This is a genomic window from Actinomyces sp. zg296 (genome assembly GCF_009829695.1).
Classification (GTDB): domain Bacteria; phylum Actinomycetota; class Actinomycetes; order Actinomycetales; family Actinomycetaceae; genus Actinomyces; species Actinomyces marmotae.
This window is the reverse complement of the sequence record NZ_VWPG01000008.1, coordinates 1-56,437: the sequence shown is the minus strand read 5'-3', so window position 1 is coordinate 56,437 and position 56,437 is coordinate 1. Positions and strand designations below refer to the sequence as shown.

Genomic DNA, 56,437 nt, shown 5'->3' with positions numbered 1-56,437 from the left:
GATCATTTCACCTAAAGTAGTCAGCCGGTGCGCGTCGCACCGTTTGCCCAAGAGAGCGCCCTCCCGGTGCGGGCCGGTCAGGCCCACCGGAGGCGCTCCGCAGAATCGGAAGAGATGAGCATTCCCGTGGTCTACGCGATCGTCAAGGCTGGTGGCCGTCAGGAGAAGGTCTCCGTCGGCGACGTCGTGGTTGTCGACAAGCTTGCCGGTGAGATCGGCGACGAGGTCACCCTCGCCCCCGTCATGCTGGTGGATGGCGACAAGGTGACCGCCTCCGCCGCTGACCTTGCCACGTCCTCCGTCAAGGCCGAGATCGTCGGCGACGAGAAGGGCCCCAAGATCAACATCCTCAAGTTCAAGAACAAGACCGGCTTCCGCAAGCGCCAGGGCCACCGCGCCCAGCTCACGGCCGTCAAGGTCACCGCGATCAAGTGACGCCCGGCGCCACTGAAGAATCGCACCAGTCAAGAGAGAGAGAAGCCTGAGATGGCACACAAGAAGGGTCTTGGTTCCTCCCGCAACGGCCGTGACTCGAACGCCCAGCGCCTCGGCGTCAAGCGCTTCGGCGGCCAGTTCGTCAAGGCCGGCGAGATCATCGTCCGCCAGCGCGGCACCCACTTCCACCCCGGCAGCAACGTGGGTCGCGGCAACGACGACACGCTCTTCGCCACCGCGGCCGGCAACGTCGAGTTCGGCACCCGCCGCGGCCGCCGGGTCGTCAACGTCGTGCTCCCCGAGGCCTGAGCCTCGCGCACCCGGACTCTCGCGAGGGCGAACGGCTTCGGCCGTCCGCCCTCGCGCTGTTCCCAGGGCCGGGCGCGGCGCCCGCCCCAGCCCAACCACCCCCCGGCCCCATCCATGAGGAGAGACCATGCCCAGTTTCATCGACCGAGTGGTCCTCCACGTCGCCGGGGGCGACGGCGGTGATGGCTGCACCTCCATCCACCGGGAGAAGTTCAAGCCCCTGGCTGGCCCCGACGGCGGCGATGGCGGCCACGGGGGTGACGTCATCCTCGCCGTCGACCCCCGGACCACCACCCTGCTCAGCTATCACCGCTCCCCGCACCGCAGTGCCGGGAAGGGCACTCCGGGCATGGGCGACTGGCGCCGCGGCGTCGACGGCAAGGACGTCATCCTGCCCGTGCCCGAGGGCACGGTGGTCAAGGACGACGAGGGGCGCGTCCTGGCCGACCTCGTGGGCGCGGACGCCCGCGTTGTCGTCGCCCAGGGCGGCACCGGCGGGCGCGGCAACTTCTCCCTGGCCTCCTCCAAACGCCGCGCCCCCGGCTTCCACCTCCTGGGCGAGCCCGGCCAGGTCCGCGACATCACCCTGGAGCTCAAGACCATCGCTGACGTCGCGCTCGTCGGCTACCCCAGCGCCGGCAAGTCCTCGCTTATCGCCGCCATGAGCGCGGCCCGCCCCAAGATCGCCGACTACCCCTTCACCACCCTCGTCCCCAACCTCGGCGTCGTCGAGGCCGGCCAGACCCGCTACACGATCGCCGACGTCCCCGGCCTCATCCCCGGCGCCAGCGAGGGCAAGGGGCTGGGTCTGGAGTTCCTCCGCCATATCGAGCGCTGCGCCGTTATCGTGCACGTCCTGGACTGCGCCACCCTGGAGCCCGGGCGCGATCCTCTGAGCGACCTGGACACCATCGAGGCCGAGCTGGCCGCCTACTCCGAGCGCCTCGGCGATGACAACGACCCCCTCCTCACCGGCCGCGTGCCGCTGATGGAGCGGCCGCGCGTCGTCGTGCTCAACAAGGCCGACGTCCCCGACGCCGCCGAGCTCGCCGAGTTCGTCACCGACGACATCGCCGCCCGTGGGCTGCCGGTCTTCACGATCTCCGCCGTGGCCCGCACCGGCCTGCGCGAGCTGTCCTTCGCCCTGGCCGAGCGCGTGGGCGCCGCCAGAGCAGCCCAGTCCGCCTCCGCCGCCGAACTCGCCCAGCAGCGCGAGGCCGCCCGCCCCGTCATCCGGCCGGCCGCCGTCGGACGGCGCGGCAAAGAGGACATCGCCGTCGTGCGGCCCATCAACCACCCCACCGAGGGGCGCGTGTACCAGGTGCGGGGGGAGAGGCCCGAGCGCTGGATCCTCCAGACCGACTTCTCCAACAACGAGGCGATCGGCTACCTCGCCGACCGGCTCGCCACCGGGGGAGTCGAGGACCTGCTCGTCAGGGCCGGTGCACGCGCCGGGGACGCCGTGCTCATCGGCGCCATCGACGGCGGCGTCCTGTTCACCTGGGAGCCCACGATGACCACCGGCGCCGAGCTCCTCGGGGCGCGGGGGACGGATATGCGCGTCGAGGACTACCACCGGCGCACCAACGCCGAGCGCCGCACGCGTTACCACGAGCGCATGGACGCCAAGGAGGCCGCCCGCCAGGAGCTGCGCGACGAGGCCGCCGAAGGCATCTGGACCGACGCCTCTTCCTGGTCCCGCGGGGGCGGCGGCGATGATGAAGAGGCGGGGTCGTGAGCGCGCGCCCCGCCGCGCTGCCCGAGGGGTCCCGCGTCGTTATCAAAGTGGGCTCCTCCTCGCTGACCCGTGATGATGGCGGGCTCGATCTGAACCGCATCGATGTGCTCGCCAGGCTCGTGGCGGGCATGAGGCAGCGTGGCCACGACGTCGTGCTGGTGTCCTCCGGCGCCGTCGCGGCGGGCCTGCCCCCCTTGGGGATCGAGCGCCGCCCCGACGACCTCAGCATGCTCGCGGCGGCGGCCTCCGTGGGCCAGGGCCACCTCATGGCCCGCTGGCAGGCGGCGATGAGCAACCACGGGGTGGTCATCGCCCAAGTGCTCCTCACCGCGCAGGACGTGGCCGTGCGCAGCCATTACCGGACCGTTCGCGCCACCTTCGACACCCTGCTCGGCCTGGGCGCGGTGCCGATCATCAACGAGAACGACGCCGTGGCCACGACGGAGTTCAACCTGGGAGACAACGACCACCTGGCCGCGCTCGTCGCCCACCTGGTGACGGCGGACGTCCTCATTCTGCTCACGGATGTGGACGGCATGTGGACCGCCCGGCCCGGCACTCCCGGCGCGGCCCCCATCCGCTATGTGCCCCGAGGCAGGAGCCTGGAGGACGTCGATGTCACCGGCTCGGGATCGGCCCTGGGCACCGGTGGGATGCGCACGAAGGCCCAAGCCGCCACGATCGCCCGCGCCTCTGGGACCGCCACGATCATCGCCTCGGCGGATGACGCCGCCCGCCTGCTCGGGCCCGGGGGAGTGCCGGCTGACCTTGGCACCTGGTTCGAGCCGACCGGTCCCCACCGGCCCAGTCGGCGGTTGTGGATGGCCCACGCCTCCCGGGTCGAGGGGCGCGTGCTCATCGACGCCGGGGCGGCCGACGCCCTCACGGTGGGTAAGAAGTCCCTCCTCCTGCCCGGGGTGGTGGGGGTCAACGGTGAGTTCGAGTCCGGCTCCGTCATCGAGATCATCGGGCCCGGGGGCCCTGTGGCCCGCGGGATCTGCCGCTACGCCTCGAGCGAGATCGAGGAGGTCCTCGACGCCCGCGGCAGTGGGGCGCCGATGCCCGACCACCTCGCGCCCGTCGTGCACCGTGACGACCTCGCCGAGCTCCCGCGCCTGGCGGGCTGAATCACCGCCGAATCACCGCTGAGTCACTTCGGGGTCAGAGTGAGGGTCCCCTCGGGGCGCTCCAGCATGATGGAGCCATCGGCCAAGCGGGTGACGGAGCGCGCCACGAAGAGGCTCCCATCGCGGTTCGTGATCGTGTAGCCGTGTGAGTCCTGGCCGATCTCCCAGCCGTCGTACTCGGGCAGGCAGGGCGCCGGCGCGCTGGCGACGGCGGATCCGACATAGGTGTGGTCGGCGTTGAACGTGGCCTCCAGCCCGACGCACTCGGGCACGGAGGCCTGGGAGATCGTGAAGGTGGAGCCGCTGAGCGCGGCCGACAGGGCGCCCTTCTCCGAGCTGATCGAGGCCTCGGTCGACGCGCGGTTCTCCGTGGCCAGGGCGGAGGGGGCCGGTGACGCCTGCTCAGTGGAGGAGGGGCGGGCGGTGGGGTCCTCGGGGATCGCGCTGGCGCCCACCGCGGGAGGGGGTGTCTCCGGCTGAATCGACGTCGGCGCGTGGTCGGCGCCCGGGGCCCGGTCGGGCTCGCGGGTGGGACCACCGCCGCCGGCGGCGCCCGGGGGGACGACGATCGTCGGCTCCGGGGAGCCTGAGGCCCCGCTGGGGCGCCCGTCGTCGGCCGGCACGCTCTGGCAGGCGGCCAGCAGCGCGAGGATCGCGAGCGCCACGGCGCGCAGCGGCGCGCGACTTCGAGGTCTCATGCGCTGACTCCTCAGGGGACTGGTGCTTCCGCCTATCGCGTGAGCGGTGCCGACGGCACGGGCTGGACGCCGTAAGACGCCACAGTTGCCACTGCGCGACCAGGCGTCTTGGCAGTCTACCGCGATGAGGGCCCCCTGCCCAGGGTGAGTATCGTCCGGGGTCAGCGCCTCGACGCCCTCGACCACCCCGTCCCCTCGGGCGCCTCCCGGGGAAACGTAGACTGGCCCCATGACGACGACGCGGTCCACCCAGTCCAGCACCATCGCGGTCCACGCCCCCGCTCAGGCTCCCGCCGAGGTTCCTGCCGAAGCTCTCGTCCGCGAGGCGGCCCTCGCGGCGCGTCAGGCCCAGCGCGAGTTCGCCGGGGCGACACGGGCGATCAAGGACGCCGCCCTGCTCGCCATGGCCTCCGCCCTGCGCGCCCAGAGCGGCAGCATCCGCGAGGCCAATGAGGAGGACCTGGCGGCCGCCCGCGAGGCCGGCATGAAGGAGGGGCTCGTCGACCGCCTGGCCCTCGACGAGGCCCGGATCGAGCGGATCGCCGCCTCCGTGGAGGAGGTCGCCGCCCTGCCCGACCCCGTGGGCCAGGTCGTCGACGGCTCCACCATGCCCAATGGGCTGCGGGTGCGCAGGCTCCGCGTCCCCATGGGCGTGGTCGGCATGATCTACGAGGCCCGCCCCAATGTCACCGTCGATGTGGCCGCGCTCGCCGTGAAGGCGGGCAACGCCGTCGTCCTGCGCGGCGGCAGCGCCGCCGGGCGGAGCAACGCCGCGATCGTTACCGCGCTCCGGGCCTCCCTCGCCGAGCAGGGACTGCCCCAGGATCTCGTGACCACCATCGATCCCGCCGGGCGCGAGGGGGCCCAGGCGCTCATGCGCGCCCGCGGCCTCATCGACGTGCTCGTGCCCAGAGGCGGCGCCGGGCTCATCCGCGCCGTCGTCGAGAACTCCTCCGTCCCGGTCATCGAGACCGGCTCGGGCAACTGCCACGTGTACGTCGACGCCAGCGCCGACCTTGAGGCGGCCGTGGGCATCATCGTCAACGCCAAGACCCAGCGCGTCGGGGTGTGCAACGCCGCCGAGACCCTGCTCGTCCACCAGGACATCGCCCAGGAGTACCTCCCCGCCGCCGCCCGGGCCCTGTGGGAGCGCGGAACCACCCTTCACGCCGACGACGCCTCCCGCGCCATCCTCGCCGCTCCCGCCGCCGGGCAGGGCGCCGAGCGCCACCTCGTCGCGGCGGTCGAGGAGGACTGGGGCACCGAGTACGGCTCGCTGGACCTGGCCGTGCGGGTCGTCGACGGCCTCGAGACGGCGATCAGCCACATCCGCCGCTACACCACCGGCCACACCGAGGCGGTTCTCGCCCAGGACGTGGCGGTTATCAACCGCTTCATCGCCGCCATGGACTCAGCGGCCGTCATGGTCAACGCCTCCACCAGATTCACCGACGGCGGCCAACTGGGCCTGGGCGCCGAGCTCGGGATCTCAACCCAGAAACTCCACGCCCGCGGCCCCATGGGCCTGGCGGAACTGACGACGACCACCTGGGTGGTGGAGGGCGATGGGCATGTGAGGCCCTGAGCCGTCTCACACGGTGATGACCTCGATGCCCGCCCGCCGCAGTGGCCCGAGCTGCTCGGGGGGCGCGCCGGAGTCGGTGAGCAGCGCGTCGATGCGATCGGCCCGGCAGATCAGCGCGAAGGCGGCCACGCCCAGCTTCGTGTGATCGGTGACGATGACGACCCTGCGCGCGCAGCGCACGAACGCGGCGCCGACCGCCGCCTCGCCCTCGTGCTGCGCGTAGGCGCCCAGGGCGTCAATCCCCTCGACGCCGAGGAACAGCGTGCCGATGGTGATCTGGGGGAGGATCAGCTCGGCAAGCGGGCCGGTGAGTTCGTAGGAGCGCGCCCGTGCCACGCCGCCGGTGACCACCACGCGCACGCCCTGGCGCACGGTGAGTTCGGAGGCGATGTTCACCGCGTTGGTCACCACGGTGACCGGATGATCGGGGTCGGCCGCGCCCTCCAGGAGGGCGATCTCGCGGGCCACCTCCGTCGTCGTGGTCCCGCCATTGAGGCCGACGGTGTCGCCGGCGGAGACCATGGCCGCCGCCGCGCGGGCGATCCTGGTCTTCTCATCGGCCATCCGGGAGTTGCGGTAGCGAAGAGGGAGCTGTGCGGAGGTCGGGTTCGCCGAGGCTCCGCCGCGCGTTCGGGTGAGGAGTTGCTGATTCGCGAGCAGGTCGAGATCGCGCCGCGCGGTGGCCGCTGAGACGCCGAGGCGCGAGACGATGTCATCGATATGGACGCCGCCCTCCTCGACGATGATTTCCAGGATCGCTGAGAGTCGTTCATGCCTGGACATGAGGTTCCTCCTCGTCTCATCAGGGCCCTGCGGGCCGCGCGGCACGGCCGGGGCGCCTCCCGCGGCGGGTCGCGGCGGCGCTGTGCCGCGACCGCATGGAGTCGGCCCAGGAGCCGTCTCAGGTGCCGCCCCAGGTCAGGAATACAACAAATAATGGCACTTCGAGGCGCTCAGCACGCCCGAGCCACGCGGCTCAAGGCTTGAGGAAAATGCCACGAGGCGCACTGGCGCGTGTGGCAAGGCCCCCGATTTGTGCGCGTCATGGCAGGATGGTGGCACCCCGCGTGCGTGCGCGGGACTGACCGGAGGAGTGTTCGTGCCCAAGAGTGCTGGTGAGGCGGGCGTGGCGCAGGGAGCGCCGCGCCAGTTGCGCATCGGCATCATGGGCGGCACCTTCGATCCCATTCACCACGGGCACCTGGTGGCGGCGAGCGAGGTCCAGCACGCCTTCGACCTCGATGAGGTGATCTTCGTCCCGACGGCGACGCAGCCCTTCAAGAAGGACCGCCGAGTCTCTCCCGCGGAGCACCGCTACCTCATGACGGTCATCGCCACCGCCTCGAACCCGCGGTTCACCGTGTCCCGGGTCGACATCGACCGCGGTGGCACCACGTACACGATCGACACCCTGCATGACATCGCCGCGAAATACCCTGGCGCCGCGCTCTACTTCATCACCGGAGCCGACGCACTCGCGCAGATCCTCACATGGAAGGACAACGAAGAGATCTTTGAGCTCGCCCAACTCGTGGGCGTGACCCGGCCGGGCCACGTTCTGACGGATATGGGCCTGCCTGAGGACAGGGTTTCCCTCATGGAGGTCCCCGCGATGAGCATCTCATCAACGGACTGCCGTGAGCGGGTGAGTGACGGGGGGCCCGTGTGGTACCTCGTGCCCGACGGTGTGGTTCAGTACATTCGCAAGTACGGCCTTTACCGTAGGGCCGGGCGGGCGTCATCGACGACGTCGATGACCGCGCGCGTCGCGCGAGAGCAGTCGCTCAGGAAGGAGAACGAAGGTGAGCCCGGAGCCCACTGACGCCAGGACATCCGATTCTAAAGGCGACCCGGACCACTCCAGCCGCCGGTCCATCCGGCGGGCGGAGCGCGAGGCGGAGCGCGAGGCGATCCTCACCGGTCAGCAGCCCCTTCTGACCCGCCGGGAGATGAAGCGCCTGCGCGAGGAGGCCGAGGCGCTGCGCGCCGCTGTCGCGGCGGGCGAGATCACCATCGAGCAGGCCCGGGCGCTCCAGGACCCACTGGCCGACGACCACAACGTCGTGATCCCCTCCGTAACGGCGGCATCCTCGGCTCCGGCGGCGTCTGAGGCGGCCTCGGCTGAGGCGGCCTCCTCATCCACGGCGGCGTCGTCGGCTGAGGCGGCATCCTCGGCCACGGCGTCCTCGGCTGAGGCCGCAGCCGGTTCCCACGACTACTCCGCCTCCGAGGGCGCGCTCGGCGTCGGTCACGGTTCGGGTCCCGAGGGCCCCGACGAGCCCGTCGCGACACCCGGCGGCGTCGTCGCCGAGCCCGCCCAGACCGAGGAGAAGGAAGCCTCCTCAGCGCCGGTCGACTCCTTGCGGCACGACTCCGCGCCGCCCGCGGGACGCGCCGGGGACTCAGCCGATCACTCGGCGCCGGCCGATGAGCATCGCGGCCCAACGAGCCATGCGGCGGCCTCCCGGGCACAGGAGCCAGCGGCAGGCCATGATGACGGTCGCTCCGCGGGCGTGGAGCTCCCGTGGGTGCGGGCCTGGTACGCCAGTCACCAGGCCGTCCCTCCCAGCACCTCCTCGGCCGCCGCGAGCGAGCCCGTTGAACCGTCCCCGATGCCTCAAGATGACGCCGAGGAGGCTTCCCCGTCCTCTGAGTCCCACGAGCCCGGGCGATCCCAGGACGGGCAGGCGCAGCGCGAGCAGCAGATCGGCTCCGCGTCCTCGCTGAGCGCCGACCAGGTCGTCGAGATCTCCGGGTTCGAGACCGGGGTCCTCCCCGCGGCCGAGCTCCCGCTCGCCCAGGACGGCCCGCGATCCACTGATGGGGCGAGTCAGGCGGCGCCGACGGCGGGCCTGGGCCCCGGCAGCAACGGCGAGCAGAACCCGCCAGTTTCCCCCCTGCGGCGCTCGCTTATGGAGCGGGGCGCGCAGGCCGACTCGCCGGGCGCCGCCCAGCAGCCCGCGTCGCCCCAGCGTGGCTGGCAGCCGCCTCAGGCCGACCGGGGGTATGAGCCCACCTGGCGGAGGGACGCGCGAGACGGCTCCGCGCTCAGCGCCCCGCAGGCCGAGGCCTCACCCGTTTCGGATGAGGTGAACAACCCCGCCTCCCAGTCCGGCAGTACGACGGCGGAGCCCTCAGCCCCCAGCGCGATCCGCCGGCCGATCGTGCGCATCCCAGCAGCCGCGCAGGGCGTTCGCACGATGAACGCCAGCACCGGCGAGCTCGGTTCCGTCCAGCCCGTCGATGAGGACTTCGATGGGATCGACTCCCCGCAATGGCGCGCCCTGCGCTCCGGGGACGAGGCCCCGCTCGAGGCCGAGGCCCCCTCTCCCGGCAGCCCCGCCGACACCGTGGTGACCACGGTGCCCGCGGACCTCAGGGACGATCAGGCGGACGATCCCGGTCACGTGGTCCCGTCACCCTATGGCTCCTACGCCGGTTACAACGAGCCGGCCGAGCCGTCGGAGCCCGCCGTGGCTGAGCCGCAGGCCGGCCATGCCTCCTTTGGAGCCCGGTCTTCCACTGAGTCGTGGGAGGATGTCACGCGTCCGGGCAAGGACTCCTCCGGATCGCCGGCCAGCCGCCGGACGCTCGCCGTCCTCCTCGCCTTCGTCCTCGCGGCTGTCGTCCTGATCATCATCTGGGTCGTCATCTCGCAGGTCGGGGGTTCCTCCGTCAATGCCGAGGCGCTGCCCGGCTGGAGCCCCCTCCTGACCTGACCGGGCGATGGCCGCAGGGCCATCGCGTGGTCGATCAGGCCAACGCCAATCCGTCCCTCTCTAGAAGGAGCCCCATGGCCGCGACCGAACGCGCCGTCGAGTTGACCATCGCCGCCGCGCGCGCGGCCGCCGAGAAGAAGGCGGAGGAGATCATCGCGATCGACGTCTCCGAGCGCCTGGCGCTGACCGACGTCTTCCTCGTGCTCTCCGGCGGTAATGACCGGCAGGTGCGGGCGATCGTCGACGCCGTCGAGGAGGCCATGACGCGCGCGGGCGCCAAGCGCCGGATGCGCGAGGGCATGGAGGAGGCCCATTGGGTGCTCCTGGACTACGACGAAATCATGATCCACGTCCAGCAGGCCGAGGACCGGGAGTACTACGCGCTGGAGCGCCTCTGGAAGGACTGCCCCGTCATCGGGCTTCCCTTGGCGCTCCCCGAGGCCGTCCAGGCGGTCGGGGCCCCCGAGGTCGGCGACTGATCCCGGATCCATCATGATCGACGTCATCCTCTGGCGCCACGGGCAGACCGACTACAACGTTGCGGGCCGTGTCCAAGGCCGGGTCGACATCCCCCTCAACGCCACGGGCAGGGCCCAGGCCGAGGCTGGCGCCGAGCGACTCGAGGACGTCCTGCGCTCCCTCATCGGCGCGCGCGAGCCGGGGGCCGGGCAGGCGGCCGCGTGCCGGATCGTCTCCTCGCCACTGGCCCGAGCCCGTGCCACGGCGCAGGCCCTGGCTGCGCGCCTCGCGGTCGAGGTGACCGCGCATCCCGGCCTCACCGAGCGCGACTTCGGGCGTTGGGAGGGGCTCACAGCCGAGGAGATCAGGGCGGGTTGGCCCGATGCCCATGCCGTGTGGCGCACCGGCCAGGACCCCCAGGGGGTCGATGTGGAGCCCCGCCGCGCCGTCGGCCAGCGCTTCAGCGAGGCCGTCAGGAGCCTCGCGGACGCCGCGGGGGAGGGGCCGCTCGTGATCGTCGCGCACGGGTCGGCCATTACCCAGGGCACGACCGCGCTGCTCGGCATGGACGCCTCCAGTTGGTTCGGGCTGCGGGGCCTGGACAACGCCCACTGGGCGAGGCTGCGTTCCTCCTCTCGCGTTCCCGGGTGGGAGCTCCATGACTGGAATGACGGCGCCGAGCCGACGGCGCTGCTGCCCTGACACTCCGGTCTCCGCGCGGTTCGGTGAGCCAGCACACGCGCGGCGGATTTGCCCAGGAGGCCGCGAGTCCATAGAGTTATCCGCGTCGCCCAGAGGGTGGCGCCCGTGAGGGGCTATGGCGCAGTTGGTAGCGCGCTTCCATGGCATGGAAGAGGTCGGGGGTTCGAATCCCCCTAGCTCCACGATCCGATCGGCTATGCCGGGCGGATGTCCCTTCGGGGCTATGGCGCAGTTGGTAGCGCGCTTCCATGGCATGGAAGAGGTCGGGGGTTCGAATCCCCCTAGCTCCACTCCTTTACGCAAGGTCCGAACCCCCGCCATCATCGATGGCCTTGGTTCGGGCCTTGTGCGCGTGTTGGGCCCAGATGAGGGCCGCGGCGTCGGGCTCATAGGGCGCCTCGCCTTGGCTGGGGCCGGGATCCTATTGGTCTTGCGGGAGTTGGCCGCGTTGGGGCCGATTTGTCCTGAGCCCGCTCCCGAGTGTCTCGCGGGGGTTTGACCGGGGTTCGGTTGTGTTGGAGCCGGGGTTCGGTGCCCGCCGCCGTTCGGTGTGGCCGTTGAGAGCAGCGCTCGGCTGACTGCGGCATCGGTGGACTGGTGAAAGCAGCGTGGGGAGCGCGGCTTTCGATGGCCCAGCGCTGCTTTGGGCGGCCCAGCGCTGCTACGGACGGCGCGGCGCGGTGCTGCTTCGGGTGTTCCAGCGCGGCTTTCGATGGTCCAGCGTTGCTTTGGGCGGCCCAGCGCTGCTCTCGATGACCCCGGCGATGGAAGGCAGTCGAATCCTCTGCGCATGTCAACCCCTCGCTGAGACCGGTCGACAAGCGCCTCGAAGCCGGTTCCGAGTTCTCGGGTTGAGCCTCGCTCCCCGGGCCGATCGCGCGCCATCGAAACCCCCATGCCAGGTGCCGCCCGTTCCAGCGCTTCCACGGCCCCTTCATGCTCGCGTGAGCTCGACATCGCCCTCGACGCCAACGCCCCCCGGCGGCCACGAAACCTTTGTCCCGCGCGGGCTCGACACACCCCCACCCCATGAGGGTAGCCTTACCTGTGGCGTGAGGGCGCCCCGCCCGATTGCCGGATGAAGGAGACCGCATGAGTCCTGCCCACGAGCGCCCGGGTACCGGCGCGCCCGGCATCGATGAGCGCGCGCGCCGCACGGCCCGCAGGCTTCTCGCGGGCGCCGGGAGCGCCACCGTGAGCGCCTACAGGCTCGACCCTTCCGGGGCTGGCGCCTACGTCGCGCACGCGCTCGACGTCGATGGCTTCATCCTCATCGCCATCCGCCCGCAGCCCGGCACGCCCCTCGCCGATGCCCCGGACGACCGCCTCATCGACGTCCGCCTCGACATCGTCTTGGACTCCTCTGAGCCCGGCATCCGCGTCACCGCCGCCAGCGCCCATGTCCTGGGCTCCCTCCGTTGGGTGCCCTCTCACTGGGTCGAGACCGTCCTCGCCGAGAGCGCCACCCCTGCCTGCCACTGCGCCATCACCGGGGAGGACCCCCTCGGACGTGTCAGCGAACTGGCCCGGACCCCCGGCGCGCGCCTCGCTCTCGTCCAGGGCAGTCGCGTCATCCTCCACGGCCCCGACGGCGTCTCTCGCCACATGGTGGAGGACCTCGCCGGCCAGGGCGACGAGGAAGCCACGACACCCGGGACCGCCTGGTCCCCGCTGGAGGTCCTCGACGCGCATGAGGCCGTGCGGTCCCTTGGAGACCTGTCCCTGCGCGCCCTGTGCGAGGCGGTCATCGCCGACGAGGCGCCGGGCTCGCTGTGCTCGAGGCGGCCCAGCGCCGGGGTGACCCGCAGCCTCATCGAGCGGGTCCTCGTCGTCGACGCCGACCCCTGGGGCGTCACGCTTATGCACGTCGGCGCCGACGAGACCCGCACCGTTCTGGTGGCCCTCCCCGGCGCGCCCCTGGCCCCGGCTGAGATCACCCCGGTCCTGGGCGCCCTCGCCGACGAACTCCTGCCCGCGCGCTTCGAGTTGGGCTGAGCCACGCCCGCGCGCGCCCGGGCTCGCGCGTCAGGAGGCCTCGTAGGACAGGCAGGCGGCGGTGTCACCGCCGATGCTCACGCCGTCGGCGGTGCACATGAGGTCGGAGTTGTGCACGCACTCGAGGCGCTGGCAGGCGCCCACGTGCCCCTCGGCAACGGGCAGGCCCGCCCGGGCGTCCAGGGTGATGAAGGTCGAGCAGGCGGCCTCGCCGTCAACGGTGATCGCGAAGGCGGTGCAGCCCCCGTTGTTGAAGGCGCAGGAGGTGGTGGTGCAGGTGGAGATGGGGGCGACGGCGGCCATGATGGGCTCCTCTCGGATGGCGCCTCGCGGCGCCGGTGAATTGGATATGAATAAGGTGACTCAGTTCCACCGGCGACGCCAAGGAAGGTGGCCCTCAGGGCTCCTCCGGGGAACAGGAAAGTGGCGGAATTCCAGGCATATCCCGAGCTGATCCGCGTGGGCGCGTCGGTCGTGCCGGCCGTGTCCAGCCGCGCGAGTTGGAGCCTCCGGGCGTTGCCAAACAAAGCCAGGTGAGCCTGGGCTGCGGTATTTTCGCAAGCGCGATACCCCTGCGCTGACCTCTCGGCGCGGAACGGACTTGGTCAGCGGCGAGGTGATGGCGGCGATACCCCTGCACTGACCGGTCGGCGCTGATGGGGGCGTGTGTCCCGGATGATGGACCGCTCACTGGCGGCGATGCGCGCGGGGCTACGGTGCCGAGGATCGTCCCGGGGCGCGCTTCGCGCGCGATCCCACGGCACCCTCGATTCCCCGCGCCGGGCACCGCCCCGGCGCCTCACCCCAGGAAGGCACAGCATGTCGTCCAGCACCGACGGCGCCTCAGCGGCGCGGGCACCCGAGCGAGAGCAGTGGAGCGGCCAGCTCGGCTTCCTCTTCGCCGCGATCGGCTCGGCCATCGGGCTGGGCAACATCTGGCGCTTCCCCGGCGTCGCCTACACCAACGGCGGCGGCGCCTTCATGATCCCCTACATCATCGCGCTGCTCTTCGTCGGGATCCCCTTCCTCTTCCTCGACTACGCCCTGGGCCACCGCCTGCGCGGCAGCGCCCCAGCGGTCTTCCGCCGCCTGAGCAGGCGCTTCGAGTGGATCGGCTGGTGGCAGGTCTTCATCTGCTTCGTCATCATGACCTACTACGCCGTGGTGGTGGCCTGGGCGCTCAGCTACGCGGTCTTCTCCGTCACCCTGGCCTGGGGGGATGACGCCGGTGGCTTCTTCTCCAAGTACGTCGGCCTGGACCAGTTCGGCGACGCCGCGCCGTCGTTCTCGGCCACCCCCATGGCCGGGGTCATCATCCCGCTGGTCATCGTGTGGGCCTTCGGCATCGTCACCATCTCGCGGGGCGTGAGCAACGGCGTGGAGAAGGCCAACAGGATCTTCCTGCCCCTGCTGGTCGTCATGTTCCTCGGGCTCGTGGCGCGCTCCATCCTCCTGCCCGGCGCCACCGGCGGGCTCAACGCTCTGTTCACCCCGGACTGGTCCTCCTTGGGCGATTTCAAGGTGTGGATGGCTGCCTTCGCGCAGATCTTCTTCTCCCTTTCCATCGGCTTCGGCATCATGCTCACCTACGCCTCCTACCTGCGGCCGCGCTCCAACCTCGTGGGAACGGGGCTCGTGGCGGCGTTCGCGAACTCCTCCTTCGAGATCCTGGCGGGGATCGGGGTCTTCTCGACACTCGGGTTCATGGCCCACGCCCAGGGCATCACCGTGGGAGAGATCGACAAGATCTCCGGGCCCTCGCTGGCCTTCATCACCTTCCCGACGGTTATCTCCCAGATGCCCGGCGGCCCGATCTTCGGCGTGCTCTTCTTCGCCTCCTTCGCGATGGCGGGGCTGACCTCCTTCATCTCCATCATCCAGGTGGTGGTCCCCGGGTTCTCTGAGAAGACCGGCATGTCCATCCCGCGCACCACCCTCCTCGTCTGCCTGCCCTCGGCAGCCCTCTCGCTCCTGCTGTTCGGCACCGCCTCGGGGCTGTTCGACCTCGACATCGTCGACGCCTTCATCAACAACATCGGCGTGGTCGGCTCGGCCATCATCATGTGCATCGGCGTCACCTGGGTGCTGCGCCGCGCCAAGCCGCTCCAGCGCCACCTCAACCTCGTCTCCGAGACCCGCGTGGTGGGCGGCTGGTGGCGATTCCTCATCGCCGTCGTCACCCCGCTCGCCCTGGCCTACATGCTCTTCCAGACGGTGCGCTCCTACGTCCAGGACGGCTACGAGGGCTACTCCGATGCCATGATCGGCGCCTTCGGCTGGGGAATGCTCGCCCTGGGCGTCGTCATCGTCGCCGCGCTCACGCTCGCCAGGTGGCGAACCCCGGTGGATGACTTCACCCCCATCGACCTGGATGCCCCTCTCGCCACCATCGAGAAGGAGAACTGACATGACCGGCGCCGCCATCATCCTCATGCTCGTCGCGATCATCATCATCTGGGGCGGTCTGGCCGTCTCCGTCACCGCCCTGTACGTGCGCGGGCGCCGGGAGGACCGGGAGGCCCGTGAGAAGGCCCTTGCCGCGGCCCACGAGCACCTGCGCGGCGGGCAGGACTCCTGATCCCGCGGCGCCACTGTCCGGGCGCGCCGCGCCGGGCCCCGATCCGTTTCCGCGGACCGGGGCCCGTGGGCCACAATCGCCTCATGACCACCTCATCCGACGCGCCGGCGCTCCCCGCGCTGGTGGCCTTTGACCTCGACGACACCCTCGCCCCCTCCAAGTCCGCGATGCCCGAGCCCATGGCCGCCGCCCTGCGCTCACTGCTGGACGTTGTCCCCGTCTGCGTCATCTCCGGGGGCCAGATCGGCCAATTCCGAGACCAGGTCCTGGCCCACCTCGGCGCCGACGACGCCGAGCTCTCCCGGCTCCACCTCATGCCCACCTGCGGCACCCGCTACTACGCCTATGGCGCCTCCTCCGGCACCGCCCGCGCCGATGACCAGGACGCGCGCGCCATCGAGGGCATGCCTGGCTGGCGGCTCGTCTACGCCAACGACCTGAGCCCACAGCAGATCGAGGAGGGCTTCGCCGTCGTCGAGGCTGAGGCCCGACGACTGGGCCTGTGGGAGGAGCGGACCTGGGGCGACATCCTCGAGGATCGCGGCAGCCAGATCACGTTCTCCGCCCTCGGTCAGGAGGCGCCGCTCGACGCCAAGCGCGCTTGGGACCCGACGGGGGAGAAGAAGGGCGCCCTGCGCGACGCCGTGGCCGCCCGCCTGCCCGGGCTCGAGGTCCGCTCCGGCGGCTCGACCAGCGTGGACATCACCCTCAAGGGAGTCGACAAGGCCTACGGGATGACCCGCCTCGCGGAGGTCACCGGCATCCCCGGTGAGCGGATGCTCTTCGTCGGGGACCGCCTCGACCCCGAGGGCAACGACTACCCGGTGCTCGCGCTCGGCATTCCCTGCCACGCCGTCTCCGGCTGGGAGGAGACCGCCGTGTTCGTGGCCGATCTCGCCCAGCGCATCGCCGCCGGGGGCGCCTGAGGGCCCTGGCTGATGACCCACCAGGACGAGGCCCCCCACGAGGCCGGAATCAGCGGCAGGCCGGCCCGCGCCGGTTCGCCGCTGGCCGCGCTGATCAGAACGGTCACGAGGCCCCGGCGGGTCATCTGGCGGGCGTGGTGGTCCCGCGGCGCCGGTTTCCGCCGCGTCGTGCGCGCCCTGGGGCTGCTGCTCGTCTCCGGGACGATCAGCCTCGGCCTGGGCGCCGCCACCGCGCAGGCCTCCTCGCCCGTGGGCCCGCACGAGGCCCACTGGTCCACCAACCTCGACTCCGTCGTCGTCCTCGACCTCGGCCCGCTGGGCAGCGCCTCCATGGACTCCCCGGTCCCGCCGCTCGGGGCGCGCGTCGTGCTGGGGGAGATCCCCTCCTCCATGGGCGTGGCCCCCGTGGACACGGCGAGCCTGGGCGAGTCCCTGTCCCAGGATGCCAACGCCTACCTCACCCTCGCCTCCCGCCCCGGGCTGACCATCGACCGCGGGGTCCACGCGCTTATCGACGACGCCCTGCGCAGGGCCGGACTGATCGAGTCCCTGCTCCTGACCGCCGTTGCCGCGGGCCGCCTGAGCGCCAAGGGCCGCCTGCGCGCGCTCGTCGGCATGGGGCTGCGCCGCCGACCCGCGGCGGCCCTGGCCGGAGTGGGCGCCCTGGCCACGATGACCGTCATGCTCGCCCCCGTGCTGCGCCCCACCACCGTGCCCGGCGAGACGATCCCCGCCCTGGAGGGCACGTCTTTCGCCTCGGCGCGGCTGTCGGGCCGCATCGCCGACATCGCCGCCGCCTACGGCGGCACCGTCACCGGCTTCATCAGGGACAACCAGGCCTTTTATGCCCGGGCCCAGAGCAATCTGCGCGCCGCCTGGACCGCCTCGCAGCGCGTCGGGGGCAGGATCGACGTCACCGCCTCCTCGGGGGGCTCCGACGAGGCCTCGATCCAGTCGGCCCTCTCCCAGTCCCAGGCGGCCCACGAGGCCGCGGCCGCGCGGCCCGCCGCCGGCCCCTCACCCAGCGCCGCCCCCACCGCCACGGATGCCGCCGCCCCGCCGTGGGCAGGCCCCTCGCCGTCGCCCTCGGCCGGCTCCGCCCCCACCATTCCCGCCACGCCGAGTCAGGCCCTGGCCACCCGGGCCAACGAGGCGCCGGTGACCGCGGTAATGTCCACGGACCTGCACTGCAACCTCGACGTCATCTCCTTCACCGGTCTGCTCGACCAGCTCGCCCGCCCCGACGTCCACATGGACGACGGCGACCTCGCCATGACCGGCTCCAACCCCGAGCAGGTCTGCGTCGACGCCCTCAGCCGGGCGGTTCCCTCCGGCGTCGCGCGCGTGGCCACCATCGGCAACCACGACTCCGAGGCCACCGCCGAGCGCCTGCGGGGCCAGGGCTGGACCGTCACCGGCGGCAAGCCGGTCAAGGCGGGCCCGCTGACGGTCCTCGGGGACGACGACGTCGAGCGCACCACCGCCGCGGGCACCACCCAGCGCGGGGCGGAGGACGCCGCCCAACTCGGCCAGCGCCTGTCCGACCAGGCCTGCCGGGCCGCCAATGCGGGGAGCGCCGTCGACGTCGTCCTCGTCCACCGGCCCCAGACCTTCGCGCCCCTCCAGGCCTCCGGCTGCGCCCCCCTGCTCCTGGCCGGCCACGTCCACGAGGAGCGGGGGATGACCGCCGTCAACGGCGAGAGGGGACGGGTCAACGCCCTCACCTCCGGCGCCGGCAAGGGCGGCACCTCCATCGGCCCCGTCACCCAGGAGGCCTGGCTCCACGAGCTCGCCTTCACCTCCGATGGCGCGCTCATCGCCTGGCGGGCGATCATCCTGCGCCCCGACGCCTCCGTCACCGTGGGCGCCTGGCAGGGACCTCCCCAGCCCACCGGCGCGCCTGTCGCGACCGGTGGCGCCACGGCGGCCCCGGGCCCGACCGGCCCGACCGGTCCCGCCCCGACGCCCGGCACCGCGCCCGGCACCGCGCCCAGCCGGGGCACCGCGCCTGGCACCGCGCCCGGCCGGGGCGCCGTCCCCGCGGCTCCGGCGAGTGCCGGGGACGCGGGGCCCGAATCCCACCGATGAGGCAAACACGCGGGGCGCGACGAGGGCCGAGGGCTGAATGGTCGCGTCATCGAGCGCCCTCAGGGTGCACAATGAGCCGGTCGCGTCACCAGGCGCGCGGCCGTCGATGACCCGAGCAGCGAGAGGAGCGCCGTCATGGCCCACGTGCCGACTCAGGCGGAGATCGACGCGATGAGCGAGGAGGAGCTGGAGGCCTACCTCGCCAGCGCTGAGGGCCCCGACTCCACCATCCTCGAGGTCGAGGGCACCGGGGCCACCGCCTCCTCCGGAGCCCCCCGCGGCTACGCCTGGCTCCTCGTCATCGGCTCGATCATCGCGCTCGGGGCCTGCTGGGAGCTCACCGCCGCCCATATCAAGCAGATCAAGGAGCCCCTTGAGAGCCTGTCCTGCGACATCAACCCCCTGGTCTCCTGCGGGGCATCCCTGGACATATGGCAGGGCAACCTGCTGGGCGTGCCCAACGCCCACATCGGGGCGATGGCCTTCGCCGCGCTCCTAACGCTGGGAGCGCTCCTCCTGGGCGGGATGCGCCTGCCGCGCTGGGTGTGGCGGGGCATGGTGGCCGGGACCATCGGCGGGATCCTCTTCGTCGCCTGGTTCCTGTTCGTCTCCGTCATGGACCTGGGCAAGCTCTGCCCCTTCTGCATGCTCATCTGGGCGGTCACCATCCCCGTGGCCACCTCCACCTGGGCGTGGGCCGCCGCCGGTGGGCACCTGGGCGTCAGCCCCGCGACCGCTCGCCGCCTCGTGGCCTGGCGCTGGTGGGGCGCGGCCGTGCTCTACGCGCTCGTCGGCCTCGTGGTCGTCGCCGGCCTGTGGTCCGAGTGGATGACGCTGCTGCGATGAGTGCCCCCGCCCGCCCCGGCATCGAGGAGAGCCCCGCGCGCGCGGCGGTGCCCGCGCGCCCCATCGACGCGGCCGTCCTCGCTGATTCGACCGTCGCCCAGGATTACCTCAAGGCGGTGTGGGCCGCCACGGAGCGGGGCGGCGCCGGCGCCTCCATCACGGGCCTGGCCCAGCGCATGGGGGTGGCGGCTTCCACGGCATCGGAGAACGTCTCCCGGCTGGTCGACGCCGGCCTCCTGGAGCATGAGCCCTATCGCGCCGTCACGCTCAGCGCCGCGGGCATGCGGCGCGCCATGGGCATGGTGCGCCGCCACCGCCTCCTGGAGACCTACCTCGTGGAGGCCCTCGGCTTCGACTGGGACGAGGTCCATGAGGAGGCCGAGGTCCTCGAGCACGCCATCTCCGAGCGCCTCCTCGATCGCATCGACGCCGCCCTGGGGCGCCCCTCGCGTGACCCCCACGGTGACCCGATCCCCGCTGCCGATGGCGCCATGGCGGTGCCCGCCCTGCGTAGCCTCGACGCGCTGCGCGTGGGGGAGACCGGCTCCGTGGCCCGCATCCAGGACGACCCCAACACCCTCCAGGCCCTTGACCGCGCTGGGATCGGCCTGGACTCGCGGATCGTCGTGACGGGCCGGGGCCGGGCCGACGGCGGCTCGGGCCCGCGCCCCAGCCGCGTCCGCCTCGTCAGCGCCACCGGGGAGGGGCGGGGGGGAGCCCCCGAGGCGGTGGAGGCATCCGGTGGAGCACTAGGACCGGGGGAGGCCGTGATCCCGGCGGGCTCCCTGTGGGTCCTCGCCGAAGACTGAAGGATCAACGGGGCCGGGCACGGCCCGCGGCCGGAGCGCCGCCGCGGGCGCCATCCGCCCGAACCGCCGCCTGGAGTGAAGGCCCCTGACCGTCGGGCGCGCGGCGCCTTCGTCTGGGAGGATTGGGTGCATGAGTACCCTCTTCACCAAGATCATCAACGGCGAGATCCCCGGCTCCTTCGTGTGGGCGGATGAGCGCTGCGCCGCCTTCGCCACGATCGAGCCCCACACCGACGGGCACGTCCTCATCGTCCCCTTCCAGGAGATCGACTCCTACGTGGACGCCCCCGACGAGCTCGTCGCCCACCTGGCGGTGGTGGCCAGGCGCATCGGGGCCGCCCAGACCCGCGTCTTCGGTGCCGCGAGGGCCGGGGTCATGGTGGCCGGCTACGGCGTCGACCACCTCCACGTGCATGTCCTGCCGATCCGCGACGAGGCGGACTTGCAGTTCTCCTCCGCCCGCCAGGACGCCGCCCCTGAGGAGATCGAGGCCGCCATGGCGCGCCTGCGCGCCGGACTGGATGAGGACGGCTGGGGGGAGTTCGTCATCACCAGCGCCCCGGGCGCCCCGGGCGCCCGCTGAGCGGGACCGCGCGCCCGGACGTGACCGGCCCCTCAGAGGGAGGGGGCGCCCACCGCTCGGGCATGGCGCGGGCAGGGCCCGGCCGGGCGATAGGCTGGCCCCAGCCACGATCCCTGGGGGATGAAGCCCCTCAGGGCATGATGATCAGGGAAAGAGCGCAGAGCACCATGACCCAGAACCCCGTAGCCGCCCCGGAGCCCACTGACGCGCCTCCCTTCCGGTACACGGCCGCGCTCGCGGGCAGCATTGAGACCTCCTGGCAGGACCGCTGGGAGAGCGAGGGCACCTTCTGGGCGGACAACCCCACGGGCGATCTCGCCGGCCCCGGAGCGAAGCGCGAGAAGTTCTTCATGCTCGACATGTTCCCCTACCCCTCGGGCAAGGGCCTGCACGTGGGCCACCCCCTGGGGTACATCGCCACGGACGTCATCGCCCGCTTCACCCGTATGACCGGCAAGAACGTCCTGTACACGATGGGCTACGACGCCTTCGGCCTGCCCGCCGAGCAGTACGCCGTGTCCACCGGCCAGCACCCGCGCGTGTCGACCGAGGCCAATATCGCCAACATGCGCCGCCAGCTGCGCCGCCTGGGCCTGTCCCACGACTTGCGCCGCTCCATCCAGACCATCGACGTCGACTACGTGCGCTGGACCCAGTGGATCTTCCTGCAGATCTTCAACTCCTGGTTCGACCCCACCGCCGAGCGCCGCGACGGCCGGGGCACGGGCGCTGCCCGCCCCATCGCCGAGCTCGAGGCCAAGTTCGCCTCCGGCGAGGTGCCCACCCCGGACGGCCGGCCATGGGCGGAACTGGGCGAGGCCGAGCGCGCCGAGATCATCGACTCCCACCGGCTGGCCTACGTCTCCCACGCGCCGGTGAACTGGTGCCCTGGCCTGGGCACGGTGCTGGCCAACGAGGAGGTCACCTCCGAGGGCCGGTCCGAGCGCGGCAACTACCCCGTCTTCAAGCGCAACCTGCGCCAGTGGATGATGCGGATCACCGCCTACGGGGACCGCCTCGCCGAGGACCTGGACACCGTTGACTGGCCCGAGAAGGTCAAGCTCATGCAGCGCAACTGGATCGGCCGGTCCGAGGGCGCCGAGGTGACCTACGCGGTGCCCGGAGCCGCGCTCGCGGGAGCCTGCCAGGACTCGCTCACGGTCTACACCACGCGCCCGGACACCCTTTTCGGCGCCACCTTCATGGTGGTGGCCCCCGAGCACCCGATCCTGGGCGGTGCTCCCTTGGCCGCCTCGGCCCGCACCCAGGCCCAGATCGACGACGACGCCGCGGCCCTCACGCTGCCCGCGGCCTGGCCCGAGGGAACGAAGGAGGCCTGGACCGGCGGGCACGCCACCCCGGCCGAGGCCGTGGCCGCCTACCGCGCCTACGCCGCCGCCGCGACGGACGCCGAGCGAACCGATGAGGGTCGGGCCAAGACCGGTGTCTTCACGGGCCTGTTCGGCATCAACCCGGTGGATGGGCGCCAGGTGCCGGTCTTCGTGGCCGACTACGTCCTCATGGGCTACGGCACCGGCGCGATCATGGCGGTTCCCTCCGGCGACCAGCGCGACTGGGACTTCGCCCGCGAGTACGGGATCGACGTCGTCGCCACGATCCAGCCGCCGGAGGGCTTCAGCCTGGAGGAGGCCGCCTGGACGGGGGACGGCCCGCTCATCAACTCCGCCAATGGTGAGATCGACCTCAACGGCATGGGCAAGGATGAGGCCAAGGCCGCCATGACCCAGTACCTGGAAGCCAAGGGAGTGGGCCGCGGCGCGGTCACCTACCGCCTGCGCGACTGGCTCTTCTCCCGTCAGCGCTATTGGGGCGAGCCCTTCCCGATCGTCTGGGACGAGGACGGCCTCGTCCACGCCGTCCCGGAGTCCATGCTGCCGATCGAGCTGCCGGAGGTCACCGACTACTCCCCGCGCTCCTTCGACCCCGACGACGCCGACTCCTGCCCCGAGGCGCCGCTGTCCAAGGCCACCGAGTGGGTGGAGGTCGAGTTGGACCTGGGCGATGGGCCCAGGAAGTACTACCGCGAGACCAACACGATGCCGCAGTGGGCGGGCTCGTGCTGGTACGAGATGCGCTACGCGGACCCCACGAATGAGACGGCGCTCATCGACCCGGCCAACGAGGCGTACTGGATGGGCCCCCGGCCCGAGGGGGGCAACGCCTCCGGCGGCACGGACCTGTACGTGGGCGGGGTGGAGCACGCGGTGCTGCACCTGCTGTACTCGCGCTTCTGGCACAAGGTGCTCTTCGACCTCGGCCACGTCTCGTCCTCGGAGCCCTACCACCGCCTGTTCAACCAGGGATACGTGCAGGCCTACGCCTTCAAGGACGCCCGGGGGCAGTACGTGCCCGCGGAGGAAGTGGAGGAGAGCGCCGGCGCCGACGGCGAGCCGTCCTTCACCTGGCAGGGCGAGCCTGTGACCCGCGAGTACGGGAAGATGGGCAAGTCCCTGAAGAACATCGTCACCCCGGATGAGATGTACGACGCCTACGGGGCGGACACCTTCCGCGTCTACGAGATGTCGATGGGCCCCCTGGATGTGGACCGCCCCTGGGAGACGCGCGCCGTGGTGGGCGCGCAGCGCTTCTTGCAGCGCCTCTGGCGCAACGTCATCGACGAGTCCACGGGTGAGGTGACGGTGGTCGATGAGGCCGCCGACGACGCCACGCGCCGACTCGTGGCCCGCACGATCGTGGGGGTGCGTGAGGACTACGAGGGGATGCGCCTGAACACGGCGATCGCCAAGCTCATCGTGCTCAACAACCATCTCACGTCTCTGGGCGCGGTGCCGCGCGAGGCGGCGGAGGCCCTGGTGCTCATGGTCTCCCCAGTGGCCCCGCATATCGCGGAGGAGCTGTGGGGCAGGCTCGGGCACGAGGCCTCACTGGCCCGCGAGCCCTTCCCGGCGGTGGCGGACGAGGCGCTGCTGGCGGCGGAGAAGGTGACCTGCGTGGTGCAGGTCAAGGGCAAGGTCCGTGACCGCCTGGAGGTGGACCCGGGGATCGACGCCGCCGAGCTGGAGCGCCTGGCCCTGGCGGCACCCGGCGCGGTGCGCGCCCTGGACGGCAGGTCAGTGCGCAAGGTCATCGTCAAGGCCCCGAGGCTCGTGAGCATCGTGCCGGAGTGAGCCGGGCTCCGCTGCTCGGCGCGGATGCCCCTGACAAGCGGGTCATGCGAGCGGCGGTGAGCTGATGCGCTGGGATGCGCTCAACTCACCGCCGCTCGCACCGCTGAAGGCGGTGCGCCGCATGCCCCGCCTTGGAGCCCCTGCCCACCGCGCCGGAGGGCAGGGGCGAAGGCGGCGGAGGCCGTCAGCGCCGCCGTCGCCCGGGAAGGTCCCGTTGACGGCGGCGCTCAGCCTCAGCGCTTCCGCAGGACGTTGCCGAGGACGGAGCGCACGATCTGGCGGCCGACGGAGCCGATCGTCTTCTCGATCTCCCGTTGCCGGCGCTCCGCGGCCCGCTCGGCGGCCAGGCGCTGGCGCTCGGCCTCCTTGGCCGCCTGACGCTGGAGCCTCTCCAGCTCCTTGGCCTGGCGCTCGGCCTCCTTCTGGGCGGCCTTCTGCGCCGCGGCCTCAGCTCGCTCCGCCGCCTTCGCGGCCGCGGCCTCGGCCTTCGCCCGCTCCTTCTCCTCAGCGGCGGCGGCCTTCTCCGCCGCCACGCGGGCCTCCTCGGCTGCCAGGGCGGCGGCGGCCTCCTCGGTCTCAGCCGCGATGCGCTTCTCCAGCAACTCGTAGGCCGACTCGTTGTCCACCACGGTGGCGTACTTGCCGGCCAGCGGCGAGCCGGAGAGCAGTGACTGCACCGTCGAGTCCTGCCCGGCGCCCATCACCGAGGCCGGGGCGTCCACCACCACGGCCGTCACCGGGGCCGGGCGGCCCTTCTCATCGAGCACCGAGACCACGGCTTGGCCCGTGCCCAGCGAGGTGAGCACCTTGGTCAGGTCCAGGGGCGAGGTCGGGAAGGTCGAGACCGCCTTCTTCAGGTTCGCGGCGTCGTCGGGGGTATGCGCGCGCAGCGCGTGCTGCACCCGCGATCCCAGCTGCGCCAGCACCTCATTGGGCACATCCGTGGGCGACTGGGTGATGAACACGATGCCCACGCCCTTGGAGCGGATGAGCCGGACCGTGCGTGTGACGGCCTCCATGAAGGCCTTCGTCGCGTCCGCGAACAGCAGGTGCGCCTCGTCGAAGAAGAACACCATCTTCGGCTTGTCCAAATCCCCGACCTCCGGCAGCACCTCGAACAGCTCGCCGAGCAGCCACATCAGGAACGTGGAGAACAGCGTGCCCTGGGACTGGATGTCCTCCAGCTCCAAGGAGGAGACGATGCCGCGCCCATCGGGGGACACGCGCATGAGGTCCTGCACGGACAGGCCCGGCTCGCCGAAGAACGCGTCCCCGCCGCTGGCCTCCAGGGCAGCCAACTCTCGCAGGATGACCCCCGCCGTCGCCTCGGAGACGCCACCGATGGTCTTGAGCTCGGCCTTGCCGGCGTCGGTGTTCACCAGGTAGTTGATGACCGCCCGCAGGTCCTTGAGGTCCAGCAGCGCCATCCCCTGCGAATCGGCCCAGTGGAAGACGAGCTGCAGGGCGGAGGTCTGCGTCTCGTTGAGGCGCAGGACGCGCGCCAGCAGCACCGGACCGAACTCCGTGATCGTCGTGCGGATTGGCGTCCCCTTGCCCTGGCCCCCCAGGGTGAACAACTCCATCGGGAACGACGCCGGCTTCCAATCCTGGCCCGTCGACGCCGTGCGCGACTCCAACTTCGGACTCGTGGCCCCCGGCTCGGCCATGCCCGTCAGATCCCCCTTGATGTCGGAGAGGAACACGGGCACCCCCGCCGAGCTCAGCCCCTCGGCCAGCAACTGCAGGGTGCGGGTCTTGCCGGTGCCCGTCGCGCCGGCCACCAGGGCGTGGCGGTTGAGCAGCGCCATGGGGATGCCCACGCGCACGCCCTTGACCGGGACGGGATCGCCCGACGCGGGGGCGGTCTCCAGGTAGGTGCCCACGGGGAGCATGCGCCCGTCGAAGGCGTAACCGTCGCGCACCTGCGCCGCGTAGCCCTCCGGCTCGCTCGACGACGGCGCCGCGGGAGCCTGCGCAGGGGCATCGGGGGCGGCCGGCTCGGCGGGCGCCTCGGCGGCCGACTCGGCAGGCGCCTCGGGGGCCGACTCGGCGGGCGGCTCGGGCTCGGCGGGCTTGCCCTCCGCCTTCCGCCCGGTTCGAGCAGCTGGCGCGTCCTGGGGAGTCCCCGTGGCGGCGCCGCTGGCCAAGGCGGCCTCGAGGGCGGCCTGGGCGGCGGCGGCTTTCGCGGCGGCGGCATCGGCGGCGGCCTGGGCGGCCTCGGCCTTGAGACGAGCGATGTCAGGCGTGTCAGTCATGGCGCCATGGTAGAGGAGGGAGTCCGGGAAACGTCGGCGCACGCGGTCCCGAGTCTCTGACGGCGCGGCTGAGCAGGGCTATCGTCGGAGCATGAGCCTCGCCGTCGTCACGGACTCATCGTCGTGCCTGCCGGCCGATCTCGCGCGCGCCCGCGGCATCGGCGTCGTCCCCCTGCACGCCACCACGGGGGACGGGGACCGGCCGGGCAGCACATCCCGGCCAAGTCCCGACGAGCTCGCCCACGCCTACGCCCACGCCGCGCGGGGCGCCGATGAGGTCCTCGCCCTTCACCTGGCGGCCTCGCTGTCGGGCACCGCCGACGCCGCCACGCGCGCGGCCGAGAAGATCAATCAGGCCCTCGGCCGACGGGTCGTCACTGTGCTCGACTCCGGCACCACCGGCGGCGCGCTCGGGCAGGCCGCCATCGCCGCCAGTGGTGCGGACACCGCGGCCGACGGCGTCGAGCGCGCCCGCGACCTCGTCTCCCGCAGCGCCGTCCTCTTCCTCGTGGACGACCTCGCCCACCTGCGCCGCGGCGGGCGCCTCGACCGCCGCACCGCCCTGCTCGGCGGGGCCCTCGGCGTGCGCCCCATCCTGCGCGTCACCGCCGACGGGATCCGCCCCGTCGAAGCCGTGCGCGGCGCCAAGCGGGCGCGCGCCCGACTGGCCGAGCTCGCCGCCGGCCTCGCCTCCCAGGGCGCCGGTGCCATCGGCCAGACCGGCCTCATCATCCACGCCGACGACGGCACGGCCGCCCGGGCCCTGATCGACGCCATCGCCGCGGGCGCGCCCGGGGAGGAGCCCCATGGGCCCACTGGGGCGGATGCCACCGCCGCCGAGGCTGAACTCCAGGCGGCGCCACCGGCCGGTGGGCGGACCGATGAACCGGCGCGCTTCTGGCCCTTCGACCCCGCCCTCTCGGTGCACGTCGGCCCCGGGGCCCTCGGCTGCGTCATCATCTCGCCCGGCAGCCGGGGAACCACAGGCCCCGCCATGCGCACCTGAGACCGCCCTCTTCACAGGCGCCCTGCGAGAGAACTCCCGCGCTCCTTAACCTCGAAGGCATGAGCGGCAGCCGGATCGCGGGCGGGCGGGCCTCGCGTAAACGACCCATCGAGGACTACGTGCGCATCGCCTGCGCCACCGATCCCCAGGACCCGCCCATCAAGCCCCGACGAGTCGCCATCACGCCGCGCGCCGCCATCGCCGGAGGCCTCATCATCATCGCCCTCGCCCTCCTCCTCGCCATCCGCTCCGTCCTCGTCTCCGCCGATGCGCGCGCCCCCGTGCTCGCGGCGGGCACGACCGGCACCCCGGGCGCCACCGGTGCGGCGAGCCCCACCAGCGCCCCTCCTGGCCCGGTGACCCCTGGGGGAGGCGCCGCCGGGCCGGCGGGCGGCGGCGCGGCGGGCAGCGCCGTCGTCCACGTCACCGGCGCGGTGGCCACTCCCGGCGTCGTCACGCTCCCGGCGGGCGCGCGCATCGGCGACGCCCTCGACGCCGCTGGCGGGGCCGCCCCCGACGCCGATGTGGAGCAACTCAACCTCGCGCGCGTCGTCGTCGATGGCGAGCAGATCCGGGTTCCCCGCCAGGGTGAGACGCCGCCACCCGCCGCGCCCGGCCCCACCGGGCCATCCGCCGGGGCGGGCGCCGTCCGAAGCAGCGGTGGTAGCGGGCGAGTCAACATCAACACCGCCGACGCCACCGCGCTCGAGGCCCTGCCCGGCGTCGGCCCGGCCCTGGCCAAGCGGATCGTCGACTACCGCGCCGAGCACGGACCCTTCGCCACCGTCGACTCCCTCATCGACGTCCCCGGCATCGGCCAGGCCAAGCTCGAGGCCCTCCGAGGATCGGCCACCGTATGAGCGCCCATCCGGCTGCTGAGCCCGCGGCCCCCGCCCTCGACCTGCGCCTTCTCGCGCCCTCCCTGGCGGCCTGGGCCTGCGCGTGGGGCGCCACGGGACTGACCGGGGCCCGCGCTTGGCGGGCCTGCGCCGTCGGGGCCGTCGTCGTCCTCGCGCTCGCGGCCGCGCTCATCGGGCCGGTCGGCCATTACCGCCCGCCCCGCCACCGCCACGACCCGCGCCCCGGCAACGCGGGCACCGCCTCCGCTGGCCCCATCGCCGCCGGAGCGCTACTGACCTGCCTGACGGTGGCGGCCGTCCTCGGCGTGTCCTCAGCGGGCCAATGGGCCCGCGCCCGGGACCCGATGACGCTCGCCGTCGAATCCGGGCGCGTCGTCACCGTCGAGGGGACCATCAGCGAGCAGCCGCGCGCCACCGCCTCGCCGCGCGCCACGACCATCCTGACCGCCCTGGACGGGGTGCGCATCGACGGCAGCCCCTCGGGGCTGAGCATCCGAGTCCTCGCGGACGCGTCCTGGCTGGAGGCGCCGCTCGGCTCACGCGTCACCACGCGCGCCAGGCTGCGTGCCCCGGGCCCGGGCTCCTCCGACGGAGCGATCCTCGGGAGGGGGAGCGCTCCCAAGAGGCTCGGCGACCCCGAGGGGGTGCTGGGCGTCGTCGGCGAGATCAGGGAGGGACTGGCGAGGGCGACCGGTCGCGCCGGTGGCGGGGCCCCCGGGCGTTGGGTCGGGGGAGAGGACGCCGGCGCCCTGGCGCTCGTGCCCGGGCTGGCCCTTGGTGACGACCATGCTCTGCCCGCCGACCTGCGAGAGGACATGCGGACCGTCTCGATGACCCACCTGACCGCGGTCTCCGGGCAGCACGTCGTCATCGTGCTCGGACTCGTGCTCACCGGCCTGGGCGTCTTGCCCAGGCGCTGGCGGGCGCTCGCTGGCGGGATCGTCCTGGGATGCCTCGTCCTCCTCATGCGGCCCAGCGGCTCCGTCCTGCGCGCGGCGGCGATGGGCGCGGTCCTCCTCGCCGGCGTGGCCGCGGGGCGCAGATCAGCCTCCCTGCCCGCCCTGTGCGCGGGGATGATCGTGCTGCTGCTCGTCGACCCGTGGCAGTCGCGCGACTACGGCTTCGCCCTGTCCGTGGCGGCCACCGGTGGGATCCTGCTCGGCTCAGGGCCGATCATGACCACCCTGTCCCGGCGTCTGCCCCGTTGGGCGGCGGCGCTCATCGCCGTGCCGGGGGCGGCGCAACTCGCCTGCGCGCCGCTGCTCATCCTCCTCCAGCCAAGAGTCGGGCTGTGGGCTGTTCCCGCGAACATGATGGCGGCCCCGCCGGTGCCCCTGGCGACGGTGGCGGGGCTGCTAGCGGCGCTCATGGCGCCGGTATGGGGGACAGCAGCGGCTTGGATCGCCCTGCCGGCACTCGCCTCCTGCGCCTGGATCGCCGGTGTGGCGCGGTTCTTCGCCGCGCTTCCCGGCGCGACGATCCCCTGGCCCGGGGGCGTCGGGGGAGCCCTCCTCCTCGCGGCGGTCGAAGCGCTTCTCATCGTCCTCATCCGTCGTCGTCCCCGTCCCCATCCCCACCCCTTATGAGCGAGACCGGTCGAAAACAGCGCCGAGACCGGTCGAAAACAGCGGCGAGACCGGTCGAAAACAGCGGCGAGACCGGTCGAAAACAGCGGCGAGACCGGTCCTGACCAGTGAATGGGGTGCGGGGCGTGCCGCGCCATCGGCGTGGTGGACGTGTTGAAGGCGTCGGACTGCGGCCGTGGGCCGTGCCTCATGGCGCCCGCCGACGACGTCGGCCAGGGAGTGCTGCTCCTCGTCGATGAGATCCGTCGCTTCAACCGGGCGCAGGAGGACTCGTTCCTGCCCTATGTCGAGGATGGGGCAATGGTGCTCGTCGGGGCGACCACCAAGATTCCGAGCTTCGAGTTCAACGGGGCGCTGCCTCCAGTTGCGCAAGTCGATGCGCGGCAGCTAGCCCGACGCCGCTCTCCACTAGCTGAGTAAGGATGCCGCTGAGAAGTGAGGACCCGCTATTTTCAGCCCCTGGGGGGATCGTCCGCTTCGCCAGCGAGCATGGGGGAGGACCGACCCCGGTTCCCTGCGGATCGCCCTCGCGATGCGGTTACTCCCATCGAGACCGGTCGATATCAGGAGCGAGACCGGTTCGGGAGTGGGTAACTGGTTGTGGTGTTGCTCGGCGTCGTCGGAGTGGTCGGCGCCGGGGTGGGGTCCTTGGTGCAGGCCGTTAGGATCAGTAGTCCTGGGGCCAGGGCGCAGCAGGCCAGAAGGACCAGGGCGGTGGAATGGCGGATGCCGGCGCCGCGTTGTTGAGGCGCAGCGGGGTCGCCGGCGTGGGTTGGTGAGGGGCGGGGCGCGGGGGTCATGGGTTCTGGGGCCTTCCAAGTGAGGAGTCGATGCGGTCATGGACCAGGGAAGCGCGAGGCCCCAGGTCGGCCCCAGACGACGGCGGCATCGCCGTCGGGCCCCAACCCTAGGACCCCGCCCACCCTGCCCCACCAGCACCGTCCTGCGGACAGCGAACCGGTCTCGCTCCTAACAACGACCGGTCTCGCTCCTAACAACGACCGGTCTCGCTCCTCATTTCGACCGGTCTCGCCCCTCATTTCGACCGGTCTCGCGATTAGGATGGGGCGTGAAGGATCTCAATGGCGTGGGAGGAATGACCGGCATGAATGCTGACGGCGCCGCCGCAGTCGATCCGCAGCTCGACGCGGCGCTCGCTGCGCGCGCGAAGATGGAGCGGCTCCTGGCCGCCCCCACGCCCTTCGCGAATGACGACGGCTCGCCGATCCCCGAGGTGACCGCCGCCATCACGGCCACCGGTCTGCCGCGCCACGAGTACATGCGCGGCGTCGTCGCCGCCCTGACCGCCACGCGCGTCATCGTCCCCGTCGCCGCTCACGCGCTCACCGCCCCCACCGGCGCCACCGCCCCCCATGCCGTTCACACCAACGACGCCAGCCGCGACGCCGCCACCCTGGCCGTCACCCTGCCCGACGGCCACATCGCCCTGCCTGTCTTCACCTCCGCGGCCGCCATGAGCGCCTGGCGCGATGACGTGCGCCCCGTCCCCGTCGATCCTCATCGTGCCGCGGCGGTCGCCTGCGAGCACACTGACCAGCTCTGGGTCCTCGACCCTGGGACCCTCGACCTGCGCCTGCCCCGGCCCGCCGTCGTCGCGCTCGCCGGGGGAGAGGATTGGATCCCCTCCTGGGCTTCCGACCCCATCCAGTCCGAGGTCCGCGCTCAGCTGGAGGCGGTCGACGGCGTCACCGGCGTCGCGTTCGCTCCCGGAGAGGCCTCCGAGCTGCGGGTCTTCATCCGCGTGGACGCCGGCCAGGGCATGCCCGCCGTCGCCGCCGCGCTCGACGGCTGTCAGCGCGTCATGGTCAATCCCGCCTGGGGCGAGCTCATCGACACCATCGAACTCTGCCCCATCCCCGCCTGACGCCCCATCGGCGGCCGGCCGATGCCCCTGGTCCGTCATCAGGGCGCCCGCCGTCCCCATCGTCTCAGCGCCGCGGGCATTCTCGGCCGCCGTCGTGGTGGCCTGGGACATGAGAGCGGAGGAATGGGCCGCGTGAGCAGCACCACGTGGGTCTCCTGGAATCGCGCCGCTCCCGGCTTGGGATGGACGCGCGCGTTCTGGTAGCCTCAGTGGTTGACCGGCCGGGGTCCATCCCCGGCGCGCAAGCGGAGCAATCCCACCTGGGTCCCGTCAAGGGGCCGGGTTTCCTGCCGAGGGCATGCCCCCGGCGCTGGCGCAATGGGCTCGTGCCCGCGCGTCGGCGTGCTCGTACGAGCATATGAGGCCTCCGCTAGCGATGCGCAGCGGGGGCTTTTCCCGTTGCCACGGAATCCGAACAAGGAGTGAGGAACAGCCATCAGCGAGCCCCGTATAAACGAACGGATCCGCGTCCCCGAGGTGCGCTTGGTCGGCCCCAGTGGCGAGCAGGTCGGCGTCGTCCGCGTGGAGGACGCCCTCCGACTGGCCGAGGAGGCCGGTCTCGACCTTGTCGAGGTCGCCCCTGACGCACGCCCCCCGGTGTGCAAGCTCATGGACTACGGCAAGTTCAAGTACGAGTCGGCCATGAAGGCGCGCGACGCCCGGCGCAACCAGGCGAACACGCAGCTCAAGGAGATCCAGTTCCGGCCCAAGATCGACGATCACGACTACGCCACCAAGATGGGGCACGTGCGCCGATTCCTCGAGGGCGGGGACAAGGTCAAGTGCATCGTCCGCTTCCGCGGCCGCGAGCAGTCCCGTCCCGAGCTCGGTGTGCGCCTGCTGGCGAAGGTCGCCGAGGAGGTCGGCGAGCTCGCCACCATTGAGTCCCATCCGCGCCAGGATGGCCGCCAGATGGTCATGGTGCTGGCCCCCACCCGCAAGAAGGCGGAGGTCAAGTCCGACCAGCGGCGCCGTCGTGAGGAGGCCCGCGCCTCCCGCCGCGCCGAGAAGCACGCCGCCAAGGCCGCGCAGGCCGCAGCTCAGGCGGCCTCGGCCGCCCAGGCGGCTGAGGCCCCCGCCGCGAAGTCGCCCGCCGCCAAGGCGGCCGAGCCCAAGCCCGCCGCCAAGGCGCCCGAGCCCAAGCCGGCTGCTGCCAAGCCCGCGCCCAAGCCCGCCGCTGCCAAGCCCGCGGCTCCCGCCAAGGCGCCCGCGCCCAAGCCGGCTACTCAGGCGAAGCCCAAGGCGCCCGCCAAGCCGGCTGCCCCGGCGAAGGCCACCGAGGCCTGAGGCCTCACCCAGACCCACCCCCCGGCCACAGCCGGTGGGGTCCGCAGCCCGGGGCCAGCCGGTCACCGAGCCGACAAGAGGAAACCGACAATGCCGAAGAACAAGACGCACTCCGGTGCCAAGAAGCGCTTCCGGGTCACCGGCAGCGGCAAGCTCATGCGCGAGCAGGCCAACAAGCGCCACCTGCTCGAGGTCAAGTCCTCGCGCCGCAAGCGCAAGCTGTCCGCGGACCAGCCGGTCGCCCCCGCCGACCTTCGCCAGGTCAAGAAGATGCTCGGTCGCTGACCGGCCCAACGTCTGAAGGAGACATCGCATGGCACGTGTGAAGAGGGCTGTTAACGCCCGCAAGAAGCGTCGTTCTGTTCTCGAGAAGGCCTCGGGCTACCGCGGCCAGCGCTCCCGCCTCTACCGCAAGGCCAAGGAGCAGGTCACCCACTCCGGCGTCTACGCCTTCCGTGACCGCCGCGCGCGCAAGGGCGACTTCCGCCGCCTGTGGATCCAGCGCATCAACGCTGGCGCCCGCGCCGAGGGCATGACCTACAACCGCTTCATCCAGGGCCTCGGCCTGGCCGGCGTGGAGATCGACCGCCGCATGCTCGCCGAGCTGGCCGTCAACGAGCCCGCCGCCTTCAAGGCGCTCGTCGAGACCGCCCGCAAGGCCCTCCCCAAGGACGTCAACGCCCCCAAGGCCTGACGCCCACGCCTCAGACGGCGCCGCCGCCCTCCCCACGAGGGCGGCGGCGCCGTTTTAGCTCACGCGCTGATCGCTCCCCGGGGCTCCCGTAGGCTTGCCGTCATGACGCCCGCGACGCCCATCGACCATGACGACGCCCCGCAGATCCTCGACAACCCGGCCTCCCAGCGCATCGCCCGCGTGGCTGGGCTCGCCCGCAGGCAGGCCCGCTCCAAGCATGGGCGATTCCTCGTCGAGGGGCCTCAGGGGGCGCGCGAGGCGGTCCGCTGGGCGCCCGAGCGGGTCCTCGACCTCTACATGACCGAGGCCGCCGCCGATCGTCACCCAGAGATCTGGGCCGAGGCGAGGGGCGCGGGGCTCTACTGCCATCTGACAACCGCGGAGGTCATGACCGCGATGTCCGCCGATGCCCAGGGAGTGCTCGCCGTCGTCTCGATGGGGGAGAGCAGCGGCGCCAGCGCCCTGGAGGGAGCCCTTGAAGGCGCGGGCCTCGTCGCCGTCCTCGCCGAGGCCCAGGATCCCGGTAACGCGGGCACGATCATCCGCGCCGCTGACGCCGCGGGCGCCGACGCCGTCATCCTCCTGCGCGGCAGCGTGGAGGCCACCTCCCCGAAGGTGGTGCGCTCGACGGCGGGAAGCCTCTTCCACCTGCCCGTCATCACCGGTGTGAGCCTGGAGGAGGCCGTGGTGGCCCTGCGCGCGGCGGGCCTGACGATCCTGGCCGCGGACAGCCGTGGGGACACGGACCTCTTCGAGGCCGAGGGCACGGCGGCCTCCGGCGGGCTGCTGACGGCCCCGAGCGCCTGGCTGCTCGGCAACGAGGCCCACGGGCTCACCCCCGAGGCCCTGAGCCGCGCGGACGCCGTCGTCTCCATCCCGATCCTCGGGAGGGCCGAGTCCCTCAACGTCGCCGCCGCGGCGGCCCTGTGCCTCTACGCCTCCGCCCGCGCGCGCCGTGCCGCGGCCAGCCGCGTCTGACGGCCCCCGCCGCTCCTCGGGCGCAGTCCGCTCCGTGGACGACGGGAGACGGCGGGAATGATCCGGGGCAAGGTTGCGTTGCTCCTGCTCGCGGGCGTTCCGCCCGCAGCCTCAGCACCGCCCCGAGAACGAGGTCAGCGTGACAGCACCCATGGATACCGGCGCCGGGCCCGTCGGCGGATCCGGAACCACCGGCCCCGCCGCCCCTCTCATCCGCATCAGCGGCATCACCAAGCGCTTCGGCGACTTCACCGCCCTTGACGACGTCTCCCTGGACATCCACCGGGGCGAGGTCGTCGCCGTCATCGGAGCCTCCGGCTCGGGCAAGTCCACCCTGTGCCGCACCGTCAACCGCCTTGAGACCATCGACGCCGGCACCATCGAGATCGACGGCGAGCTCCTCCCCGAGGAGGGCAGGGACCTGGCCAGGCTTCGCGCCGAGGTCGGCATGGTCTTCCAGTCCTTCAACCTCTTCGGCCACCGCACCGTCCTGGACAACATCACGCTCGCCCCGATCAAGGTGCGCCGCATGGACCGCGCCGACGCCGAGGCCCGCGCCCACGAGCTCCTCGCCCGCGTGGGCCTGGCCGATCAGGCGGGCAAGCGCCCCTCCCAGCTCTCCGGCGGCCAGGCGCAGCGCGTCGCCATCGCCCGCGCCCTGGCCATGGACCCCATCGCGATGCTCTTCGACGAGCCCACATCCGCCCTCGACCCCGAGATGATCAACGAGGTCCTCGATGTCATCCGCGACCTGGCCACATCCGGGATGACGATGCTCGTCGTCACCCACGAGATGGGCTTCGCCCGCTCCGTGGCCGACAGCGTCGTCTTCATGGACGCCGGGCGCATCGTCGAGCAGGCCCCTCCCGAGGAGTTCTTCACCGCGCCGCGCACCGACCGCGCCCGTGACTTCCTCGCCAAGGTCCTCTCGCACTGATCATCGATCCTCCTCTCCGCACCATTGATGAAAGGACCCGCCATGACTCTCCCCACGACGCTCCGATCGATCACCCGCCCCGCCGTCTCCCGGCGCGGCCTACTCACCTGCGCGGGAGGCCTCGGCGTCGCCCTGACCCTCGCGGCCTGCTCCGACACCGGCGCCGACGGCAAGGCGGTGGCCTCCTCGACCGCGGGGGCCGACTACGACACCGCGGTCAACTCCGGCCCCGTCGCGGCCGACGACGTCGTGGCGGCCTCCACCTGGGCCAGCGCCATCAAGAAGGCCGGCAAGCTCCGGATCGGCGGGTCCAAGACGGCCCGGGTCTTCTCCATCGAGGACCCCACCACTCACAAGGTCACCGGTTTCGACGCGGCCATCGGCCAGGCGCTCGCCCGCTACATCATCGGGGGCGACCGTGCCGCCGACCTCGTCGAGATCACCCAGGCCACCTCCGACACCCGCGAGACCCTGCTGACCAACGGCACCGTCGACACCGTCATCGCCACCTACACGATCACCGAGGAGCGGGCCCAGAAGATCTCCTTCGCCGGCCCCTACTACTCCTCCGGCCAGGCCGTCGCCGTCCACAAGGACACCACCGGCATCGCCTCCGTGACCGACCTGGCGGGCAAGACCGTCGCCGTCCAGTCCGGATCGTCCTCCCAGGCCGCCCTCGCCAAGGCGTGCCCCGACGCCAAGCCGACCCCCTTCGACGACAATTCCGCCTGCCTGTCGGCCCTGCAGACCAAGCAGGTCGATGCCTATGTCGTCGACGAGTCCCTCCTGCTGGCCGCCGCCGAGAACAGCGCCGACATCAAGATCGTCGGCCAGCCCTTCACCGAGGACCCCTACGGCCTCGGGCTGCCCAAGGACTCCGACGCCCAGGCCTTCGTCAACGGCTTCCTGACCGCCATCGAGGCCGACGGCACCTGGACCAGAATCTGGCAGTCCACCATCGGCGCGATCATCGGTGGCGATGTGCCTCAGCCCCCCGTCATCGGCTCCGTCGCCGGCGCGCGCACAGCCGCCCCGGCCGCCTGATGCGACCGCCCGTTGGGTCGGCGCGCCGGCCCAACGGGCCGCTCAGCGGCAAGGACGCGCGGCAGGGAAAGGAGAACCGCCCGTGCATGTCATCCTCGACAATCTCGGCCTGATCGGTGAGGGACTGAGGACCACCCTCATCATCTCGCTTCTCGCCTACGCGGGGGCGCTCGCCGTGGGCACGATGATCGCCATCTTCCGGGTCGGCCCGATCCCTCCCCTGCGAGCGCTCGGCGCGGCCTGGGTGGCCGTGGCCTGCAACATCCCCACGTTGTGCCTCATGATCCTCGCCGCCTTCGCGGCCCCGCGCGCGGGGGTGCCCATCAGCCTCTTCTGGGCGGCCGTGCTCGCCATCGTCTTTTCCGCCTCGGGGTTCGTCTGCGAGGCCGTGCGCAGCGGGATCAACTCCGTCCCGCGCGGGCAGATTGAGGCGGCCCGCGCCCTGGGGATGCGCTTCGGGGCGATCATCGGCCAGGTGGTCCTTCCCCAGGCCCTCGCCCGAGTCATCCAACCTCTGGTCAACATCTTCATCTCCTGCCTCATCGGCTCCTCCCTTACCGCGGCCATCGGGGTCAGAGAGCTCACCAGCGTCACCCAGCAGCTCAACCTGTTGTACGCCGAGGCCGTCGTCTGCTTCCTGGTCTCCGGGCTCATCTACCTGGCCCTGGCCTTCGCGGCCACGCGCCTCGGCCACGCCCTGGAGCGCCGCCTGGAGAACTCGCGGGGGGCGTCCGCATGAGCGCTCTCACCGCCATCACCGGCAGCCTCACGGACAGGGCGCCCGACTCCCGGCGGGGGCGCGCGGCCGGGGACGCCGCCCTCCTCTTCGACACCCCCGGCCCACGAGGCCGGGCCAGGATCCTGCTCGCCTCACTGGCGGTGACCGCCCTCGTGATCGCGCTCGTCGCCGTCGGCATCCACCACCTCTCGGGCGCCGGGCAACTCGACTACGCGAAATGGCGCTACTTCCTGGGCGAGTCGATCGTCAGCTATCTGGGCCTGGCGGTCCTCGACACCCTGCGGGCCGCCGCCGTCTCAGCGCTCCTGTCCTTCCCGATCGGCATCGCGCTGGGCTGGGCGCGGATGGCCCGCTCCACGGCGCTGCGCGGCGCCGTCGGCCTGTGGATCGACGCGATGCGCGCCATCCCCATGCTGCTCCTCGTCTACTTCTTCCTCCTAGCCGTGCCCCACTGGGGCCCCACCCTGCCAGCGATGTGGATGCTCGTGGTCCCCATCGTCATGTGCACATCCGCGACGACGGCGGAGGTCTTCCGCTCCGGCGTGCGCTCCCTGGACGCCGGCCAGTCCGAGGCGGCGGCCGCCCTGGGGCTCAGTTCGGGGCAGACGATGCGGCTCGTCCTCGCCCCCCAGGCCCTGCGGCTCATGCTGCCCACCCTGATCACCCAGATGGTGACGATCCTCAAGGACACGTCGCTGGGGTACGTGGTGGCCTACGGCGAACTCATGTACGCCACCAAGGTGCTCACCAACGCCGCGGGCTTCGACATCTACCTGCCCGCCTACGTCGTCGTCGCCCTCATCTACGTGGTCATCAACTGGGCGCTGTCCGCCGCCGCGCGCCGCATCGAGGCCCGCAGCCGCTGACCGCCCGCAGCCCTCGAGCGCGCTGGGGAGGGGCCGGCGCTCACGCCCCCTGGGCGGGCCCCGGCTCGGGGGCCGCCTCATCGTTGGCGGACCAGAAGGCCGTGAGCGCCTCCAGCAGCGCGGAGGGATTCTCCAGCTGGGCGGAATGGGCGGCGTCGGGGATGAGCGTGAAGGACGCGCCGAGCCTCTTAGCCCAGGGCTCGTACCACTGCACTGGCCACATCGTGTCATTCGCGCCGACGACGACGTTCAGCGGCAGCCCGGTGGCGCGCAGTGGCTCGGTCATGTCGGGGAAGCGCGCCACGATCTTCGCGATCCCCCTCAGGCCGGCCATGGGGGTGGCCAGGGCCCGCAGGCGCAGCACCTCCAGATGCGAGTTCCCCTGGGGCTCCTTGGGCATCCTGGGGTGGATGAGGCGGTGCGCGATCCTCGCGCCGAGAGGGCCGTACAGCAGGCGCATCCCGTGCATCATCCACATGCGGGGCCCGGGCTTGGGGCCCGAGGAGAAGATCGTGAGGGTGCGGAAGAGCGTCGGGTCGGCGATGGCCGTCGCCCGGGCGATGATCCCGCCGAAGCTGTGCCCCACGAGGTGCACCGGGACGTCCTGGGCCCCGAAGGACCTGGCGACGGCGAGGGCGTCCTCCACGTAGTTCTCGATCCGGTACTCGCGGGTGCGCTTGGGGGCCGCCGAGTCCGCCTGGCCGCGCTGGGAGTACGCCAGGGCGGTGTAGCCGGCGTCCTGGACCATGGGCAGGAAGGAGGAGAAGTCCTCCTTCGAGCCTGTGAAGCCGGGGATGAACAGCGCGCGCACGGGCTCGGCACCGCCCTCCCCGGCGGGGGCCGCCTGGGCGAGAGTCGCGGTGAGCCCGCCCGCCGGCGCGGGGATGGCCAGTATCCGCAGGTCCTCGTCGAGGGGCTCCGGTCCGAAGGGGGCGTGCGGGACCGCACCAACGATAGGCGTCAGCATGCGCAAGAGCCTACCGGCCGTGGCATTCGGAGTCGCGCAAGACGGGTCCCAGGGTCCGGCGGGGCTCGGGGGCGGGACGGATTCGTCCCCGTCGGGCCGGGGCACTACCCTGGGCCCAGCACCAGCGGCCACGCCGTCGGGCGCGCTCGCGCGCGATCCCGGCACTCCAGGCGGCGCCGCACCGCACTGGACCTTTCGAGGAAGGCGCCCGCATATGAATGACGCAGCCGCCGCGACCGGCGCACTGTCCCCACTCGACGCTGACGGCATCAGCGCCGTCGTCGAGCAGGGCCTCGCGGCCATCGCCGCCGCCGACTCCCTGCCGGCGCTCAAGGAGGCGCGACTGGCCTACACCGGCGACGCCTCCGCGCTCGTGGCCGCCAACCGCTCCATCGGCGCCCTGCCCAAGGAGGACAAGCCCACCGCCGGCAAGCTGCTCGGCGCCGCCCGGGGCCGGCTGAGCGCCGCCCTCGCCGCGCGGACCGCGGAGCTCGAAGCCGCTGCAGAGGCGGACATGCTCGCCACCGAGGCCGTTGACGTCACCATCCCCACCGACCGCGTCCCCGCAGGCGCCCGCCACCCGCTGGACGTCCTCATGGATGAGGTCTCCGACTTCTTCGCTGCCATGGGCTGGGCCATCGCCGAGGGGCCGGAGGTTGAGCACGAGTGGTTCGACTTCGACGCCCTCAACTTCGACGCCGACCACCCGGCCCGCCAGATGCAGGACACCTTCTACATCGACGGCGCCTCCGTGGGCGCCGCCCCCGGCGAGCCCTCGAACCTCGTCATGCGCACCCACACCTCCCCGGTGCAGGCCCATGTCATGCTCGCCTCCGAGCCCCCCATCTATGTCGCGTGCCCCGGCAAGGTCTTCCGCTCCGACGAGCTCGACGCCACCCACACCCCTGTCTTCCACCAGGTCGAGGGCCTGGCCGTGGACAAGGGCCTGACCATGGCCCACCTCAAGGGAACCCTCGACCACTTCGCCCGCGCCATGTTCGGCCCCGAGGCCCGCACGCGCCTGCGCCCCTCCTTCTTCCCCTTCACCGAGCCCAGCGCCGAGATGGACCTGTGGTTCCCGCAGAAGAAGGGCGGGCCCGGCTGGATCGAGTGGGGCGGCTGCGGCATGGTCAATCCCAATGTGCTCATTGCCTGCGGCATCGACCCCGAGGTCTACACCGGCTTCGCCTTCGGCATGGGCCTGGAGCGCACCCTCATGCTGCGCCACGGCATCGCCGACATGCATGACATCGTCGAGGGGGACATCCGCTTCTCCCAGCAGTTCGGAACCACTGGAAAGGGCCACTGACATGCCGTACGTCCCCCTGGAGTGGCTGCGCGAGCACGTCGACGCCCCCACCTCCACCACCGCCGAGGAACTCGCCTCAGCCCTCGTGCGCGTCGGCCTGGAGGAGGAGCGGATCGTTCCTCCCGCCATCACCGGCCCTCTCGTCGTCGGCAAGGTCCTCACCCGCGAGGCCAAGGAGCAGTCCAACGGCAAGGTCATCAACTACTGCCGCGTGGACGTCGGCCCCGAGCACAATGACGCCCCCGGCACCGGCAAGGAGCCAAGCGACCTGCCCAGCCGCGGCATTGTCTGCGGCGCCCACAACTTCGAGGCCGGGGACACGGTGGTGGTCTCCCTGCCCGGGGCCGTCCTGCCCGGGGGCTTCGCCATCGCTGCCCGCAAGACCTACGGCCACGTCTCCGACGGCATGATCTGCTCCGCCCGGGAGTTGGGCATCGGGGAGGACCACTCCGGCATCATCGTCCTGGACCAGTGGCTCGCCGCCCACGGGCACGACGGCGAGGAGCTGCCCGCGCCGGGCACCAACGCCCTGCCCCTGCTCGGCCTGGGGGAGGAGGTCCTGGAGATCAACATCACCCCGGACCGCGGCTACTGCTTCTCCATGCGAGGCGTGGCGCGCGAGTACTCCCACTCCACCGGCGCCCGCTTCACCGATCCCGCCGACGGCGCCAACACCGGCCTGTTCCCCGCGGGCGTGGCCGATGCCTCCACCAGCGCCGGCGAGGGCTTCCCCGTCATCATCGCCGAGGACCCCGCCCCCATTCACGGCCGCCCCGGCTGCGACCGCTACGTGGCCCGCCTCGTGCGCGGCATCGACCCCATGGCCCAGTCCCCGAAGTGGATGGCTGACCGCCTCACCGCCGCCGGCATGCGCCCCATCAGCCTGGCCGTTGACGTGACCAACTACGTCATGCTCGACCTGGGACAGCCCCTCCACGCCTTCGACGCCGACAAGCTCGTCGCCCCGATTGTCGTGCGCCGTGCCCGGCCGGGGGAGTCCCTCACCTTCCTCGATGAGGTCACCCGCGCCCTTGACCCCGAGGACCTGGTCATCTCCGACTCCGACGGCGGGCAGGGCGCGCGCCCCCTCGTCCTGGCCGGGGTCTTCGGCGGCGCCGACACCGAGGTCAGCGACTCCACGCGCAACGTGCTCATCGAGGCCGCCCACTTTGACGCCGTCTCCATCGCCCGTTCCTCGCGGCGCCACAAGCTGCCCACCGAGTCCTCCAAGCGCAACGAGCGCGGCGTGGACACAGCCCTGGCCGCCGTCGCCGCCCAGAGGGCCGTGGACCTGCTCGTCGAGTACGGCGGCGGCAGCGCCGAGCCCGTGGCCACCGACATCGACCGCACCAGCGCGCCCGAGCCGATCGTCATCCGCGCCGACGCCGCCGAGCGGCTCACGGGCGTGGCCTACGGCACCGCGCGGGTCACCGAGTTGCTTGAGATGATCGGCTGTGCCGTCGCCCCCGCGGGCACCGACGGCGCCGGCCGCGAGCTCCTCGCCGTCACGCGGCCCACCTGGCGCCCCGACCTCGTGGGCGCCGCCCACTTCGCCGAGGAGGTCGCCCGTCTCGACGGCTACGACGCGATCCCCACGATCGTGCCCACCGCGCCCGCCGGGCTGGGCCTGACCCCCCGGCAGAAGGCGCGGCGCGACGCCGTCGCCGCTCTCGCGCGCGCCGGCCTGACCCAGGTCCTGTCCTACCCCTTCATCGGCGATGCCCACGACCGCCTCGGAATCCCCGCGGATGACCCGCGCCGCCGGGCGGCCCGGCTGGTCAACCCGCTGGCCGAGGACGCCCCCGCGCTGCGCACCTCCATCCTCGACACCCTCGTGGACACCGCCCGCCGCAACATCTCCCGCGGCCTGCCCGACGTCGCCGTCTTCGAGATCGGGGCCGTCACCCGTCCGGCGGGGACCGCGCCCGCGCCGATCATCGGCGTGGACCGGCGCCCCACCGACGATGAGCTCGCCGCCCTCGAGGCCGGCATCCCCGCCCAGCCGCTCCACATCGGCGTCGTCCTGGCGGGGGATCGTGAGCGCGCCGGCGTGCTCGGCCCCGCCCGCCCCTGGGACTGGGCCGACGCCGTGGAGACCGCGCGCGCCGTCGCCCACGCCGTGGGCCTGGGCGTGGAGGCCGCCGCGCCCGCCGCTCCCGTCGCCCCCTGGCACCCCGGGCGCGTCGCCGAGCTCCGCCTGCCGGCGACCAGGGCCGGCCGGGAGGTCATCCCCGGCCAGGTCGTCGCGCACGCTGGCGAACTGCACCCCCGGGTGGCGCGCGCCCTCGGCCTGCCCGAGCGCTCCTGCGCCGTGGAGATCGACCTCGACGCCCTCCTCGACGCCGCCGAGGGCCGGGGCGTCCCCCAGATGGGCTCGATCTCGACCTTCCCGGCCGCCAAGGAGGACATCGCGCTGGTCGTCGACGAATCCGTCACCGCCTCCCAGGTGGAGGCGCTCATCCGCGCCACCGCCAAGGACCTGGCTGAGGACGTGCGCCTCTTCGACGTCTTCCGCGGCGAGCAGCTGGGCCAGGGGCGCAAGTCGCTCGCCTTCTCCCTGCGCCTGCGCGCCGCCGACCGCACTCTGACGGCCGAGGACACCGCCGGCCTCCGCAAGCGGATCGTCAAGCGCGCCGCCAAGACCCTGGGGGCCGAGTTGCGCGCCTGAGGCCCTGCGAATTCAGGGCCTGGAGTCCCAGCGTGATCCTGGTCTTCGTGCTTGACTTTCCGTCATGACGATCCTCCTGACTTCCTCGTCCCGCCACGGCACCACTGACTCGATCGCCGGCGTCATCGCCCAGCGCCTGCGCGAGGCGGGCTTTGACGTCGATGAGGCTCGCCCTGAGGAGGTGACCAGCGTCGAGGGGTATGACGCCTTCGTGCTGGGCAGTGCGATCTACATGACGCGCTGGACCGAGCAGGCCACCGACTTCACGCGCCGCTTCCGCGAGGAGCTCTCCGCCCATCCCGTGTGGGCCTTCTCCGTGGGCCTGTCGGGGGTGGACAAGGGCGGGGTGAGCGATCCGCTGCGCATCGGGCCTGTGCTCCTGTCCCTCAACGCGCGCGAGCACGTGACCTTCTCCGGGCGCTTGGACCCGGCTCAACTCAACCTCCGCGAGCGCACCATCGCCAGGATGGGCGGCGCCTCCGAGGGCGACTTCCGCGACTGGGCAGCCGTGCGCGCCTTCGCCGACTCCATCGCCTCCTGCCTGCGCGGCCGGCCCTGAGGGAGCCCGGCTCCGTGAGGCCACGGCCTCGCCGTGTGCATGTCTATGCAATGGCGTGTATGGTTCACGTATGACGTGGACAGCAGCGGTCGCGGGCGCGACCGGATATGCCGGAGGCGAGGTCCTCAGGCTTCTCGCCGCGCACCCCGAGATCGAGATCGGCGCTGTGACGGCCAACTCCTCGGCCGGGGCGCGTCTCGGGCAGATCCACCCCCACCTGCCCGAGTTGGCGATGCGGGAGGTCGAGCCCACCGAGGCCGGGCGCCTGGCCGAGCATGACGTCGTCATCCTCGCTCTCCCGCATGGGGCCTCCGGGCGGGTCACCGCCGCCATTGAGGATGCCGCTCGGTCCTCGGGGCGCTCCCCGATCCTCCTCGACTGCGGTGCCGACCACCGCCTCACCTCGGCCGCGGCCTGGGAGCACTACTACGGCGGTCCCTTCGCTGAGCCCTGGGCTTACGGCATGCCCGAGCTCCTCCACGCCGGCGAGACCAGCCCAACCGCCCAGCGTGCCGCGCTGAGCGCCGCCACGCGCATCGCCGTCCCCGGATGCAACGTCACCGCCGTCACCCTCGCCGCCCAGCCCGGCGCCGCGGCCGGCCTCATCGACACCTCCTCGCTCACCGCGGTCCTCGCGGTCGGCTACTCCGGGGCGGGAAAGTCCCTCAAGCCCCATCTCACCGCCGCTGAGGCCCTCGGCTCCGCCCAGGCTTACGCCGTGGGCGGCACCCATCGCCACATCCCGGAGATCGTCCAGAACCTCCAGGTCGCGGGCCTTCCCGCGGGAACCACGCGCCTGTCCTTCACCCCGGTGCTCGTGCCTATGAGCCGGGGGATCCTCGCCACGGTCATCGCCCCCCTGACCGCGCTCGCGCTCGGCGCCGACGACCCCCAGGCCCGCCTGCGCGAGACCTGGATCGACGCCTACGGCTCAGGCGGCGACGGCGAGGCCCTCATCGACGTCCTGCCCGAGGGCGCGTGGCCCACCACCGGCTCCGTCCTCGGCTCCGGCCTCGCCCATGTGCAGGTCGCCGTCGACGCCGCGGCCGGGGTGGCGACGATGATGTGCGCCATCGACAACCTCGGCAAGGGGACCGCCTCTGCCGCCATCCAGTCCCTCAACCTCGCCCTGGGCCTGCCTGAGACCACGGGCGTCATCATGTCAGGAGTAGCGCCGTGAGCATCACAGCCGCCAAAGGATTCCGCGCCGCGGGAGTCACGGCCGGGCTCAAGGCCTCGGGGAATCCCGACCTCGCCCTCGTCGTCAATGACGGCCCGCTGGCGGTCGCCGCCGGGGTGTTCACCACTAATCGGGTGGTCGCCGCGCCCGTGACCTGGTCCCGCCAGGCCCTGGCCGCCGGCCCCGCGGCGCGCGCCGTCGTCCTCAACTCCGGCTCCGCCAACGCCTGCACCGGCGAGCGCGGGGCGGCCGATGCCGCCGCCACCGCCGCCCATGTGGCAGAGTTCCTCGGCTGCGAGCCCACTGACGTCCTCGTGTGCTCCACCGGCGTCATCGGCGAGCCCATCGACATGGGCTCCCTGCTCCCCGGCGTGGACGCCGCGCTCGCCGCGCTGGCCGCCACGCCCGAGGCCGGCCACGAGGCCGCCGTCGCCATCATGACCACCGACACCGTCCCCAAGGAGGCCGCGGCCGTCCGCGACGGATGGGCTATCGGCGGCATGATCAAGGGCGTGGGCATGCTCGCGCCCGGGCTGGCGACCATGCTCTGCGTGCTCACCACCGACGCCGTCGTCGAGCCCGGCGCCGCCCAGGCCGCCCTGGCCTGCGCCGCCGCGCGCACCGTCAACCGCATCAACTCCGATGGCTGCATGTCCACCAACGACACCGTCCTCCTCCTTGCCTCTGGGGCCTCCGGGATCACCCCGACGGACGCCGAGTTGGCCGATGCCGTCCACGAGGTCCTGGGTGCGCTGGGCCGCAGGCTCGTCGCCGACGCCGAGGGCGCCACTCACGACATCGCCATCACCGTGCTGGGCGCGGCCAGCGAGGAGGCGGCCGAGGCCGCGGCCCGCGCAGTCTCGGCCTCTAACCTGCTCAAATGCGCCATCGCCGGTGAGGACCCCAACTGGGGGCGCGTCCTGTCACAGCTCGGGACCGTTCCCGAGGAGGCCTGCCCCTTCAACCCTGATGAGGTGGACGTGACCATCAACGGCGTCACCGTCTTTCGCCATGGCGGCCCGGGCGAGCCCCGGGACTCCGTGGACATGCGCCCCCGGGAGACCCGGATCGACATCGACCTGGGGGCGGGATCGGCCCGGGCGACCGTCTGGACCAATGACCTCACTCACGGCTATGTCACCATCAACGCCGACTACACCACCTGAGCATTCGCGATGAGTATCGAGACATCCCAGATCAGCCCCCAAATAAAGGCCGAGGTCCTCCTTGAGGCCGTGCCATGGCTGCGCAGCTACAAGGGCGCCACCATGGTCATCAAGTATGGCGGCAACGCCATGATCGACGAGGGCCTCAAACGGGCCTTCGCCCAGGACATCCTCTTCCTCCACCAGGTCGGCGTGCGGCCCGTCGTCGTCCACGGCGGCGGCCCCCAGATCAACGAGATGCTGGGCCGCCTCGGCATCGAGTCGGAGTTCCGCGGCGGGCTGCGCGTGACCACCCCGGAGGTCATGGACGTGGTCCGCATGGTGCTCACCGGCTCGGTCCAGCGCGAGCTCGTCTCCCTGCTCAACGTCGACGGGTCCGCCGCCGTGGGCATCTCCGGGGAGGACGGCGGCCTGCTGCGCGCCAGCCAGCGCTCCGCCACCGTCGACGGGGCCAGCGTGGACGTCGGCCTCGTCGGCGACGTCGTCGAGGTCAGCCCCCAGCCGATCATCGACCTGCTCGATCAGGGCCGCATCCCCGTCATCTCCTCCGTGGCTCCGCTGGTCAGCGACTCGGCGACCGTCCTCAATGTCAACGCGGACACCGCCGCCGCCGCCATCGCCATCGCGCTGAGGGCCCGCTCACTGGTGATGCTCACCGACGTCGAGGGCCTTTACGCCGCTTGGCCGGACCGCTCGTCGCTCGTCCCCTTCATCTCCGCCCGCGCCCTGGAGGAGATGCTCCCCAGCCTCGCCAGCGGCATGATCCCCAAGATGGAGGCCTGCCTGCGGGCCGTGCGCGGGGGAGTGGGGCAGGCCCATGTCATCGACGGGCGCCAGGCGCACTCCATGCTCCTGGAGATCGTCACCGATGAGGGAGTGGGCACCGTCATCCACCCGGGGGACAGCCCCGCGCCACCACTGGACGGAGGGAAACGGCTATGACCGAGACGACCACCACCGCGCCGCGGAGCGCGGGCGGCAACGCCGAATGGCGCGACCGCTATGCCAGCGCCGTCATGAACACCTTCGGCACGCCCTCGCGCGTCCTCGTGCGGGGCAGCGGGACGAGGGTCTGGGATGCCGACGGCGCTGAGTACCTCGACCTGCTCGCGGGCATCGCCGTCAACTGCCTCGGCCACGCCCACCCGGCGGTCATCGAGGCCGTGAGCGCCCAACTGGCCTCACTGGGGCACGTCTCCAATTTCTTCACCACCCCCGCCCAGGTCCGCCTGGCCGAGGAGCTCATCGCCCTGACCCTCCCGGACGCTGAGCCCGGCGCCTCCCGGGTCTTCCTGGCCAACTCCGGCACCGAGGCCAACGAGGGGGCGCTCAAGATCGCCCGCCGCCACGGAGGCCCCTCCCGGCCCCGCGTCCTCGCCCTCGAGCAGGCCTTCCACGGGCGGACCATGGGCGCGCTCGCCATGACCCACAAGGCCGCCTACCGCGAGCCCTTCGAGCCCCTTCCCGGGGGAATCGAGTTTGTGCCCGCCGGGGACGTGAGCGCCCTGAGGGACGCCATGGGGGCCGATGTCGCGGCCCTCATCGTCGAGCCCATCCAGGGCGAGGCCGGCGTGCGCCCCATGCCCGACGGCTACCTTGAGGCCGCCCGTGACCTGACCCGCGACGCCGGCGCCCTGCTCATCATCGACGAGGTCCAGACCGGCATGGGCCGCGCGGGCGCCTGGATGGCCCACCACCTCCTGGCCCCCGGCGTCGTCCCCGACGTCGTCACCCTGGCCAAGGGCCTGGGCGGTGGGATCCCGATCGGCGCGGTGGTGGCCACCGGCCAGGCGGCCGAACTCCTCGGCCCGGGGCAGCACGGCACCACCTTCGGCGGCAACCCGGTGTCGGCCAGCGCCGCCCTGGCCGTCATCAACACCCTGCGCTCCGAGGGCCTCCTGGCGCGCGCGGCGGACCTGGGCCGCAGGTGGGCGTCGGAGATCGCCCGAGTCCCCGGCGTCGCCTCCACGCGCGGACTGGGACTGCTCATCGGCGTCGCGCTCAACCCCGCGGTCGGGCCCGCCCCGGCCATCGCCGAGGACCTCGCCCGGGCCGGGTTCATCGTCAACGCCCCCGGGCTCGACACCCTGCGCCTGGCGCCGCCCCTCATCCTGTCCGATGAGGACGCCGACGCCTTCACCTCCGAGCTCTCGACCCTCCTCGCCAAGCGCCTGGCGAGCGCCTCCGAGGGCGCCTCGACGACTGCGGGGAGCCATGACTGAGCGCATGAACGATCCCGGCGCGCCCGCGACCAGGGCCGAGCACCTCGCCCAAGCCGTTCCGGCGGCGCCGGCCACGAAGGCCGCCAGGCACGCCCTCATCCGTCAGATCCTGGGCCACTCCCAGATCCGATCCCAGGCCGAACTGCGCGAGGCCCTCGCCGAGCGGAGCGTGAGCACCACCCAGGCCACCCTGTCCCGGGACCTCGTCGAGCTGCGCGCCACGAAGATCCGGACCTGCGACGGCGCGCTCGTCTACTCCGTCCCCGAGGCCGGGGCGCCCGGGCAGCTGCGCTCGGCGCAGGCAGTGGTCGAGGGCGCCGATGAGAACGACCTGGGCCCCTACACGACGCACCGCCTGGCCCGCTGGTGCGCCGACCTGCTGGTGACGGCCGAGTGGTCCGGCGGCCAGCTCGTGCTGCGCACCCCGGCCGCCTCGGCCCAACTGCTGGCCAGCGCCGTCGATGACTCGATGCTCCCCGGGGTCCTGGGCTGCATCGCCGGGGACGACACCGTCCTGGTCATCACCCGCTCCGAGGAGATCGCGGCCCGCGTGGCCACGCATCTGCTCGCCTTGGCCGACCCATCGGGACGACGCTGACGGCCGATCCCCTCCCCGCCCCCCCGAAGGAGCGCCACGCCCTGCCCGGGCGCTCCCTCCAACCGACAGGCCGGCCCGCCGGCACAACCCCTCCTATGGAGATCCTTCATGAACAAGAACACTGATCGCGTCGTCCTGGCCTACTCCGGCGGGCTGGACACCTCAGTCGCCATCGGCTGGATCGGAGAGCAGACCGGCCGAGAGGTGGTCACGGTCTCGGTCGATGTCGGGCAGGGCGGCGAGGACCTCGATGTCATCCGCCAGCGCGCGCTAGACTGCGGCGCCGTCGAGGCCTACATCGCCGACGCCCGCGATGAGTTCGCTACCGACTACTGCATGCCGGCGCTCAAGGCCAACGCGCTCTACGAGGGAACTTACCCGCTCGTGTCCGCCCTGTCCCGGCCGGTCATCGCCAAGCACCTCGTGCGCGCCGCCCGCGAGTTCGGCGCCTCGACGGTGGCGCACGGCTGCACCGGCAAGGGCAATGACCAGGTCCGCTTCGAGGTCGCCATCACCTCCATGGCGCCGGACATGGACTGCCTGTCCCCGGTGCGCGACCTCGCCCTGACGCGCGACGTCGCCATCGACTACGCCGAGAAGCACAGCCTGCCCATCGAGACCACCAAGCACAACCCCTTCTCCATCGACCAGAACGTGTGGGGGCGCGCCATCGAGACCGGCTTCCTGGAGGACCTGTGGAACGCCCCGACGAAGGACGTCTACACCTACACCGATGACCCCACCTACCCGCCGCTGCCCGACGAGGTCATCATCACCTTCGAGGAGGGAGTGCCCGTGGCGATCGACGGCGCCGCCGTCACCCCGCTCCAGGCCATCCAGGAGCTCAACCGCAGGGCAGGCGCCCAGGGTATCGGCCGCATCGACATGGTCGAGGACCGCCTCGTGGGCATCAAGTCCCGGGAGATCTACGAGGCGCCCGGCGCCGTCACCCTCATCGAGGCCCACCGGGCCCTGGAGGCCGTCACCCTCGAGCGCCTCCAGCGCCGCTACAAGCGCCAGATCGAGCAGACCTGGGGCGAGCTCGTCTACGAGGCGCAGTGGTACTCGCCGCTCAAGCGCTCCCTTGACGCCTTCATCGAGGACACCCAGCGCTACGTCAGCGGCGACATCCGGATGGTCCTCCATGGCGGGCGCGCCACCGTCAACGGGCGCCGCAGCGAGACCGGGCTCTACGACTTCAACCTGGCCACCTACGACTCGGGCGATACTTTCGACCAGTCCTCATCGCGAGGATTCATTGAGATCTACGGCATGCAGCCCAAACTCGCCGCCGCTAGGGCCGAGCGCCTCGGCGAGGGCGCGGGCTTCTGATCCCGGTGAGCGCGCGGCCGGTGGCGCGGGGAGGCACTGGCCGCGCGCGGCCCATCGGGACGCGCTGGAGCGCTATGTGGGGCTAACATCTGAGGAGCTCCGTCGTCCGGCATCGCCCGCGGGAGCGCCGATGGACCAGGACCGACAGACACGGATGACAAGAATGCAGCGTGAGGAGATCGACGCCCCCGCGGGGCGCGCCCAGGGGCGCTCGGTCATCCCCGGCCTCGCCGTGTGGGCCTTCTTCCTGACCTTCTCCGGGCAGGGCATCCGCAACGTCGTGGGCTGGACGCCCTTCGGCATCATCGCGGCGATCAGTGGAATCGCGCTGTACGCGGCCTTCCGCCTCGAGGGGCACCGGATCGTGTGGCGCGCGCTGCCCCGCGCGATATGCGCCTACTGCCTGTGGTGCGTGGCCAGCATCGCCTGGACCCAGTTCCCCGACGAGACCCTTCTCGCCTCCGCCCTCATGGTGGCGACCACCGCGGCCGGCATCCTCCTGGCCTGCGCGCTCTCCTTGCGCCAGCTCACGGTCGCCCTGGGGCGCTCCCTTGAGGCCACGATCGCGCTGAGCCTGGTGCTCGAGGCCTACGTGGCGCTCGTTCTCAAGCACCCTCTCATTCCCCTCTACATGAGGGGATGGGAGAGCGTGCCCATCTCCTACTTCTGGAGCGAGGACCGGCTCCTCCAGGGAGGCCCGATCCAGGGGATCGTCGGCAACCGCAACCCGCTGGCCTTCATCGCCCTGCTCGCCCTCATCTGCGTGGTCGTGAGATGGAGAGACCGGCAGATCAGCCGCTCCCACCTCATCGTGTGGTCCTCGCTCTCGGTGCTCACGCTCGTCCTGACACGCTCGGCCACGGTGACGGTGGCGGCGGTGATCTGCGCGATCCTCGCCGTGGTGATGTGGTGGCTGCGGCACGTGCCCCGGGAGCAGCGCTACCAGGCGATCCTGCGAACCGCCGCGGCCTGCCTGCTGATCGGCCTGATGGCGCTCCTCTTCCGCCACGACCTGGCCACGCTGCTCAACCGCAGCCCGGACATGTCGGGCCGGGCGATCATCTGGGAGCGCGTCATCGACCTGTGGAAGCAGCACTCCATCCTGGGATGGGGATGGGTCATGTACTGGCAGCCCTGGCTCCCGGTGTTCCAGACGCTCGTCGTCCGCCCCGACGGCACCCCGACCATGAGCGCGCACAACGCCTACCTTGAGGCGCTGTTCCAAACGGGCATCGTCGGATTCGTCCTCATCGTCGCCGTCGTCCTGCTGCTCCTCGTGCGCACCGGACGGCTCGCCCTGGTCTACCTCGATTCCGCGCCCTCGGTGCTGCTGCCGCTCCTCGTCTCCGCCGCGCTGGCGATCCAGGCCCTGACTGAGTCCCGCCTGCTGTCCGAGGGAAACTGGATGGTCGCCTGCGCCATCGGCACGTGGCTGGGCCTGCACCGCCTCACCGTCAAGGAGGCCGAGCGGCCCAGCCGGACCAGGATCGGGGAGGACCCCCTGCCGGTGAATGCGTCATGATGGGGGCATGACGCCTCCGATCGACCGCGCTCCCGACGCCGCAGATGCCGCCCCTTCCAGTAACCCCCCGGAGGGCCGGGGCGCTATCAGCCTGTGGGGCGGGCGCTTCACGGGCGGCCCCGCCCAGGCCCTGGCCGCCCTGAGCGTGTCCACCCACTTCGACTGGCGACTGGCCCGCTACGACATCGCCGGCTCTCGCGCGCACGCCCGCGCGCTGGCGGGCGCGGGCCTGCTCGATGACGACCAGCTCACCGGCATGCTTGAGGCCCTGGACCGCCTTGAGGACGACGTCGTCAGCGGTGCCTTCGCCCCCACCCCGGCGGACGAGGACGTCCACACGGCCCTCGAGCGCGGCCTCATGGAGCGCGCCGGTGGGGACCTCGGCGGGCGCCTGAGGGCGGGGCGCTCACGCAACGACCAGATCGCCACGCTCATCCGCATGTACCTGCGCGACCAGGCCCGCCACGTCGCCGGACTCACCCTCGACGTCGTCGATGCCCTCGTCGACCAGGCCGCCGCCGCTGGGGAGGCGATCATGCCGGGCCGCACCCACATGCAACACGCCCAGCCCGTGCTCGTCGCCCACCACCTGCTCGCCCACGCCTGGCCGCTCATGCGCGACGTCGAGCGCCTGGAGGACTGGGACGCCCGCGCCGCGGTGAGCCCCTACGGCTCCGGCGCCCTGGCCGGCAACACGCTGGGGCTGGACCCCGACGCCGTCGCCGCCGACCTCGGCTTCGACGCCTCGGTGGAGAACTCCATCGACGGCACGTCGGCCCGTGACATGGTGGCTGAGATGACCTTCATCCTGGCGATGACGGCGGTGGATGTCTCGCGCCTGAGCGAGGAGATCATCATCTGGAACACCAAGGAGTTCGGATTCGTCACCCTCGACGACTCCTACTCCACGGGCTCGTCGATCATGCCGCAGAAGAAGAACCCGGACGTCGCCGAGCTCGCGCGCGGCAAGGCGGGGCGTCTCATCGGCAACCTCGCCGGCCTTCTCGCCACCCTCAAGGCCCTCCCGCTGGCCTATGACCGCGACCTGCAGGAGGACAAGGAACCGGTCTTCGACGCCCTCGACACCCTCGCGGTGCTCCTTCCTGCGGTTTCCGGCATGGTCGAGACCATGACCCTCAACTACAAGCGCATGGCCGAACTCGCCCCCCAGGGCTTATCCCTGGCCACGGACGTGGCCGAGTGGCTGGTCAAGAACGGGGTGCCCTTCCGGGAGGCCCACGAGATCTCGGGGGCATGCGTGCGAGCCTGCGAGGAGCGCGGCATCGAGCTGTGGGACCTCAGCGATGAGGACTTTGCGGCCGTCGACGCGCGCCTGACCCCGGGCGTGAGGGAGGTCCTGTCTGCCGAGGGCTCGGTGGCGGCGCGTCGCGGGCACGGCGGCACCGCCCCGGTGCGCGTCGTCGAGCAGCTGGCCCGGGCGATCGAGCGCAGTGCCGAGCTGCGGGTCTTCAGCTGGGAGGGCTCGCTCCTGGACGGTCCGGCCGGGCCGGGTGCGGAGCCGGAGGACTGACGGTGGGCGCGGAGCCCGGGCTCCGGCCGCAGGGGGCCGGCCTCGCCGAGGAGACTCGGCGGGTCCTGGCCCTCGACTCCCTGGAGGCGGCCCCGCGGCTCCTGGGGGCGGTCTTGTCCGCCACCGACTCCGAGGGAACCGTCTCGGTGCGCTTGACCGAGGTCGAGGCCTACCGGGGTGAGCGGGACCCCGGCTCCCACGCCTACCGGGGCCTCACCGCCCGCAACGCCTCGATGTTCCGCGCGGGCGGTGTCATCTATGTCTACTTCACCTATGGCATGCACCACTGCGTCAACGTCGTCACCGGGCCCGAGGGCATGTCCCGCGCCGTGCTGCTGCGCGGCGGTGAGGTAGTTGAGGGGCTCGACCTGGCGCGATCACGCCGGTCGACGGCGCGCGCCGACCGGGACCTGGCCCGTGGGCCCGCGCGCCTGTGCCGGGCGCTGGGACTGACGCGCGACGACGACGGCGTCGCACTGGGCGCGCCCGGCTCCCGCGTGAGCCTGACCCTGGCCGGGCCCGGCAATGCTCCGGCGCCGAGCGCTATCCGCATGGGCCCGCGCACGGGCGTGGCCGGCCCCGGGGGAGACGGCCAGACCTTCCCCTGGCGCTTCTGGATCGACGGGGAGCCCACCGTCTCGCCCTACAAGGCAGCCGCGCCCAGGCAGGCCAGGCGAGGAAGAGCCGCGCAGGGAGGGGCGTGATGCCCGGGGACTACTGGAACCCCAACACGGCCTTACATGATGAGCTTCTCGCCGACGCCGTCGGACTGCTCGGGCACTTCGAGACGGTGATATACGGCACTGTCCTACGTCACCTGCCGCTTAAGGCCGGCCTGGAGCGCCTGGCCGAGATCTGCCGGGCGGCGGCGCAGATCCTCCCGAGGTCACGGGTGCGGCGCCGCTTCTACCGCCGCTACACCCTCGCCTGGGACCGGCCCGGAGGGGGCTCGTGCGCGCCGCCGTCAGGTCGCGTCCCTCTCTGTGACGGCGGGACCCACTGTCACACGGCATACCAGCGATGTGCTACGTGATGCTACAATCCATTCGTGGGAGCAGCGCGAATCAGTCAGCGAGACCTGCGAAACGACAGCGCTGTTGTGCTTCGCCGTGTGGAGGCCGGCGAGGATATGACGGTGACTCGCAGGGGCGTCCCAGTAGCGCGCCTTTCCCCGATCGCCACCGATGGCGACCTGAGATGCGTCAAGCCCGCCGGACGTCGCCACAGGTTCTCCGAATTGCGGCGGGTTCGACTCGAGGAGAGCACTGAGGACCTCCTCGCTGGGATCCGTGACGAGCGATGAAGTGGTACCTCGACACCTCAGCGGCTCTCAAACTCCTTGTGGAGGAGGCGGAGTCGGCGGCACTGGCTCAGATGATCGACGAGCAGAACGCTGATCTTGTCAGTGCCCTCCTGCTCGAGACCGAGCTGCGCAGGGCGGCCTCGCGCAACCGCCTTCTCACTCAAGGGGCCGTCACGGAGCTCCTCGAAGGGGTCTCGCTCTATGACATGCCGCGTTCTCTCTACACGGAGGCGGGGCTTGTCGGAGGGCGCAGTCTGCGCTCGTTGGACGCTCTCCATCTCACCGCGGCGATCCGATGCGGCGCCACGTATCTCATCACCTACGACAAGCGTCTCATCGACTCGGCGCGCGACATGGGGGTTCAGGTGCTGGCGCCGGGCGCGGACCCTCCGCTGGACGGCGAATGAAACGGCTGACGGCGCCCAGCGCGCGCTCCGGGCACGCGGCGGCGCGGGGAAGCGGGCGCCGGACGTGGCAGACTTGCGGCGCCGGGGCCTCTCTCCCCGGACCCGGGCTCCACGGGGCCTTGGGTGTCAACCATGGGAAGGCGACACGATCGTGACCGACGTCCTCGACGAGCTGCAATGGCGGGGCCTCATCGCCCAGCACTCCGACATCGACGCGCTCCGCAGGGCTCTCGACGACGGGCCGCTCACCTTCTACATCGGATTCGACCCGACCGCGGCCTCGCTCCATCACGGCCACCTCGTCGCCGTGAAGGTCATGCGCCACCTCCAACTGGCCGGACACCGCCCGCTGGCCCTCGTGGGCGGTGCCACGGGCCTCATCGGCGACCCGCGTGCCAAGGGCGAGCGCTCCCTGAACACCAAGGAGGTCGTCGCCGAGTGGACGAACTCGCTTAAGGCCCAGCTCGAGCACCTCCTGGACTTCGACGGCGACAACCCCGCCCGCATTGTCAACAACCTCGACTGGACCGCCGAGATCAGCGCCATCGACCTGCTGCGTGACCTCGGCAAGCACTTCCGCATGGGCACGATGCTCGCCAAGGACATCGTCGCCCGTCGCCTGGCCAGCGAGGAGGGCATCTCCTTCACCGAGTTCAGTTACCAGATCCTCCAGGCCAACGACTACCTCGAGCTCTACCGCCGCTACGGCTGCACCCTGGAGCTGGGGGGCAACGACCAGTGGGGCAACATCGTCGGCGGCATGGACCTGATCCACAAGGTCGAGGGCGCGTCCGTCCACGTCATGACGAACCCGCTCATCACGAAGGCCGATGGAACGAAGTTCGGCAAGTCCGAGGGCGGGGCCATCTGGCTGAGCCCAGAGATGCTCAGCCCTTACGCCTTCTACCAGTTCTGGCTCCAGGTCGACGATGCGGATGTCGTGCGCTTCCTCAAGGTCTTCACCTTCCTTAACCGGGAGGAGATCGAGCGCCTGGAGGCGAGCGCCACCGAGAACCCCAAGGCCCGCGAGGCCCAACGGGCGCTCGCCCGAGAGGTCACGCGCTGGGTCCATGGCGAGGAGGCGCTCGCGCGGGCCGAGGCGGCCACGGCGGCGCTCTGGGGCCGAGGCGATCTGGCCGGGATCGACGAGGCCACCATGGCGGCGGCCACCGCGGACCTGCCGAGCTCGGAGTTCATCGTGGGGGAGTCGACGATCGTCGACCTGCTCGTCGGCGCCGGGCTGGAGAAGGGGCGCGGAGCCGCTCGCCGGACCATCGCCGCCGGCGGCGCCTACCTCAACAACGCCAAGGTGACCGATGAGGAGGCTGTGGTGACCGAGGCTGACCTGCTCGCCGGGGGAGTGGTCCTCGTGCGCAAGGGGCGCAGGACGCTCTCAGTGGCGCGCAGTAAGTGACGCGGGGGCTCGCGGTCGCGTGGTCGAAGCCCTCTGATCTGGGAAAAGTCGGTGGCGGTGCCTATGTGGGCACCGTCACCGACTTGTTATTTGACGGCGCGGCGGGCGCTACGTAATCTACTCCTCGGCCAAACGCGGCGCCGGGGTCATCCCGGGGTCGACCGGCCGGAACTGAACAGAGGGGCGCGAGATCGGGATCACCGATCCTCGGTTTGATCCAAAGCGCTCCATTCTGTTAAAGTTCCCTCCGCGCCTTCTTGTGATGGTGGCCCTGTTGTGGGGTTGTTGTTGTGGGGTGGGTGTGTTGTTTGAGAACTCGATAGCGTGTCATGCTTGTTTATGTCTTGTTTTTTGTTTGGCCTGTGCTGCTGCTGTT

52 protein-coding genes and 2 tRNA genes are annotated in these 56,437 nt (G+C 71.9%); 49 read left to right on the top strand and 5 right to left on the bottom strand.

Going from position 1 to position 56,437, the window contains the following annotated elements; all coding sequences use genetic code 11:
- Positions 1 to 114 precede the first annotated feature (114 nt).
- From rplU to proB, 4 genes are all read left to right on the top strand, one after another.
- The gene (rplU, locus tag GVV76_RS07760) at positions 115 to 435 is read left to right on the top strand and encodes a 50S ribosomal protein L21 (protein WP_080463079.1); all 321 of its coding nucleotides are present in this window, start codon (positions 115 to 117) and stop codon (positions 433 to 435) included.
- 51 nt (positions 436 to 486) lie between these two features.
- Positions 487 to 744 carry a 50S ribosomal protein L27 gene (rpmA, locus tag GVV76_RS07755; RefSeq protein WP_159523413.1) on the top strand — a complete coding sequence of 86 codons (258 nt, stop codon included), beginning with the start codon at positions 487 to 489 and terminating at the stop codon, positions 742 to 744.
- A 127-nt stretch (positions 745 to 871) separates the two neighbouring features.
- Positions 872 to 2,482 carry a GTPase ObgE gene (obgE, locus tag GVV76_RS07750; protein ID WP_159626192.1) on the top strand — a complete coding sequence of 537 codons (1,611 nt, stop codon included), beginning with the start codon at positions 872 to 874 and terminating at the stop codon, positions 2,480 to 2,482.
- A complete protein-coding gene (proB, locus tag GVV76_RS07745) occupies positions 2,479 to 3,609 on the top strand; it encodes a glutamate 5-kinase (RefSeq protein ID WP_159523409.1) in 1,131 nt (376 codons plus the stop codon). The genes obgE and proB overlap by 4 nt, the downstream gene beginning before the upstream one ends.
- A 23-nt stretch (positions 3,610 to 3,632) precedes the next feature.
- Here the strand turns inward: proB and GVV76_RS07740 are convergent, their stop codons facing one another.
- Entirely contained in the window at positions 3,633 to 4,307 is a 675-nt protein-coding gene (locus tag GVV76_RS07740) for a hypothetical protein (protein WP_159626190.1), read from the bottom strand.
- A 229-nt stretch (positions 4,308 to 4,536) separates the two neighbouring features.
- Here GVV76_RS07740 and GVV76_RS07735 point away from each other — a divergent pair, with 229 nt between their 5' ends.
- The gene (locus tag GVV76_RS07735) at positions 4,537 to 5,892 is read left to right on the top strand and encodes a glutamate-5-semialdehyde dehydrogenase (protein ID WP_159626188.1); all 1,356 of its coding nucleotides are present in this window, start codon (positions 4,537 to 4,539) and stop codon (positions 5,890 to 5,892) included.
- 6 nt (positions 5,893 to 5,898) lie between these two features.
- Here GVV76_RS07735 and GVV76_RS07730 read toward each other — a convergent pair whose 3' ends face one another.
- Complete coding sequence (locus GVV76_RS07730; protein WP_159626186.1) at positions 5,899 to 6,675, bottom strand: DeoR/GlpR family DNA-binding transcription regulator; 777 nt, start codon at positions 6,673 to 6,675, stop codon at positions 5,899 to 5,901.
- 316 nt (positions 6,676 to 6,991) lie between these two features.
- Here GVV76_RS07730 and nadD point away from each other — a divergent pair, with 316 nt between their 5' ends.
- From nadD to GVV76_RS07695, 7 genes are all read left to right on the top strand, one after another.
- Positions 6,992 to 7,714, top strand: coding sequence for a nicotinate-nucleotide adenylyltransferase (gene nadD, locus GVV76_RS07725; RefSeq protein WP_268891794.1), 723 nt, complete (start codon positions 6,992 to 6,994; stop codon positions 7,712 to 7,714).
- Positions 7,695 to 9,611 (top strand): hypothetical protein, encoded by a 1,917-nt coding sequence (locus GVV76_RS07720; RefSeq protein WP_159626184.1) that lies wholly within the window; start codon positions 7,695 to 7,697, stop codon positions 9,609 to 9,611. The genes nadD and GVV76_RS07720 overlap by 20 nt, the downstream gene beginning before the upstream one ends.
- Before the next feature lie 74 nt (positions 9,612 to 9,685).
- Positions 9,686 to 10,090: a ribosome silencing factor gene (rsfS, locus tag GVV76_RS07715; RefSeq protein ID WP_159523397.1), complete on the top strand. Its 405-nt coding sequence runs from the start codon at positions 9,686 to 9,688 to the stop codon at positions 10,088 to 10,090.
- 13 nt (positions 10,091 to 10,103) lie between these two features.
- Positions 10,104 to 10,772: a histidine phosphatase family protein gene (locus GVV76_RS07710; protein ID WP_159523395.1), complete on the top strand. Its 669-nt coding sequence runs from the start codon at positions 10,104 to 10,106 to the stop codon at positions 10,770 to 10,772.
- Positions 10,773 to 10,881: 109 nt separating this feature from the next.
- Positions 10,882 to 10,954, top strand: a tRNA-Ala gene (locus GVV76_RS07705).
- Between the two features lie 35 nt (positions 10,955 to 10,989).
- Positions 10,990 to 11,062 (top strand) — tRNA-Ala (locus GVV76_RS07700).
- Positions 11,063 to 11,864: 802 nt separating this feature from the next.
- Positions 11,865 to 12,767 carry a hypothetical protein gene (locus GVV76_RS07695; protein WP_159523393.1) on the top strand — a complete coding sequence of 301 codons (903 nt, stop codon included), beginning with the start codon at positions 11,865 to 11,867 and terminating at the stop codon, positions 12,765 to 12,767.
- 30 nt (positions 12,768 to 12,797) lie between these two features.
- Here GVV76_RS07695 and GVV76_RS07690 read toward each other — a convergent pair whose 3' ends face one another.
- The gene (locus GVV76_RS07690) at positions 12,798 to 13,070 is read right to left on the bottom strand and encodes a DUF1540 domain-containing protein (protein ID WP_159523391.1); all 273 of its coding nucleotides are present in this window, start codon (positions 13,068 to 13,070) and stop codon (positions 12,798 to 12,800) included.
- A gap of 516 nt (positions 13,071 to 13,586) precedes the next feature.
- On the opposite strand from GVV76_RS07690, the gene GVV76_RS07685 reads away from it, so the two are divergent.
- The 8 genes from GVV76_RS07685 to GVV76_RS07650 all read left to right on the top strand — a co-directional run bounded on the left by GVV76_RS07685 (position 13,587) and on the right by GVV76_RS07650 (position 23,746).
- Positions 13,587 to 15,173, top strand: a complete 1,587-nt coding sequence (locus GVV76_RS07685; protein WP_159523390.1) for a sodium-dependent transporter — start codon at positions 13,587 to 13,589, stop codon at positions 15,171 to 15,173.
- Between the two features lies 1 nt (position 15,174).
- Positions 15,175 to 15,345, top strand: a complete 171-nt coding sequence (locus tag GVV76_RS07680; RefSeq protein WP_159523388.1) for a methionine/alanine import family NSS transporter small subunit — start codon at positions 15,175 to 15,177, stop codon at positions 15,343 to 15,345.
- A gap of 83 nt (positions 15,346 to 15,428) precedes the next feature.
- Positions 15,429 to 16,271: an HAD hydrolase family protein gene (locus tag GVV76_RS07675; protein WP_159626182.1), complete on the top strand. Its 843-nt coding sequence runs from the start codon at positions 15,429 to 15,431 to the stop codon at positions 16,269 to 16,271.
- Positions 16,272 to 16,283: 12 nt separating this feature from the next.
- The gene (locus GVV76_RS07670) at positions 16,284 to 18,359 is read left to right on the top strand and encodes a metallophosphoesterase family protein (protein WP_201292221.1); all 2,076 of its coding nucleotides are present in this window, start codon (positions 16,284 to 16,286) and stop codon (positions 18,357 to 18,359) included.
- 135 nt (positions 18,360 to 18,494) lie between these two features.
- On the top strand, positions 18,495 to 19,205 hold the full coding sequence (locus GVV76_RS07665) for a vitamin K epoxide reductase family protein (RefSeq protein ID WP_159523384.1): 711 nt from the start codon (positions 18,495 to 18,497) through the stop codon (positions 19,203 to 19,205).
- Positions 19,202 to 20,014 (top strand): metal-dependent transcriptional regulator, encoded by an 813-nt coding sequence (locus tag GVV76_RS07660; RefSeq protein ID WP_159626180.1) that lies wholly within the window; start codon positions 19,202 to 19,204, stop codon positions 20,012 to 20,014. Before GVV76_RS07665 ends, GVV76_RS07660 begins: the two co-directional genes overlap by 4 nt.
- A 130-nt stretch (positions 20,015 to 20,144) precedes the next feature.
- Positions 20,145 to 20,597 carry an HIT family protein gene (locus GVV76_RS07655; protein ID WP_159626178.1) on the top strand — a complete coding sequence of 151 codons (453 nt, stop codon included), beginning with the start codon at positions 20,145 to 20,147 and terminating at the stop codon, positions 20,595 to 20,597.
- A gap of 167 nt (positions 20,598 to 20,764) precedes the next feature.
- On the top strand, positions 20,765 to 23,746 hold the full coding sequence (locus GVV76_RS07650) for a leucine--tRNA ligase (protein ID WP_159626175.1): 2,982 nt from the start codon (positions 20,765 to 20,767) through the stop codon (positions 23,744 to 23,746).
- A 233-nt stretch (positions 23,747 to 23,979) separates the two neighbouring features.
- Here the strand turns inward: GVV76_RS07650 and GVV76_RS07645 are convergent, their stop codons facing one another.
- On the bottom strand, positions 23,980 to 26,001 hold the full coding sequence (locus tag GVV76_RS07645) for a helicase HerA-like domain-containing protein (protein ID WP_159626173.1): 2,022 nt from the start codon (positions 25,999 to 26,001) through the stop codon (positions 23,980 to 23,982).
- Positions 26,002 to 26,092: 91 nt separating this feature from the next.
- Between GVV76_RS07645 and GVV76_RS07640 the strand changes: the two genes are divergently transcribed.
- The 13 genes from GVV76_RS07640 (at position 26,093) to GVV76_RS07580 (ending at position 37,883) form a co-directional block, all read left to right on the top strand.
- Complete coding sequence (locus GVV76_RS07640) at positions 26,093 to 27,007, top strand: DegV family protein (RefSeq protein WP_159626171.1); 915 nt, start codon at positions 26,093 to 26,095, stop codon at positions 27,005 to 27,007.
- Positions 27,008 to 27,126: 119 nt separating this feature from the next.
- The gene (locus tag GVV76_RS07635; protein WP_159626256.1) at positions 27,127 to 27,867 is read left to right on the top strand and encodes a ComEA family DNA-binding protein; all 741 of its coding nucleotides are present in this window, start codon (positions 27,127 to 27,129) and stop codon (positions 27,865 to 27,867) included.
- The gene (locus GVV76_RS07630; protein ID WP_159626169.1) at positions 27,864 to 29,453 is read left to right on the top strand and encodes a ComEC/Rec2 family competence protein; all 1,590 of its coding nucleotides are present in this window, start codon (positions 27,864 to 27,866) and stop codon (positions 29,451 to 29,453) included. The genes GVV76_RS07635 and GVV76_RS07630 overlap by 4 nt, the downstream gene beginning before the upstream one ends.
- Before the next feature lie 189 nt (positions 29,454 to 29,642).
- Positions 29,643 to 29,873: a hypothetical protein gene (locus tag GVV76_RS07625; RefSeq protein ID WP_442858367.1), complete on the top strand. Its 231-nt coding sequence runs from the start codon at positions 29,643 to 29,645 to the stop codon at positions 29,871 to 29,873.
- A 676-nt stretch (positions 29,874 to 30,549) separates the two neighbouring features.
- On the top strand, positions 30,550 to 31,338 hold the full coding sequence (locus GVV76_RS07620) for an SseB family protein (protein ID WP_413227745.1): 789 nt from the start codon (positions 30,550 to 30,552) through the stop codon (positions 31,336 to 31,338).
- A 483-nt stretch (positions 31,339 to 31,821) separates the two neighbouring features.
- Positions 31,822 to 32,625, top strand: coding sequence for a translation initiation factor IF-3 (gene infC, locus GVV76_RS07615; protein WP_236263307.1), 804 nt, complete (start codon positions 31,822 to 31,824; stop codon positions 32,623 to 32,625).
- 90 nt (positions 32,626 to 32,715) lie between these two features.
- Complete coding sequence (gene rpmI, locus GVV76_RS07610; RefSeq protein WP_159523370.1) at positions 32,716 to 32,910, top strand: 50S ribosomal protein L35; 195 nt, start codon at positions 32,716 to 32,718, stop codon at positions 32,908 to 32,910.
- A gap of 28 nt (positions 32,911 to 32,938) precedes the next feature.
- A complete protein-coding gene (rplT, locus tag GVV76_RS07605) occupies positions 32,939 to 33,319 on the top strand; it encodes a 50S ribosomal protein L20 (RefSeq protein ID WP_159523368.1) in 381 nt (126 codons plus the stop codon).
- Positions 33,320 to 33,421: 102 nt separating this feature from the next.
- Positions 33,422 to 34,297 (top strand): TrmH family RNA methyltransferase, encoded by an 876-nt coding sequence (locus tag GVV76_RS07600; protein ID WP_159626167.1) that lies wholly within the window; start codon positions 33,422 to 33,424, stop codon positions 34,295 to 34,297.
- Between the two features lie 151 nt (positions 34,298 to 34,448).
- Positions 34,449 to 35,234, top strand: a complete 786-nt coding sequence (locus tag GVV76_RS07595) for an amino acid ABC transporter ATP-binding protein (protein WP_159523471.1) — start codon at positions 34,449 to 34,451, stop codon at positions 35,232 to 35,234.
- Positions 35,235 to 35,276: 42 nt separating this feature from the next.
- Complete coding sequence (locus GVV76_RS07590) at positions 35,277 to 36,278, top strand: glutamate ABC transporter substrate-binding protein (protein WP_159523364.1); 1,002 nt, start codon at positions 35,277 to 35,279, stop codon at positions 36,276 to 36,278.
- A gap of 82 nt (positions 36,279 to 36,360) precedes the next feature.
- Positions 36,361 to 37,017 carry an amino acid ABC transporter permease gene (locus tag GVV76_RS07585; RefSeq protein WP_159523362.1) on the top strand — a complete coding sequence of 219 codons (657 nt, stop codon included), beginning with the start codon at positions 36,361 to 36,363 and terminating at the stop codon, positions 37,015 to 37,017.
- A complete protein-coding gene (locus GVV76_RS07580; protein ID WP_159523360.1) occupies positions 37,014 to 37,883 on the top strand; it encodes an amino acid ABC transporter permease in 870 nt (289 codons plus the stop codon). The genes GVV76_RS07585 and GVV76_RS07580 overlap by 4 nt, the downstream gene beginning before the upstream one ends.
- A 40-nt stretch (positions 37,884 to 37,923) precedes the next feature.
- Here GVV76_RS07580 and GVV76_RS07575 read toward each other — a convergent pair whose 3' ends face one another.
- A complete protein-coding gene (locus tag GVV76_RS07575) occupies positions 37,924 to 38,850 on the bottom strand; it encodes an alpha/beta fold hydrolase (RefSeq protein ID WP_159626165.1) in 927 nt (308 codons plus the stop codon).
- 214 nt (positions 38,851 to 39,064) lie between these two features.
- Between GVV76_RS07575 and pheS the strand changes: the two genes are divergently transcribed.
- The 16 genes from pheS to tyrS all read left to right on the top strand — a co-directional run bounded on the left by pheS (position 39,065) and on the right by tyrS (position 56,061).
- The gene (pheS, locus tag GVV76_RS07570) at positions 39,065 to 40,159 is read left to right on the top strand and encodes a phenylalanine--tRNA ligase subunit alpha (protein ID WP_159626163.1); all 1,095 of its coding nucleotides are present in this window, start codon (positions 39,065 to 39,067) and stop codon (positions 40,157 to 40,159) included.
- Between the two features lies 1 nt (position 40,160).
- A complete protein-coding gene (pheT, locus tag GVV76_RS07565; RefSeq protein ID WP_159626161.1) occupies positions 40,161 to 42,827 on the top strand; it encodes a phenylalanine--tRNA ligase subunit beta in 2,667 nt (888 codons plus the stop codon).
- Positions 42,828 to 42,891: 64 nt separating this feature from the next.
- On the top strand, positions 42,892 to 43,386 hold the full coding sequence (locus GVV76_RS07560; RefSeq protein WP_159626159.1) for a flavodoxin domain-containing protein: 495 nt from the start codon (positions 42,892 to 42,894) through the stop codon (positions 43,384 to 43,386).
- A gap of 70 nt (positions 43,387 to 43,456) precedes the next feature.
- Positions 43,457 to 44,566 (top strand): N-acetyl-gamma-glutamyl-phosphate reductase, encoded by a 1,110-nt coding sequence (argC, locus tag GVV76_RS07555; RefSeq protein ID WP_159626157.1) that lies wholly within the window; start codon positions 43,457 to 43,459, stop codon positions 44,564 to 44,566.
- Positions 44,563 to 45,732 (top strand): bifunctional glutamate N-acetyltransferase/amino-acid acetyltransferase ArgJ, encoded by a 1,170-nt coding sequence (argJ, locus tag GVV76_RS07550; RefSeq protein WP_159626154.1) that lies wholly within the window; start codon positions 44,563 to 44,565, stop codon positions 45,730 to 45,732. Before argC ends, argJ begins: the two co-directional genes overlap by 4 nt.
- Positions 45,733 to 45,741: 9 nt before the next feature.
- Positions 45,742 to 46,674, top strand: a complete 933-nt coding sequence (argB, locus tag GVV76_RS07545; protein ID WP_159523346.1) for an acetylglutamate kinase — start codon at positions 45,742 to 45,744, stop codon at positions 46,672 to 46,674.
- Entirely contained in the window at positions 46,671 to 47,954 is a 1,284-nt protein-coding gene (locus GVV76_RS07540; protein WP_159626153.1) for an acetylornithine transaminase, read from the top strand. Before argB ends, GVV76_RS07540 begins: the two co-directional genes overlap by 4 nt.
- Positions 47,947 to 48,552, top strand: coding sequence for an arginine repressor (locus GVV76_RS07535; RefSeq protein ID WP_235905230.1), 606 nt, complete (start codon positions 47,947 to 47,949; stop codon positions 48,550 to 48,552). The genes GVV76_RS07540 and GVV76_RS07535 overlap by 8 nt, the downstream gene beginning before the upstream one ends.
- Before the next feature lie 108 nt (positions 48,553 to 48,660).
- Positions 48,661 to 49,884, top strand: a complete 1,224-nt coding sequence (locus GVV76_RS07530) for an argininosuccinate synthase (protein ID WP_159523342.1) — start codon at positions 48,661 to 48,663, stop codon at positions 49,882 to 49,884.
- Between the two features lie 163 nt (positions 49,885 to 50,047).
- Positions 50,048 to 51,406 (top strand): O-antigen ligase family protein, encoded by a 1,359-nt coding sequence (locus tag GVV76_RS07525; RefSeq protein WP_159626151.1) that lies wholly within the window; start codon positions 50,048 to 50,050, stop codon positions 51,404 to 51,406.
- Positions 51,407 to 51,413: 7 nt separating this feature from the next.
- On the top strand, positions 51,414 to 52,937 hold the full coding sequence (gene argH, locus GVV76_RS07520; protein WP_236263304.1) for an argininosuccinate lyase: 1,524 nt from the start codon (positions 51,414 to 51,416) through the stop codon (positions 52,935 to 52,937).
- A 65-nt stretch (positions 52,938 to 53,002) separates the two neighbouring features.
- Entirely contained in the window at positions 53,003 to 53,641 is a 639-nt protein-coding gene (locus tag GVV76_RS07515; RefSeq protein WP_442858366.1) for a DNA-3-methyladenine glycosylase, read from the top strand.
- A complete protein-coding gene (locus GVV76_RS10665; RefSeq protein ID WP_201292219.1) occupies positions 53,641 to 53,970 on the top strand; it encodes a hypothetical protein in 330 nt (109 codons plus the stop codon). The genes GVV76_RS07515 and GVV76_RS10665 overlap by 1 nt, the downstream gene beginning before the upstream one ends.
- A 15-nt stretch (positions 53,971 to 53,985) precedes the next feature.
- Entirely contained in the window at positions 53,986 to 54,240 is a 255-nt protein-coding gene (locus tag GVV76_RS10660) for a type II toxin-antitoxin system Phd/YefM family antitoxin (RefSeq protein ID WP_159523336.1), read from the top strand.
- Positions 54,237 to 54,647 (top strand): type II toxin-antitoxin system VapC family toxin, encoded by a 411-nt coding sequence (locus tag GVV76_RS07500; RefSeq protein WP_159626147.1) that lies wholly within the window; start codon positions 54,237 to 54,239, stop codon positions 54,645 to 54,647. The genes GVV76_RS10660 and GVV76_RS07500 overlap by 4 nt, the downstream gene beginning before the upstream one ends.
- A gap of 151 nt (positions 54,648 to 54,798) precedes the next feature.
- Positions 54,799 to 56,061: a tyrosine--tRNA ligase gene (tyrS, locus tag GVV76_RS07495; RefSeq protein ID WP_159626145.1), complete on the top strand. Its 1,263-nt coding sequence runs from the start codon at positions 54,799 to 54,801 to the stop codon at positions 56,059 to 56,061.
- Positions 56,062 to 56,437 lie beyond the last annotated feature (376 nt).

Coding starts and splice junctions, on each gene's coding strand:
- rplU (WP_080463079.1), top strand. CDS start 115: ATGAGCATTCCCGTGGTCTACGCGATCGTCAAGGCTGGTGGCCGTCAG.
- rpmA (WP_159523413.1), top strand. CDS start 487: ATGGCACACAAGAAGGGTCTTGGTTCCTCCCGCAACGGCCGTGACTCG.
- obgE (WP_159626192.1), top strand. CDS start 872: ATGCCCAGTTTCATCGACCGAGTGGTCCTCCACGTCGCCGGGGGCGAC.
- GVV76_RS07740 (WP_159626190.1), bottom strand. CDS start 4,307: ATGAGACCTCGAAGTCGCGCGCCGCTGCGCGCCGTGGCGCTCGCGATC.
- GVV76_RS07735 (WP_159626188.1), top strand. CDS start 4,537: ATGACGACGACGCGGTCCACCCAGTCCAGCACCATCGCGGTCCACGCC.
- GVV76_RS07730 (WP_159626186.1), bottom strand. CDS start 6,675: ATGTCCAGGCATGAACGACTCTCAGCGATCCTGGAAATCATCGTCGAG.
- rsfS (WP_159523397.1), top strand. CDS start 9,686: ATGGCCGCGACCGAACGCGCCGTCGAGTTGACCATCGCCGCCGCGCGC.
- GVV76_RS07710 (WP_159523395.1), top strand. CDS start 10,104: ATGATCGACGTCATCCTCTGGCGCCACGGGCAGACCGACTACAACGTT.
- GVV76_RS07695 (WP_159523393.1), top strand. CDS start 11,865: ATGAGTCCTGCCCACGAGCGCCCGGGTACCGGCGCGCCCGGCATCGAT.
- GVV76_RS07690 (WP_159523391.1), bottom strand. CDS start 13,070: ATGGCCGCCGTCGCCCCCATCTCCACCTGCACCACCACCTCCTGCGCC.
- GVV76_RS07685 (WP_159523390.1), top strand. CDS start 13,587: ATGTCGTCCAGCACCGACGGCGCCTCAGCGGCGCGGGCACCCGAGCGA.
- GVV76_RS07680 (WP_159523388.1), top strand. CDS start 15,175: ATGACCGGCGCCGCCATCATCCTCATGCTCGTCGCGATCATCATCATC.
- GVV76_RS07675 (WP_159626182.1), top strand. CDS start 15,429: ATGACCACCTCATCCGACGCGCCGGCGCTCCCCGCGCTGGTGGCCTTT.
- GVV76_RS07670 (WP_201292221.1), top strand. CDS start 16,284: ATGACCCACCAGGACGAGGCCCCCCACGAGGCCGGAATCAGCGGCAGG.
- GVV76_RS07665 (WP_159523384.1), top strand. CDS start 18,495: ATGGCCCACGTGCCGACTCAGGCGGAGATCGACGCGATGAGCGAGGAG.
- GVV76_RS07660 (WP_159626180.1), top strand. CDS start 19,202: ATGAGTGCCCCCGCCCGCCCCGGCATCGAGGAGAGCCCCGCGCGCGCG.
- GVV76_RS07655 (WP_159626178.1), top strand. CDS start 20,145: ATGAGTACCCTCTTCACCAAGATCATCAACGGCGAGATCCCCGGCTCC.
- GVV76_RS07650 (WP_159626175.1), top strand. CDS start 20,765: ATGACCCAGAACCCCGTAGCCGCCCCGGAGCCCACTGACGCGCCTCCC.
- GVV76_RS07645 (WP_159626173.1), bottom strand. CDS start 26,001: ATGACTGACACGCCTGACATCGCTCGTCTCAAGGCCGAGGCCGCCCAG.
- GVV76_RS07640 (WP_159626171.1), top strand. CDS start 26,093: ATGAGCCTCGCCGTCGTCACGGACTCATCGTCGTGCCTGCCGGCCGAT.
- GVV76_RS07630 (WP_159626169.1), top strand. CDS start 27,864: ATGAGCGCCCATCCGGCTGCTGAGCCCGCGGCCCCCGCCCTCGACCTG.
- GVV76_RS07625 (WP_442858367.1), top strand. CDS start 29,643: ATGGCGCCCGCCGACGACGTCGGCCAGGGAGTGCTGCTCCTCGTCGAT.
- GVV76_RS07620 (WP_413227745.1), top strand. CDS start 30,550: ATGACCGGCATGAATGCTGACGGCGCCGCCGCAGTCGATCCGCAGCTC.
- rpmI (WP_159523370.1), top strand. CDS start 32,716: ATGCCGAAGAACAAGACGCACTCCGGTGCCAAGAAGCGCTTCCGGGTC.
- rplT (WP_159523368.1), top strand. CDS start 32,939: ATGGCACGTGTGAAGAGGGCTGTTAACGCCCGCAAGAAGCGTCGTTCT.
- GVV76_RS07600 (WP_159626167.1), top strand. CDS start 33,422: ATGACGCCCGCGACGCCCATCGACCATGACGACGCCCCGCAGATCCTC.
- GVV76_RS07595 (WP_159523471.1), top strand. CDS start 34,449: ATGGATACCGGCGCCGGGCCCGTCGGCGGATCCGGAACCACCGGCCCC.
- GVV76_RS07590 (WP_159523364.1), top strand. CDS start 35,277: ATGACTCTCCCCACGACGCTCCGATCGATCACCCGCCCCGCCGTCTCC.
- GVV76_RS07580 (WP_159523360.1), top strand. CDS start 37,014: ATGAGCGCTCTCACCGCCATCACCGGCAGCCTCACGGACAGGGCGCCC.
- GVV76_RS07575 (WP_159626165.1), bottom strand. CDS start 38,850: ATGCTGACGCCTATCGTTGGTGCGGTCCCGCACGCCCCCTTCGGACCG.
- pheS (WP_159626163.1), top strand. CDS start 39,065: ATGAATGACGCAGCCGCCGCGACCGGCGCACTGTCCCCACTCGACGCT.
- pheT (WP_159626161.1), top strand. CDS start 40,161: ATGCCGTACGTCCCCCTGGAGTGGCTGCGCGAGCACGTCGACGCCCCC.
- GVV76_RS07560 (WP_159626159.1), top strand. CDS start 42,892: ATGACGATCCTCCTGACTTCCTCGTCCCGCCACGGCACCACTGACTCG.
- argC (WP_159626157.1), top strand. CDS start 43,457: ATGACGTGGACAGCAGCGGTCGCGGGCGCGACCGGATATGCCGGAGGC.
- argB (WP_159523346.1), top strand. CDS start 45,742: ATGAGTATCGAGACATCCCAGATCAGCCCCCAAATAAAGGCCGAGGTC.
- GVV76_RS07540 (WP_159626153.1), top strand. CDS start 46,671: ATGACCGAGACGACCACCACCGCGCCGCGGAGCGCGGGCGGCAACGCC.
- GVV76_RS07535 (WP_235905230.1), top strand. CDS start 47,947: ATGACTGAGCGCATGAACGATCCCGGCGCGCCCGCGACCAGGGCCGAG.
- GVV76_RS07530 (WP_159523342.1), top strand. CDS start 48,661: ATGAACAAGAACACTGATCGCGTCGTCCTGGCCTACTCCGGCGGGCTG.
- GVV76_RS07525 (WP_159626151.1), top strand. CDS start 50,048: ATGCAGCGTGAGGAGATCGACGCCCCCGCGGGGCGCGCCCAGGGGCGC.
- argH (WP_236263304.1), top strand. CDS start 51,414: ATGACGCCTCCGATCGACCGCGCTCCCGACGCCGCAGATGCCGCCCCT.
- GVV76_RS10665 (WP_201292219.1), top strand. CDS start 53,641: ATGCCCGGGGACTACTGGAACCCCAACACGGCCTTACATGATGAGCTT.
- GVV76_RS07500 (WP_159626147.1), top strand. CDS start 54,237: ATGAAGTGGTACCTCGACACCTCAGCGGCTCTCAAACTCCTTGTGGAG.